This is a genomic window from Streptomyces olivochromogenes (genome assembly GCF_021538895.1).
Classification (GTDB): Bacteria; Actinomycetota; Actinomycetes; order Streptomycetales; family Streptomycetaceae; genus Streptomyces; species Streptomyces olivochromogenes_A.
Window position 1 is genome coordinate 56,919 of the sequence record NZ_JADDRL010000016.1, and the last position, 56,118, is coordinate 113,036.

The 56,118-nt window shown below is 69.0% G+C and carries 51 protein-coding genes, 2 tRNA genes and 3 pseudogenes (2 of these 56 running past the window's edge); 22 read left to right on the forward strand and 34 right to left on the reverse strand.

The window, feature by feature from the left end:
* Positions 1-356, reverse strand: the start of a protein-coding gene (locus IPZ69_RS10575) for a sensor histidine kinase (RefSeq protein ID WP_235453785.1). 1,024 nt of this gene lie to the left of the window's left edge; only the first 356 of its 1,380 coding nucleotides appear in the window; it begins with the start codon at positions 354-356; the stop codon falls past the left edge of the window.
* Positions 353-1,024, reverse strand: a complete 672-nt coding sequence (locus IPZ69_RS10580; protein ID WP_235453786.1) for a response regulator transcription factor — start codon at positions 1,022-1,024, stop codon at positions 353-355. The genes IPZ69_RS10575 and IPZ69_RS10580 overlap by 4 nt, the downstream gene beginning before the upstream one ends.
* A 153-nt stretch (positions 1,025-1,177) precedes the next feature.
* Between IPZ69_RS10580 and IPZ69_RS10585 the strand changes: the two genes are divergently transcribed.
* From IPZ69_RS10585 to IPZ69_RS10595, 3 genes are read left to right on the forward strand one after another with little or no spacing between them, the layout of a single operon-like run.
* Entirely contained in the window at positions 1,178-1,840 is a 663-nt protein-coding gene (locus IPZ69_RS10585) for a DUF4956 domain-containing protein (RefSeq protein ID WP_235453787.1), read from the forward strand.
* Entirely contained in the window at positions 1,837-2,709 is an 873-nt protein-coding gene (locus IPZ69_RS10590) for a VTC domain-containing protein (RefSeq protein ID WP_235453788.1), read from the forward strand. Before IPZ69_RS10585 ends, IPZ69_RS10590 begins: the two co-directional genes overlap by 4 nt.
* Positions 2,706-3,560 carry a phosphatase PAP2 family protein gene (locus IPZ69_RS10595; protein ID WP_235453789.1) on the forward strand — a complete coding sequence of 285 codons (855 nt, stop codon included), beginning with the start codon at positions 2,706-2,708 and terminating at the stop codon, positions 3,558-3,560. The genes IPZ69_RS10590 and IPZ69_RS10595 overlap by 4 nt, the downstream gene beginning before the upstream one ends.
* Before the next feature lie 39 nt (positions 3,561-3,599).
* Here IPZ69_RS10595 and IPZ69_RS10600 read toward each other — a convergent pair whose 3' ends face one another.
* On the reverse strand, positions 3,600-4,229 hold the full coding sequence (locus IPZ69_RS10600) for an isochorismatase family cysteine hydrolase (protein WP_235453790.1): 630 nt from the start codon (positions 4,227-4,229) through the stop codon (positions 3,600-3,602).
* Between the two features lie 20 nt (positions 4,230-4,249).
* A complete protein-coding gene (locus tag IPZ69_RS10605) occupies positions 4,250-4,765 on the reverse strand; it encodes a putative quinol monooxygenase (protein WP_235453791.1) in 516 nt (171 codons plus the stop codon).
* 184 nt (positions 4,766-4,949) lie between these two features.
* Here IPZ69_RS10605 and IPZ69_RS10610 point away from each other — a divergent pair, with 184 nt between their 5' ends.
* Complete coding sequence (locus tag IPZ69_RS10610) at positions 4,950-6,083, forward strand: alpha/beta fold hydrolase (protein ID WP_235453792.1); 1,134 nt, start codon at positions 4,950-4,952, stop codon at positions 6,081-6,083.
* Between the two features lie 3 nt (positions 6,084-6,086).
* On the opposite strand, the gene IPZ69_RS10615 is transcribed toward IPZ69_RS10610, so the two are convergent.
* Both IPZ69_RS10615 and IPZ69_RS47720 read right to left on the reverse strand, forming a co-directional pair.
* Entirely contained in the window at positions 6,087-6,521 is a 435-nt protein-coding gene (locus IPZ69_RS10615) for a DUF7144 family membrane protein (RefSeq protein WP_235453793.1), read from the reverse strand.
* A gap of 26 nt (positions 6,522-6,547) precedes the next feature.
* On the reverse strand, positions 6,548-7,096 hold the full coding sequence (locus IPZ69_RS47720; RefSeq protein WP_374293155.1) for a hypothetical protein: 549 nt from the start codon (positions 7,094-7,096) through the stop codon (positions 6,548-6,550).
* Here IPZ69_RS47720 and IPZ69_RS10620 point away from each other — a divergent pair.
* Together IPZ69_RS10620 and IPZ69_RS10625 are read left to right on the forward strand one after the other, a co-directional pair.
* Positions 7,002-7,280 (forward strand): SHOCT domain-containing protein, encoded by a 279-nt coding sequence (locus IPZ69_RS10620; protein ID WP_235453794.1) that lies wholly within the window; start codon positions 7,002-7,004, stop codon positions 7,278-7,280. The genes IPZ69_RS47720 and IPZ69_RS10620 overlap by 95 nt on opposite strands.
* Positions 7,277-7,858 (forward strand): hypothetical protein, encoded by a 582-nt coding sequence (locus IPZ69_RS10625; RefSeq protein WP_235453795.1) that lies wholly within the window; start codon positions 7,277-7,279, stop codon positions 7,856-7,858. Before IPZ69_RS10620 ends, IPZ69_RS10625 begins: the two co-directional genes overlap by 4 nt.
* Before the next feature lie 16 nt (positions 7,859-7,874).
* Here the strand turns inward: IPZ69_RS10625 and IPZ69_RS10630 are convergent, their stop codons facing one another.
* Positions 7,875-8,222 carry a hypothetical protein gene (locus tag IPZ69_RS10630; RefSeq protein WP_235453796.1) on the reverse strand — a complete coding sequence of 116 codons (348 nt, stop codon included), beginning with the start codon at positions 8,220-8,222 and terminating at the stop codon, positions 7,875-7,877.
* Between the two features lie 50 nt (positions 8,223-8,272).
* Between IPZ69_RS10630 and IPZ69_RS10635 the strand changes: the two are divergent.
* Together IPZ69_RS10635 and IPZ69_RS10640 are read left to right on the forward strand one after the other, a co-directional pair.
* Positions 8,273-8,920: pseudogene (locus tag IPZ69_RS10635) on the forward strand (undecaprenyl-diphosphate phosphatase); the annotation flags it as partial.
* Positions 8,921-9,167: 247 nt separating this feature from the next.
* Positions 9,168-10,238, forward strand: coding sequence for a zinc-dependent alcohol dehydrogenase family protein (locus IPZ69_RS10640; RefSeq protein WP_235453797.1), 1,071 nt, complete (start codon positions 9,168-9,170; stop codon positions 10,236-10,238).
* A gap of 61 nt (positions 10,239-10,299) precedes the next feature.
* On the opposite strand, the gene IPZ69_RS10645 is transcribed toward IPZ69_RS10640, so the two are convergent.
* The gene (locus tag IPZ69_RS10645) at positions 10,300-10,803 is read right to left on the reverse strand and encodes a hypothetical protein (protein ID WP_235453798.1); all 504 of its coding nucleotides are present in this window, start codon (positions 10,801-10,803) and stop codon (positions 10,300-10,302) included.
* Positions 10,804-11,440: 637 nt separating this feature from the next.
* On the opposite strand from IPZ69_RS10645, the gene IPZ69_RS10650 reads away from it, so the two are divergent.
* Positions 11,441-11,929, forward strand: coding sequence for a hypothetical protein (locus IPZ69_RS10650; protein WP_235453799.1), 489 nt, complete (start codon positions 11,441-11,443; stop codon positions 11,927-11,929).
* 458 nt (positions 11,930-12,387) lie between these two features.
* Here the strand turns inward: IPZ69_RS10650 and IPZ69_RS10655 are convergent, their stop codons facing one another.
* Positions 12,388-13,188 carry an FkbM family methyltransferase gene (locus tag IPZ69_RS10655; protein ID WP_235453800.1) on the reverse strand — a complete coding sequence of 267 codons (801 nt, stop codon included), beginning with the start codon at positions 13,186-13,188 and terminating at the stop codon, positions 12,388-12,390.
* Positions 13,189-13,412: 224 nt separating this feature from the next.
* On the opposite strand from IPZ69_RS10655, the gene IPZ69_RS10660 reads away from it, so the two are divergent.
* Together IPZ69_RS10660 and IPZ69_RS10665 are read left to right on the forward strand one after the other, a co-directional pair.
* Positions 13,413-13,883: a VOC family protein gene (locus IPZ69_RS10660; protein ID WP_235453801.1), complete on the forward strand. Its 471-nt coding sequence runs from the start codon at positions 13,413-13,415 to the stop codon at positions 13,881-13,883.
* A gap of 329 nt (positions 13,884-14,212) precedes the next feature.
* Positions 14,213-15,361 carry a PP2C family protein-serine/threonine phosphatase gene (locus tag IPZ69_RS10665; protein ID WP_235453802.1) on the forward strand — a complete coding sequence of 383 codons (1,149 nt, stop codon included), beginning with the start codon at positions 14,213-14,215 and terminating at the stop codon, positions 15,359-15,361.
* 159 nt (positions 15,362-15,520) lie between these two features.
* Here the strand turns inward: IPZ69_RS10665 and IPZ69_RS10670 are convergent, their stop codons facing one another.
* Positions 15,521-16,111 (reverse strand): hypothetical protein, encoded by a 591-nt coding sequence (locus IPZ69_RS10670; RefSeq protein WP_235453803.1) that lies wholly within the window; start codon positions 16,109-16,111, stop codon positions 15,521-15,523.
* Positions 16,112-16,402: 291 nt separating this feature from the next.
* The gene (locus IPZ69_RS10675) at positions 16,403-16,600 is read right to left on the reverse strand and encodes a hypothetical protein (RefSeq protein WP_235453804.1); all 198 of its coding nucleotides are present in this window, start codon (positions 16,598-16,600) and stop codon (positions 16,403-16,405) included.
* 197 nt (positions 16,601-16,797) lie between these two features.
* Here IPZ69_RS10675 and IPZ69_RS10680 point away from each other — a divergent pair, with 197 nt between their 5' ends.
* The 7 genes and pseudogenes from IPZ69_RS10680 to IPZ69_RS10710 all read left to right on the forward strand — a co-directional run bounded on the left by IPZ69_RS10680 (position 16,798) and on the right by IPZ69_RS10710 (position 25,101).
* Positions 16,798-17,025, forward strand: coding sequence for a ferredoxin (locus IPZ69_RS10680; RefSeq protein ID WP_235453805.1), 228 nt, complete (start codon positions 16,798-16,800; stop codon positions 17,023-17,025).
* A pseudogene (locus tag IPZ69_RS10685) lies at positions 17,022-18,392 on the forward strand (NAD(P)/FAD-dependent oxidoreductase); the annotation flags it as partial. The gene IPZ69_RS10680 and the pseudogene IPZ69_RS10685, both read left to right, overlap by 4 nt.
* A 168-nt stretch (positions 18,393-18,560) precedes the next feature.
* Positions 18,561-19,643: pseudogene (locus tag IPZ69_RS10690) on the forward strand (cytochrome P450); the annotation flags it as partial.
* A gap of 782 nt (positions 19,644-20,425) precedes the next feature.
* A complete protein-coding gene (locus IPZ69_RS10695) occupies positions 20,426-21,184 on the forward strand; it encodes an RNA polymerase sigma factor (RefSeq protein WP_235453839.1) in 759 nt (252 codons plus the stop codon).
* Positions 21,181-22,128, forward strand: coding sequence for a CU044_5270 family protein (locus IPZ69_RS10700; protein ID WP_235453806.1), 948 nt, complete (start codon positions 21,181-21,183; stop codon positions 22,126-22,128). Before IPZ69_RS10695 ends, IPZ69_RS10700 begins: the two co-directional genes overlap by 4 nt.
* Positions 22,129-22,485: 357 nt before the next feature.
* Entirely contained in the window at positions 22,486-23,007 is a 522-nt protein-coding gene (locus tag IPZ69_RS10705) for a hypothetical protein (protein ID WP_235453807.1), read from the forward strand.
* Positions 23,008-23,877: 870 nt separating this feature from the next.
* Positions 23,878-25,101 carry a pentapeptide repeat-containing protein gene (locus IPZ69_RS10710; protein ID WP_235453808.1) on the forward strand — a complete coding sequence of 408 codons (1,224 nt, stop codon included), beginning with the start codon at positions 23,878-23,880 and terminating at the stop codon, positions 25,099-25,101.
* A gap of 645 nt (positions 25,102-25,746) precedes the next feature.
* Here IPZ69_RS10710 and IPZ69_RS10715 read toward each other — a convergent pair.
* The 12 genes from IPZ69_RS10715 to IPZ69_RS10770 form a co-directional block, all read right to left on the reverse strand.
* On the reverse strand, positions 25,747-27,735 hold the full coding sequence (locus tag IPZ69_RS10715) for a TIGR03960 family B12-binding radical SAM protein (protein ID WP_235453809.1): 1,989 nt from the start codon (positions 27,733-27,735) through the stop codon (positions 25,747-25,749).
* Between the two features lie 100 nt (positions 27,736-27,835).
* Positions 27,836-29,347 (reverse strand): CYTH and CHAD domain-containing protein, encoded by a 1,512-nt coding sequence (locus IPZ69_RS10720; RefSeq protein WP_235453810.1) that lies wholly within the window; start codon positions 29,345-29,347, stop codon positions 27,836-27,838.
* Positions 29,348-29,441: 94 nt separating this feature from the next.
* The gene (locus tag IPZ69_RS10725; protein WP_235453811.1) at positions 29,442-30,089 is read right to left on the reverse strand and encodes a hypothetical protein; all 648 of its coding nucleotides are present in this window, start codon (positions 30,087-30,089) and stop codon (positions 29,442-29,444) included.
* Positions 30,090-30,100: 11 nt separating this feature from the next.
* Positions 30,101-31,300, reverse strand: coding sequence for a rod shape-determining protein RodA (gene rodA / locus IPZ69_RS10730; RefSeq protein WP_235453812.1), 1,200 nt, complete (start codon positions 31,298-31,300; stop codon positions 30,101-30,103).
* Positions 31,297-33,546, reverse strand: coding sequence for a penicillin-binding protein 2 (gene mrdA, locus IPZ69_RS10735; protein WP_235453813.1), 2,250 nt, complete (start codon positions 33,544-33,546; stop codon positions 31,297-31,299). Before mrdA ends, rodA begins: the two co-directional genes overlap by 4 nt.
* A gap of 80 nt (positions 33,547-33,626) precedes the next feature.
* A complete protein-coding gene (gene mreD / locus IPZ69_RS10740; RefSeq protein WP_235453814.1) occupies positions 33,627-34,304 on the reverse strand; it encodes a rod shape-determining protein MreD in 678 nt (225 codons plus the stop codon).
* Positions 34,305-34,317: 13 nt separating this feature from the next.
* A complete protein-coding gene (gene mreC, locus IPZ69_RS10745) occupies positions 34,318-35,259 on the reverse strand; it encodes a rod shape-determining protein MreC (RefSeq protein ID WP_235453815.1) in 942 nt (313 codons plus the stop codon).
* Between the two features lie 162 nt (positions 35,260-35,421).
* The gene (locus IPZ69_RS10750; protein WP_004931372.1) at positions 35,422-36,441 is read right to left on the reverse strand and encodes a rod shape-determining protein; all 1,020 of its coding nucleotides are present in this window, start codon (positions 36,439-36,441) and stop codon (positions 35,422-35,424) included.
* Between the two features lie 322 nt (positions 36,442-36,763).
* A complete protein-coding gene (gene ndk / locus IPZ69_RS10755; RefSeq protein ID WP_235453816.1) occupies positions 36,764-37,177 on the reverse strand; it encodes a nucleoside-diphosphate kinase in 414 nt (137 codons plus the stop codon).
* A gap of 63 nt (positions 37,178-37,240) precedes the next feature.
* Positions 37,241-37,609, reverse strand: coding sequence for a DUF4233 domain-containing protein (locus tag IPZ69_RS10760; RefSeq protein WP_235453817.1), 369 nt, complete (start codon positions 37,607-37,609; stop codon positions 37,241-37,243).
* 7 nt (positions 37,610-37,616) lie between these two features.
* Entirely contained in the window at positions 37,617-39,131 is a 1,515-nt protein-coding gene (gene folC / locus IPZ69_RS10765; RefSeq protein ID WP_235453818.1) for a bifunctional tetrahydrofolate synthase/dihydrofolate synthase, read from the reverse strand.
* Between the two features lie 172 nt (positions 39,132-39,303).
* On the reverse strand, positions 39,304-41,928 hold the full coding sequence (locus tag IPZ69_RS10770; RefSeq protein WP_235453819.1) for a valine--tRNA ligase: 2,625 nt from the start codon (positions 41,926-41,928) through the stop codon (positions 39,304-39,306).
* A 137-nt stretch (positions 41,929-42,065) separates the two neighbouring features.
* Here IPZ69_RS10770 and IPZ69_RS10775 point away from each other — a divergent pair, with 137 nt between their 5' ends.
* Positions 42,066-42,986: a hypothetical protein gene (locus IPZ69_RS10775; protein WP_235453820.1), complete on the forward strand. Its 921-nt coding sequence runs from the start codon at positions 42,066-42,068 to the stop codon at positions 42,984-42,986.
* Positions 42,987-43,325: 339 nt separating this feature from the next.
* On the opposite strand, the gene clpX is transcribed toward IPZ69_RS10775, so the two are convergent.
* The 5 genes from clpX to IPZ69_RS10800 all read right to left on the reverse strand — a co-directional run bounded on the left by clpX (position 43,326) and on the right by IPZ69_RS10800 (position 48,055).
* Complete coding sequence (clpX, locus tag IPZ69_RS10780; RefSeq protein ID WP_235453821.1) at positions 43,326-44,612, reverse strand: ATP-dependent Clp protease ATP-binding subunit ClpX; 1,287 nt, start codon at positions 44,610-44,612, stop codon at positions 43,326-43,328.
* A gap of 169 nt (positions 44,613-44,781) precedes the next feature.
* A complete protein-coding gene (locus IPZ69_RS10785) occupies positions 44,782-45,447 on the reverse strand; it encodes an ATP-dependent Clp protease proteolytic subunit (RefSeq protein WP_235453822.1) in 666 nt (221 codons plus the stop codon).
* Between the two features lie 70 nt (positions 45,448-45,517).
* A complete protein-coding gene (locus IPZ69_RS10790; protein WP_235453840.1) occupies positions 45,518-46,123 on the reverse strand; it encodes an ATP-dependent Clp protease proteolytic subunit in 606 nt (201 codons plus the stop codon).
* 278 nt (positions 46,124-46,401) lie between these two features.
* Positions 46,402-47,799, reverse strand: coding sequence for a trigger factor (gene tig, locus IPZ69_RS10795; RefSeq protein WP_235453823.1), 1,398 nt, complete (start codon positions 47,797-47,799; stop codon positions 46,402-46,404).
* A 179-nt stretch (positions 47,800-47,978) separates the two neighbouring features.
* Positions 47,979-48,055: transfer RNA gene (locus IPZ69_RS10800), tRNA-Pro, on the reverse strand.
* 166 nt (positions 48,056-48,221) lie between these two features.
* Between IPZ69_RS10800 and IPZ69_RS10805 the strand changes: the two genes are divergently transcribed.
* A tRNA-Gly gene (locus IPZ69_RS10805) sits at positions 48,222-48,295 on the forward strand.
* A gap of 72 nt (positions 48,296-48,367) precedes the next feature.
* Here IPZ69_RS10805 and IPZ69_RS10810 read toward each other — a convergent pair.
* The 3 genes from IPZ69_RS10810 to IPZ69_RS10820 are packed head-to-tail and all read right to left on the reverse strand — an operon-like array spanning position 48,368 to position 51,186.
* Positions 48,368-48,733 carry a hypothetical protein gene (locus IPZ69_RS10810; RefSeq protein ID WP_235453841.1) on the reverse strand — a complete coding sequence of 122 codons (366 nt, stop codon included), beginning with the start codon at positions 48,731-48,733 and terminating at the stop codon, positions 48,368-48,370.
* A 59-nt stretch (positions 48,734-48,792) separates the two neighbouring features.
* Positions 48,793-50,946 (reverse strand): protein kinase domain-containing protein, encoded by a 2,154-nt coding sequence (locus IPZ69_RS10815; protein ID WP_235453824.1) that lies wholly within the window; start codon positions 50,944-50,946, stop codon positions 48,793-48,795.
* Positions 50,947-50,991: 45 nt separating this feature from the next.
* On the reverse strand, positions 50,992-51,186 hold the full coding sequence (locus IPZ69_RS10820) for a hypothetical protein (RefSeq protein ID WP_235453825.1): 195 nt from the start codon (positions 51,184-51,186) through the stop codon (positions 50,992-50,994).
* A gap of 532 nt (positions 51,187-51,718) precedes the next feature.
* Here IPZ69_RS10820 and IPZ69_RS10825 point away from each other — a divergent pair.
* The gene (locus IPZ69_RS10825) at positions 51,719-52,810 is read left to right on the forward strand and encodes an acyltransferase family protein (RefSeq protein ID WP_235453826.1); all 1,092 of its coding nucleotides are present in this window, start codon (positions 51,719-51,721) and stop codon (positions 52,808-52,810) included.
* Positions 52,811-52,830: 20 nt separating this feature from the next.
* Here the strand turns inward: IPZ69_RS10825 and IPZ69_RS10830 are convergent, their stop codons facing one another.
* Positions 52,831-53,289: an HD domain-containing protein gene (locus IPZ69_RS10830; RefSeq protein ID WP_235453827.1), complete on the reverse strand. Its 459-nt coding sequence runs from the start codon at positions 53,287-53,289 to the stop codon at positions 52,831-52,833.
* A 35-nt stretch (positions 53,290-53,324) separates the two neighbouring features.
* Positions 53,325-54,497 (reverse strand): PP2C family protein-serine/threonine phosphatase, encoded by a 1,173-nt coding sequence (locus IPZ69_RS10835; RefSeq protein WP_235453828.1) that lies wholly within the window; start codon positions 54,495-54,497, stop codon positions 53,325-53,327.
* A 161-nt stretch (positions 54,498-54,658) separates the two neighbouring features.
* Between IPZ69_RS10835 and IPZ69_RS10840 the strand changes: the two genes are divergently transcribed.
* Positions 54,659-55,912 (forward strand): GNAT family N-acetyltransferase, encoded by a 1,254-nt coding sequence (locus IPZ69_RS10840; RefSeq protein ID WP_235453829.1) that lies wholly within the window; start codon positions 54,659-54,661, stop codon positions 55,910-55,912.
* Positions 55,913-55,955: 43 nt separating this feature from the next.
* On the opposite strand, the gene IPZ69_RS10845 is transcribed toward IPZ69_RS10840, so the two are convergent.
* Positions 55,956-56,118, reverse strand: the end of a protein-coding gene (locus tag IPZ69_RS10845; protein WP_235453830.1) for an Fpg/Nei family DNA glycosylase. Its footprint extends 647 nt past the window's final position; 163 of the gene's 810 nt are visible here — the last part of the coding sequence; its start codon lies off the right edge, out of view; the stop codon is at positions 55,956-55,958.

Genomic DNA, 56,118 nt, shown 5'->3' on the forward strand with positions numbered 1-56,118 from the left:
ACCGCGTGTCCCCGGGCGGCCGCGTCGAGTTCGGCGTCAGTGAGCAGTGCCCGGCGGCCCACGGCGTCGCCGGCGCCGAGGACGCGGCCGTGCACGTCGAGGACCTGGTAGAGGCTGCCGCTGGGGCCCGGGGGCAGCGCGGTACGGGCGCGCAGAGCCCGGTCGAGGCTCTGCTGGTAGGCGGCCAGATCGTCGTGCAGCTGCCGGTCGAGCGCGGTCTGGACCCGCCAGTAGACCAGCCCGGCGGTCCCGGTCAGGACGAGGGACATGGTGACGGCGACGGCCAGGACGAGGCGGGTGACGACGGGCAGCCGCCGGAACCAGGCCCGCGGCCCGCCCGCGCCCGCCAGGGTCACGGGGCGGTCTCCAGGCGGTAGCCGCGTCCGCGCAGGGTCGTGATCGTCGTACGGTCGAAGGCGCGGTCGACCTTGGCCCGCACCTTGGAGACGTGGACGTCGATAGCGTTGCTGCGCAGGTCGGTCTCGCCGTCCCACACCTCGTCGAGCAGCTGCAGCCGGGTCACGACCCGGCCCGCGTTCTCCATCAGCACCCGCAGCACGTCGAACTCGCGCCGGGACAGGTCGAGCTCCGTGTCCGCCCGCCAGGCCCGCTGCCGCCCGGGGTCGAGGACGAGGTCGCCGACCTCCAGACGGCCGGAGCTGTCGGGGCGGCGCCGGGATATCGCCCGCAGCCGGGCCTGCAGCTCCTCCATGGCGAACGGCTTGACCACGTAGTCGTCGGCGCCGGCGTCCAGCCCGGCCACCCGCTCGCTGATCGCTCCGCGCGCGGTGAGCAGGATCACCGGGACGTCGACGCCCTCGCCGCGCAGCGTGCGGCACACCTCGACCCCGTCCATGCCCGGCAGCATCACGTCCAGGAGGACCCCGTCCAGGCGGGGATCACGGGCGGCGGCCAGGCCGGAGGGGCCGTCGTAGCGGCCTTCGGCGGTGTGTCCGGACTCGGTGAGGTAGCGGACGACGAGGTCCGTGAGGCGAGTCTCGTCATCGACGACCAGGTAGTGCATGGCGGCCAGGCTAACCGCCCACGGGCCCGGATCCGGGGGCCCGGAAGGCTTCATGGTCTGTTCATGTGAAATCCCTACCGTCCTTCACGTCGCGGCGCACCGCGGGCCGCGACCGGTCCGCCGTCCGATGCGCCGGGACGGAAAGGGACAGTCATGGACGCACGGGTGCTCGCCGCCAAGGGCATCACCGACCACATCGCACCCCTGGATCTGATCACGCGCGGTGGCCTCGACATCGTGGCCCTGCTGATCCTGGTCGGGCTGCTCTACCGGCGCCGTCCCAGCGCACCGGCGATGCCGCTGGTCCTGGCCTCGCTGAACGTCGGCCTGTTCGCGGCGATGAGCACGATCAGCGCCGGCAAGTTCCCGACCGGGGTCGGCTTCGGCCTGTTCGGCATTCTCTCCCTCGTCCGGCTGCGCAGCGCGGCGTTCACCCTGCGCGACGTCGCGTACACGTTCGTGACCCTGGTCATAGCCCTGTGCACCGGCCTGCCGCGGCGCGAGAACTGGCTCGTCATCGCGTTGGTCGCGGTCGTGCTGGTGGCCGTCCTGCTGGTGGACGACTCCCGCGCCCACCAGCCGCCGACCCGCACGGTGAAACTGACCCTGGACCGCGTCTACGACGACCCCTCGCTGATCGCCCAGGACGTCGCGTTCCGCTTCGGCCGGACCCCGTTGTCGGTGGTGATCGACGAGGTCGACTACGTCCGTGAGACCACCCGGGTCTCCGCCCGCTACCCCGCCGTACCCGGCGAGGGGGGCGAGGCAGCCCCCGCCCAGGACGCCGAGCCGCGTGAGCAGGTGACCGTCTCATGACCGCCGCCTCCGTCCTCGCGGCCGACCTCGGCCTGTCCGCGCTGCGCGGTGCCACGCTCGCCGAGGTCGACGCGGCCGCGGCACTCCAGCACCGTACCGACCGCAAGTACCTGCTCCCCCTCGACCGCGCGCGCCTCCTCGTGGACCGGCTCGCCGGCAGCCACCACGTCCTCGACCTGGCCGGCCGCCGTACGACGAGCTACCTCAGCACCTACTTCGACACCGAGCGGCTCGGCGCCTGGCACGCCCACGTCCAGGGCCGCCGTCGGCGCTGGAAGGTCCGTACGCGCCTGTACGCGGAGGACGGTCTGTGCCGCGTCGAGGTGAAGACGAAGGACGGCCGCGGCGCCACCGTCAAACACGCCCTCCGGGCCCCCGCCCAGGCCTACGGCCAATTGGACGTCCTCGCGGCCGAGTTCGTCGACGACGTACTGCGGCGGGCGGACATCCCCGTCCTCGCCGCCGCACTGACCCCCGCGGCCGAGGTCCGCTACGTCCGCGCGGCCCTCGCCGACCTGGACCACGGCAGCCGCGTCACGCTCGACGGCCTCCTCACCTGCCACCGGGGCGAGCGCACCGCCGCCCTCGATCCCAGACACGTCCTCGTCGAGACGAAGGGCACCGCCCGGCCGGCACCGGCCGACCGGCTGCTGCTGCGCCTCGGTGCCCGGCCCGTGTCGCTCAGCAAGTACATCGTCGGCCGGGCCCTGCTCACCCCGGGACTGCCGGACAACGACGTGCGCCGCCTCGCCCGCACCCACTTCACCACCGAGGCCCCGCCGGCTCCGCTCACCGAAGCCGCTCCCGCACCCGCTCCCGTTCCCGTTCCCGTTCCCGCTCCGCTCATCGAGAGGATCCCCGTCGCATGACTCCCCTGCGCGGCATCAAATGGCCGTACGCCGTGATCGCGCTGCTCGCCGTGGCGGCCGCCGCCTTCGGCCTGCTGCGACCGCACCTGGTTCCGGCGGCCTCCTCGGGCAAGGCGAAGCTCTCGGCTACCGACCGCATCAAGCGGAACCCGCCCCCGCGCCTCTTCCCGGACGCCGACCTCGCGCCGATCGGCAAGCAGGCCGCCGCCCAGCGCCAGAAGGCCGATGCCCTCTTCGCCCAGTGGAAGAAGGCGCACGGCACCGCCCGTGACGACAAGGCCTTCGCCGCCTGGGCCGCGCGGCGGGTCCCCGCACCGCTCACCGCCGCCGAGCGCACCACCGAACTCCACCAGGTCCAGCAACTCGCCAAGTCCCGTACGGCCGCCGGGAAGAGGGCCGCCACCTGGCTGGAGCTCAACGGCAAGAAGGACATCTGGAAGCTGTACCTCCACGACCAGCGCGAACTTGTCCCCGTCCAGCGGGGCACGGCGGAGAAGGCGGAGCTCAAGGCGGCCCTGAAGCTGGCCAAGACCATCAGCGACCAGGTCGCCGCCCGCGACAAGCAGCCGGCCCCGTTCGTCCTGGACCCGAGCCTGCGCCCGGAGAAGCACATCAAGCCCGGCGCCAAGGGCCCGTACTCCTACCCCTCCCGCCACGCCACCCGGGCCGCCGCCGCGGTCACCTTCCTCAGCGCCCTCTCTCCGCACCGGGCCGAGGACTACCGGTGGATGCAGGACGAAGTCCTCTACTCCCGCCTCTACATGGCGGGCCACGTCCCCAGTGACCTCACCGCGGGAACCCTCCTGGGCGACCTCGTCGGCGACTACGAACTCGCCGTCGGCGGCCACTGATTCCGCGCTCGTCGGCCTTCCTTTCGGGTGAGCCGCCGTTCACGGCCGGGACGCGTCGAACGCGGCGACGAGTCGGTCCGTGGTGACGATGGCCTGGGCGAAGGTGGGGCCGTTGAGTTCGTGGGCGGCGTGCATCATCTCGGGACCGAGCGCCGCGGTGGCGTCGCGGACCAGCGTCACGTGGTAGCCGAGCTCCATGGCGAACCGGGCGGTGGCCTCGACGCAGGTGTTGGCCAGCACGCCGACGAGAACCACGTGGGTGATGCCGTGCTGCTTGAGCCACATGTCCAGGTCCGTGTTGGCGAACCCGCTCGACCCCCAGTGCTCCAGGGCGACGAACTCGCCCTGCCGCGGCTGGAAGTCGGGGTGGAACTCCCCGCCCCAGGAGCCCCTGGCGAAGTGGTGCAGCTGCTGGATCTTCCGCTGCGAGGGGGTCGGGTGGTCCCACGTGTCGTAGTCACCCGGCTCCCAGCGGCGGTGCGGCACGAACACCACGCGCACACCGGTCGCACGGGCCGAGGCGATCACGGAGCGCAGATGGTCCAGCAGACCGACCTCGCGGGCCACGGGCTCCAGCCGCGGCCAGACCTTGCCGCCCTCCGAGATGAAGTCGTTGTAGGGGTCGATCAGCAGAACGGCCGTACGGCGGGGATCGTAGGTCTCGGCCATGGTTCCTCCCTGGTCCGGCCCTACTCGGGCGGTGCGGCGCCGGTCTGCTCGTCGACCATGAACCGGGCGTACCAGTCGGGCCAGTTGGGATCCTCCTGGCCGATGCGCTTCTCGTGTTCACCGTGGGCGGCGGCCGCGCGCCGCAGCGCGCTCGCGAGTTCGGTCACGGAGCCGTAGGACGTCGGCCCGGGATCGACGCGCCCGGGGAGCCGGGCCTTCACCGGGATCCCGGAGGGGTACTTGCCGGAATACGGCCGAAGCCGGTCGATCTCCGTTCTCTCCGCGTACTTCTCGCACTCGCTCAGGAAATGACGGACGTGCGGCTGGCTTCCGTGCTCGTCAAAGGCGGCGCGGTCGGCGTACAGCTCGAAGAAGAGGCGCTGGTTCGACGCTCCCTCGACCTCGCAGCAGGCGTACACCAGGGTGCCCGGCTCCTGCGTACGGACCGCCGCGCCGGCCTCCCGGACCAGCTCGTCGAACGCTTCACCGGCACCCTCGCGCAGCGTGAAGCGGACACAAAGCGCCATCTGGCTCATTCCTGCCTCCTTCTTGCCCTTCCCAGTCTCACCACGCATCGCTCGGCCCGCGCGCGCGGACGGCGACCGTGCCACCCCGCGTACCGGGCCGCCGGAGACCGCGGGCTCCGATTGCGGGAGCAAGGGGTGCGACCCAGCATGGGCTGGGCGGACGTACGCCCGTCGGACGCGGAAAGGGAGCCTCATGTCTCAGGCATCCGGGAACGGCGACTCCGAGGACGAAGCCACCACCCGATTGCCCCGGCGCCACGTGCTGCGCACGGCCGGTGCGGGTGCGCTGGGGCTCGGCCTGGGAAGCGCCGCACTGGCCGCCACCCTGCCGGACGGCGGGGCCTCGCACCCCGAGGCCACGCCCATACCCACGCCGCGGGACCTCGGCTCCGTCGGGCAGGCGCCGCATCTGCCGGCCGGCTTCACCAAGACGTTCACCAGCCGTTTCGTCCAAGCCGACGGACTGCGCCAGCACGCGGTCGTCGGAGGCGAGGGGCCGCCGCTGCTCCTGATCCACGGCTGGCCCGAGACCTGGTACGCCTGGCGCCTGGTGATGCCGGCGCTGGCCAAGCACTTCACGGTCATCGCGGTCGACCAGCGCGGCATCGGGCTGACCGACAAGCCCAAGTCCGGGTACGACACCGGGACCCTGGCGCGCGACATGGTCGCTCTGATGGACGCGCTCGGCCACCAGCGGTTCGCCGTGGTCGGCCACGACACCGGAATGCCCATCGCCTACGCACTGGCCGCGGATCACCCGGACCGCGTCGACCGCCTGGCCGTCGCCGAGGCGATCCTCCCGGGCGTGACCCCGTCGCCGCCCATGATCGGCTCCGCGCAGGTCAACAACCGGCTGTGGCACATCCCCTTCAACCGGCTCGCCGACGTGAACGAAGAGCTCGTCCGGGGACGCGAAGGCATCTACTTCGGCTGGCAGTTCGCCACCAAGGCCGTACGCAAACTCCCCCTCTACGCCGTCGACCACTACGTCCGGGTCCTCGCCTCCGGGCACGACGCCCTGCGCGGCAGCTTCGGGTGGTACCGGGCGCTCGACACCACCAGCGCGCAGGACCTGCGACGCAGGAAACACCCGCTGACCCTGCCCGTCCTCGCGATCGGCGGCGCGGGGAGCCTCGGTGGCAATGTCGCCGGCACGATGAAACTCGTCGCCCACGACGTGCGCAGTGCCGTCCTTCCCGGCTCCGGCCACTGGGTGGCCGAGGAGGCTCCCCAGGAGCTGCTCGCGGCGCTGACCACGTTCCTGGCCCCGTACCGCGACCAGGGCCGGGGCACACGGCCTCCGGCCGCCGCGACGCTCGGCAAATGACGTTCACCGGCCGCCGCTGGTCTCGATGTGGTACCTCGTCAGCGCGAACAGGATCAGCAGGTCGAGGGTCATCACCGAGATGGCCCACACCGGGTAGTACGGAACGAACATGAACTGGGTGATCAGGCTGATCCCCGCCACCGCCGCGCCGGCTCCGCGGCCCCAGCTCTTGTTCATCAGCACGCCCAGACCGGCGATGACGAGCGCCAGTCCGACGACGAGGTGGATCACGCCCCAGGCGGTCAGGCCGAACCGGTAGGCGTACTGGGACGAGGAGGCGAACAGGCTGTCCTGCGCGATGCCTGATACGCCCATGAGAATGCTGAGCGGTCCGCTGAGCATCATCATGGCCCCGGCGGCCAAGGACGGAGTGTCGATCACCTTGGCGCCGCCGGGCGCCCCGTGCCCCTGCTGTGCCTTGTCGGGCATCGCTGTCATGGTCGTCGCCTTCCTGTACAGCGCGGTCAGCGACGCACAGTGGCCGTGCGAAGCCAGCCGCGTCTCCCTGACAGGATCACCGCAATCCCGCGGCACCGCGACCGCAGCCGACCGAGCGGGACGACGTACGTACACCCCGTTGGGCGCAGGGCGGTCAGACGCTCACCGGAGTCGCGACCCGGCCGGCTGACGCGGTCGTTTCCGGCCAACGCGACGATCACGTCATTGCCCGAGGTGCCCACGATGTCGTCGTCGCCGTTCGTACCGACGATCGTCGCGGGCACACCCTCGCAGGTCGGAACGGGCGCGAGTGCGGCAGGCAGCACGGCGAGTGGGCGATCGGCGCTGGTGACGTTCCTCGGGTGGGTGCGGTCGTTGGGCCGTCCGGCCCCCTCGCGGGGAACGATGGCCCTACTCCGCCGCTGCCCCTGCCGACCATCCTGGAATTCACCGAGCCATCGGCCGAGGGAAGTGATCGGCATGATGTGGTACGACGGCGGATGGGGCTGGGGCGGCTGGTTCGCCATGGCCGTGTTCATGGTGCTGTTCTGGGCTCTGATCATCGCTGGAGTCATCGCGCTCGTGCGCTACCTCGCCGGTCCCCGTCACCACCAGGACTCCGGCCCGCACCCGTTGAACGGCGAACCCCGATGGGGAAGCCGGCGGGCCGAGGACGTGCTCGCCGAGCGGTTCGCGCGCGGGGAGATCGACGACGACGAGTACGTACGACGTCTCGCGCTGCTTCGGGAGCACCGGTGAGCGCGGCCCGCCGAGTGATGTGGCCGGCGGTCTTCGCGGCAGCCGCGGCGTTGGTGCTGGGCATCGCCACGACGGCCTTCTTCGCCGCCACGGGGACCTTCCGCGCCACGGCTCCCGCGTCCTGGACGGTGCAGGGCACGCGATGCGGTGCGCCCACGCCGACCGGCAGCGTGGTCCATGTGACCGTCGAGGACATGGGACGCATGATGGGCGGCCGCCCGGGCCTGCACGGCATGGGCATGATGCGCCTCGTCGCCACCCCGGCGACGGCTCCGGCCGGGAAGGTGACACTGCGGGTGGTCAACGCGGGAACACTCCCGCACGAAGTCGTCGTGCTGCCACTGTCGGCGGGTCGGATCGCAGGAGAACGGGCCGTGGGCGCCAGCGGGCGGACTTCCGAGACGGGCAGCCTCGGAGAGGCCTCGCGTACCTGCGGCGCGGGCAAGGGGGACGGAATCCTCCCCCGTACGACAGGCTGGACCACGGTGACGCTGCGGCCAGGCCGCTACGAGCTGCTGTGCAACTTCCCCGGCCACTACGCCTCCGGCATGTACGCCGAGCTCGACGTGGTCCGGTAGCTACGGCCGGGCCCCACTACCGCTGGGCGAAGCAGGTCACCGGCCGGCCCGCCGTTCCCTCCCGTTGGTCCAGAACGCGGCCGTCGCCTTCCATCAGGAGGCAGTGCGCCACGCCCGTACCGGTAGGCACGACCTTGAGGCGTGGAGTGTGCCCACCGTCCTCCCGTGTGTTCCAGTCGGCTCCGCGCACCGCGGCCGGTACGCTCACCGCGCCGTTGAGGCCGTCGACGTAGTCGTGCCTGACGGATTTCAGGTCGCCGCCCTCGGTCCAGGCTTTGTACGTCACGTCGGTGCTCTCGGCACCGCAGGCCGACAGAAGTCCACCTGCGATGACCAGTCCCGCCGCCATGGCGGTGAGCTTCATGGCCGCGAATATGGGGAATGAAGGCATGACTTGGCCTCTCACTCGGTCAGTTCACTTGGGAGGACATCGTGCGGATCGTCTCCGCCTGGGGCCGCGGCCTGCGCCACCGCGAGGAGCGCTATCACCACGACTACAAATTCGCCTGGTGGGTCATCTACGCCACCATCCCGATCGTCGTGGTGGGCCTCGCCGCCAAGAAGCTCGTCGAGGGGCCGCTGGGGTCACTGTGGGTGGTGGCGGGCTCGCTGATCGTCGGATCCGGCGTGATGTGGGCGGCCGACCAGATGGGCCGGCACAAGCGCGGCGAGGACGACACCTCGCTGAAGGACGCGATGCTGGTGGGCAGCTCACAGATCCTCGCCCTGCCCTTCCCGGGCTTCTCCCGCTCCGGCGCCACCATGTCCACCGCGCTCATCCTCGACCTGGACCGGGTGGCGGCCACCCGCCTCTCCTTCTTCCTCGGCATCCCCGCCCTGACCGGCGCCGGCCTGTACGAGCTGAAGGACGCGGTGGGTGCCGGAGTCGGCGCCGCACCGCTCGCCGTGGGCACCGCCGTCTCCTTCGTCGTCGCCTACGCCTCCATCGCCTGGCTGCTGAAGTTCGTCGCCAAGCACAGCTTCAACGCGTTCGTGGTCTACCGGATCGTCATCGGGGCGGCGCTGCTGGGACTGCTGGCCACCGGGGTGCTCAGCGCATGACAGGTGGTCGGACCCTGCCATGTGTTCCCACGGGCAAGGGCACGAGACTCCGGACATGACAGCGCTCGCGAAGGAGCGCAAGCTGGGATGAGTGCAGGGGGGACACCTGGCGTTCGACGAATCTGTCGATCGGGCGATCGGGCGAGGCGAGCTGCACATAGGGCGTCGAGGCCCACCGAAGGTGGCGTCGTTCCTGCCCAGAAGGTCCGCCGAGTTCGTGGGGGTGGCGGGAGACGAAAGGTCACTCATGCCGCAAACCATGCGCGCGCTCGTAGCCGGAGAGGTCGGCGAGCCGAACGATGTCCTGCGGCTGGAATCCCGGCCCGTTCCCACGGCGGAAGCCGGCCAGGCGTTGATCCGTGTGAAGGCGACTCCGATTCACGCCAGCGATCTGCACGTGTTGCGCGGTCGCTACGGTTTCTCCCCCGAATTCCCCACCGTCGGGGGGCACATGGAATGCGTGGGCCGTATCGAGGCCCTGGGTCCGGACACCGAGGGATTGAAGATCGGCGAGCGTGTGGTGGCCGTCGCCGTCCCGGCCGTACCCGGGCCGCGTGTGGCCGGCACCTGGCAGGAATACCTTGTCGCCGATACGCACAGGCTTCTGCCGGTCCCCGACCGGCTGAGCGACTCCAGCGCCTGTCAACTCGCCGTCAACCCGTTGACCGCGCTGCTCCTGGTGACACGCGAACTCGATGTACAGCCGGGAGAATGGCTGTTGCAGACGGCGGCGGGCTCCACCGTCGGCCGCCTCATCATTCAGCTGGCCAGGCACTTGGGCATTCGCACGATCAATGTGGTGCGGCGGCGCGATGCCGTTGAGGAGATCAAGGCGCTTGGTGGCGACGAGGTCATTTGCACGGAGGACGAGGACCTGTTGCGGCGTGTGACCGAGATTGCGGGACCGGTCGGCGTACGCAAGGCCGTCGACTGTGTCGCGGGCCAGGTAGGCGCCCAGGTGTCCCAGGCATTGGCTCCGGGAGGAGAGGTCGTGGTCTACGGCGCGCTCTCCACCCACCGGCAGACCGACCCGGCGGCACTGACGATTCCAGTGGCGGCACGCTCGCTCATCTACGAGACCAAAGTGGTCCGTGGCTTCTGGCTGAACCGCTGGTTCGGCACTGCCTCACCTACGGATGCGCTGCGCGCGCTGTCCGAGGTTCGCAGCCTCGTCGCCGACGAAGTACTGAGCATCCCCCAAGGCCGGCCGTTCCCGCTCGAACGCTTCACGGAAGCCATCGCGTTCGCCGAAACACCCGCTCACGGCGCCAAACCCCTCTTCGTCTTCGAAGACGGCCGGGGCGGAGACGACGAGTAGGACACCCGTCGGGCCGATTTGAATGTGGGTGTCCATCTGGGCAGGCAGTTGCATGCAAGACCTAAGGAACCGTCACACTGCGAACGACGGCGCTCGCCAACTCACGTGCAGATGACGGAAGTCGAAGACTCGGATAACGGCCGGTCCGCCGCCCTCGCTGAAACCATTCTTCGAACTCTTCGCTCACCTGCCTGGACGTCAGCAACAGAACCACGGCCATCGAACGCGGCCTGCCACCCTCCAAGGTGGTCACCTTGAACCACCCGGTCAGGTCCAGGGCCAGCTTCTCCTTCGGCCATATCTCACTGCTGTTGGGAACGCGGTGAACGACCCACACGTCATGATCTTCAGGCTGGTCAAGGACCCTGCCTTCGACCTTGATCTCAGCGTCGAAGGCGTCACCTTCGATCGGATTGGTGAGCCAGGCTCGACTCTCTTGCCCAGGTTCGGCAGCCTGAGCTCTTTTTCTGGCTCGCCGCCGTTGCGGAGAGGACAGCAACCGGACCAGTGCGCGTTGTCCGTGACGGGTGCACGCGACGAAAAAGGACACAAGGACGGTGCTCAACGCACCACATAGTGCACCTATCAACCCGTTGATCATCTCGACAGGGCGCGCACCGGTGGGTTTGTCACTGCGCGCCTCCCCCTCATCGAGGAGGGTAGGCCCTGGGCGGCTTCGCTTGTAGCCGCCTTGCGTAATCGCGACCTTTGCGTAGCTCGGCGTTCGAAACGGCGGCCTCCCCCGAACGGTGATCGCCCCCGGTGCTGTTGATGTCAGCTGTGGCTGTCGGAGACATTCTGGACCGGTCGCCTCCGAGCCCAAGGAAGGCGGCGGGGGGTGGGGACCCCGCATCCGTACATGAGGGCGAGCATGACGCATCTGGCGTCCCGACGGTCGTAGCCCGTCGCTTCCCTGATCTCGGTGATCGCTTCCTCCCACTTCCTTTGCTGGATCAGCTGTCGTGCCCGTTCCTGCGCGAACCTTGGGACGGGGATCGCCAGGGCGCGGATGATGTCTGCGTCCAAGCGTTGTCGGCGCGCACGTCGGATTCGTATCCAAGTCCCCAAAGACGACTTCATCACTTCTCCCAGTAGCGCGCGGTGGCCGCAAAGACTGACTGAGCGCTGCCTCAACCGCCGCATTTCCTACGGCGTTTACTCGCCCCTCGAAAGGACAGGCAGAGGGATCGCATACTGACGTCATGTCCTCGCCACAGCGGTTCCGAGACACCAGGCATACGAAGTACCACTTCATTGATCATGTGCTCGTGCGCTGTCCGAAGTGCACGGGCATCGCACACGTTGCCCCGGCGGCATCGGCTGGCGGCGACGAGGCTGCTTCGATGTTCACCCGGCGCCGTCTCGTCTGTCGGGCGTGCGGTCTGTCACGAGATGCCGCTGGAGGCCTTCGCCTCTTCCGGGGCTCAGGGGAAGCCACGGATCCATACTTCGGCCTCCCGCTGTGGCTGCAAGCGGAGACTCGACACGGCCGGCTGTGGGCCTACAACCCGGAACACCTCAAGCTGATCGGGCAGTTCGTACAGGCACCGTTGCGCGAACGAGCCCCTTGGAACGCGCAGGTGCGAAAGATGACGCTCATTGCCCGGCTTCCGGCCTGGATCAAGAGCGCGAAGAACCGCGATGAGGTCCTGCGCGCCATCGAGCGCATTCGGTCCTCCCTGGTTACCTGACGAGCTCAACCCACCACTCTCCCGAGTTCTGGCTGGTCTGCCCAGGGCCACCAGAAAGTCAGGCCTACCGAAGAGGAAGAAGCCGCCCTTGCCGATCAGGAGGGTGCCCAGCCTGACGACGCCGACGCTCTTGCCCTCTTTCACCATCAGTGAGCCCGAGATCTTTTGCCCGAGATCGAGGTAGGCAGGGAGCCGTCCGTTCCGCCGGAGCATCAGTCCGACGCTGATGAGCGCTGCGCCAAAGACCAGGGTGAGTACGCTCGTCCGAAGCTGGTGGCTCGGTGCGCTCGCCGTCCGGGGCCGGCTGTGGTCAGCAGCAGTCGCGGGGGTTGCTGTACTGCGCCGCTGTACAGCAGAGGTCGAGGTCGTCCGCTCTGGGAGCGGGGTGGTGGTCATCGGGTTGGTTTGGGGGTGTGCGCCGTGGGCGGACCTCCCGCCGCTACTCCCCCCGAGCGTGATCAGGGCCTGACCGCGAACACCATGCCGATGTCGCCGGCCTGCTGCACCGGATCCTGCTCGGTGCTGACCGTGAAGCCGTGCGCGAGGAGGACCTCGCAGACCGTGTCGCGGTTCTGTTGCCAGCGCTCCACCTCGACGACGGCTTGGCGGACCAGGGGCCAATGCCGTTCCTCGATACCGCTGAGCACATCGAGTTCGGCGCCTTCCACGTCGACCTTGAGCAGGTCGATGTGGTCGATGCCCTGCTCGTCGAGCACCGATGACAGCGGCCTGACCTTCACCCGGTGCGTCTCGAGCCGCCGCATCACCCGGAGCTTGCGGCCGACGAGAAGAGTGAGGACGGGCGCGGGTACGCGGCGCAGGACCGGCCCCAGGCCGCCCTGGCGGATCATTTCGACAACGCTGGCGGTGACCCGCCGCCGCTCGGCCTCGATGTTCCCCTGATCCCGCGAGGAGGACGAGAAGATCGTGGCGGCCGGGACGTAGCTGAAATCGAGCTCGTCTTCCCGGGACGCCAGGCCGTAAGGGAGCGCGGTCAGACGTCCGTTGAAGAACTCGCGAGCATTGCGTTCGAGTGTCGCGTGGAGTGGCGGCACCGGCTCGAAGGCGTAGATCCGCACGTCCCCGTCCAGCCGCTCATAGACGGCCGCCGAGAACACGCCGATGTTGGCGCCCACGTCGAGTACCGTCGCGCCCGGCGTGCACTCGACACCGTGGGTGAAGTAGCCGTCCACCTCCTCGCGCAGGAAGGACGCCTCCCAACGATTGATACTGTGCAGTTCAATCGTGTCCATGGTCATGACAAGGTGATGTATCAGGGTTGGAGTCAACAATCCAGCCCGCACGCTTCACTTCGGCCGCGTCTCTGATGCGCAGGGGTGTGACATCGGCCAGGTCGCTGAGCTGCGGCCGTGGACCTGATCAACACTGCGACTGCGACTCAGGCGAAAACCACCGATGAGTTCCGCCGACTGGGCCGGTCTACCAGGACGTACGCCATCGAGCCACCGACTGGAGACCCGCCATGACCAATCCCGCACACCCCGGCCGCATGCTGTTCGTGAACATCCCCGTGGCGGACCTGGAGCTCAGCAAGGCGTTCTTCGCCAAGCTCGGGTTCGGCTTCAACCCGATGTTCACCGACGAGACCGCCGCCTGCATGCTCGTCGGCGAGCACGCCTTCGTCATGCTGCTCACCCGCGAGAAGTTCGCGGAGTTCTCGAAGCTGCCGATGGCCGATCCCACCACGCACACGCTGGCGCTGTACTCCTTCAGCGTGTCGTCCCGCGACGAGGTCGATACGGTCAGCGCCGCCGCGCTCGCGGCGGGCGGCTCCAAGGCGGATGACGCCGAGGACTACGGCTTCATGTACTCACGCAGCTTCTTCGACCTCGACGGCCACGGCTGGCAGGTCATGTGGATGGACCCGGCGGCGGTGGAGCAGGGCCCCGAGGCGTTCGCGGCCTCCACGCAGGACGCCGACACCCCGGCCTGACCCACCGCGTTCCGCACGTGCGCCGTCGTCGTACGGCCGACCGCCCAGCCAAGACGGTTCTGACCTCATGCACTGCGTGCCTGCCTCTCGGAGAAGGTGAGGTTCGGGTCCGTCGAGGACCTCACAGCGCCGGATTCACGGGCTCGAACGCCACCACGCCGAGAGCCCCTCCCGGACGGGCAGGGGCTCAAATCGGCCCGACGGGCAAGAAGTTGCTGCCACTGAGGGCTGAAGCACAACGAAAGAATCGGGCCGGGCGGACCTTCAGGTCACCCAGGGTAGTCGGCAGCAGAGTGGAGCCATGGGCTTCAGCGAGGCAGGCTTGGTGCATGCAGTGGTTCTTGCGCTCACCCCCTCGGCCAGGAGCGGGCAGTCGTGGCCGGGCCCTCTTCACGCTGATGCAGTGCGTCCCCTTCTTGATCGCCTTGGCCGTGCTGGTCATCGAGCTCACGCCCGCGCACTTCATCTATACCGGCCCTCTCCTCACCGCCGTCCCGGCGCTGGCGGCGGTGACCATGGGGCCCAAGGGAACTACCGCGGCGGCGGCTTTCACACTGGTGATCAGCGTGACCACCGCGACCTATAACAATGCCTGGGGCACCCAGCAGGTCTACACCAATTTCCTGGCTCTGGGCCTCGTCTCCGTGGCCAGTTTCATCACCAGCAGCGCCGTGCAGGCCCGCAGACAGAGGGAACTCGACCAGGTCCGCCGCATCGCCGTGGCGGCCCAGGAGGTCGTGCTGCGGCCCGTGCCCTCCCGACTGGGGCCCCTGTCGGTGGGCAGCCTGTGCCTGGCGGCAGGTACCGGGGCACGGGTGGGCGGCGATCTGTACGAGGCCGTGCAGACTCCGTACGGCGTCCGGATGATCGTGGGGGACGTGCGGGGCAAGGGGCTCTCCGCGGTGCGAGCCGTGGGAGTGGTGCTGGGCGCCTTCCGGGAAGCCGTGCACTACGAGGACGAGCTCGTGGAGGTCATGAACCACTGCACGGCCGCGCTACGACGGGAAGCCGCCGTACCGGGCGCGTACACGGAGGAAGCTCTGCTGGAAGGGTTCATCACGGCGCTCATCGCGCAGGTGCCGAACGAGCCCGTGGTGCAGCTGATCAACCGTGGGCACCCGCCTCCGCTACTGCTGCACCACGGCAGGACAACACCTCTGATGCCGCCCTCCCCCTTGCCACCGCTCGGCCTCGAAGACCTCGCCAGTGACCTCCCCGACAAGCCCGACAGCTACCCGTTCACCCCGGGTGACCGTCTGTTGCTCTACACCGACGGCGTCATCGAGGCCCGCGACAGCGACGGCGCGTTCTTCGCCCTGCCGGAGACCATGGAAGGGATACGCGCCGACACCTCCCCACCGGACTTCCTGGAGCAACTGCACCAGGCGTTGATCCGCCACACCTGGGGCGATCTGGCGGACGATGTGGCGATGATCCTCGCCGACCGGCACAGCATCGAACAGAAGCCGATTCACTGACTCCAGGTAATGGGCCCCTGACCAGCCAAGTTGGTCAGGGGCCGCGGTCCGGCCGGACGCTCACTCGCGACCGTGGCCACTTCGGTTCCCAGCACCTCACACCTGGTGTGATGGTCTCCCTCCTGGGGCCCGCGGTCGTCGGCGGCGGGTAGGCGTCGGTCAGGGCTGAGGCGCCACCGCTACCCACTGGGATGCGGGTTGCTGCCCTTGCGCCGGGGCGGGGCACACGAGGGCGTTGGTGGCCGCGCAGTGCAGGGTGTAGACCGTGCCGCCCTGGGTGATGATCTTGTAGAACGCGTCGCTGCCCTGGGCGTCGACCGAGACGCCGCAGACCGAGGAGTTCGTGGGGAAGCCGGCGATCGTGCTGAGGTCGGTCCAGCCGGGATCGTTGGCCGGGCCCGAGACGATGTTCGGGTTGTCCGGGTCGGTGTTGGTGATGCGCCTACCGGCGAACGGCACCCCGTTTCTGAGTGCGGCAAGGAATTGCTCGTTGCCGTTCGGCTTCGACGAGTCCACGCCGGTGCCGCACGCCGTCGCGGTCGCCGTCACGGTCGCGGTGGCGGGCACGGTCGCGGTCACGGACGGGGTTGCGGTCACGGTCTTTGTCACCGTGACGGTAGGTTTGACGGTCTTGGTCGGGCAATCGCCGCCGTAGTCTTCCGAACGGTGGCTCGGTTTGGTCTCGTCGCAGTGCGGGTCGGTGGCGTGCACCGCGCCCTTCTGAGAGGTCATGCCGGCGGCGACCGCCACTGCGGGGGTCCCTACCGCGACCGTCACCGCCGCTGCAATCGCGGCAAGCTTGCGAAGGTTCCTGCGCCCGCCTTGAGGCACTGGCTCAAGTTACGAGGCCGTCCTGTGCTCAGGACTCATATGGGTGCTCCTTGCTTCAAGAGTTTCGGGTGGTTTCCCGAGCCCGAATGCGAGCCTGCCGGGCGCGCTCTGAAGCAAAGGCGCAGTCATGCGCAAACACACAGATAGATCAACACAACGGGCTAGCTGGTAGCCCTGGAGCGACTTGGCCGGGAACGGCGTCAATCGCTGCTATGCCGCCCCATCGGACCAGAGGAGGCCACGGCCTGCCGTGCCATTCACCAGGGATCTGTCCAGGGTGACGAACCCGCCCTCATCGTCGAAGCCGCCGGGCGCGTTCGTAGCGCGGTTGTTGTTGACGGTGCTGCCGGTCAGCGTCTCCGCGCCGGAGCCGATGCCGATGCCGATGTCGGCGTATCCGCCCCCCACGCCGCTTGGCCCCACCGCAGCGGTGGCGTTGATGACGCCGCCGAGAATTCTCTGACGGCATTCCGGCGCACCGTGTCACACGGTTTCCTCGAAATGGCAATCCAAAAGTGCGCCGCTTACGTATCCAAAATGCAGCCACAACGCCGGAGTGGCGCCGGCTTGAGGGTCTGCAGCTCCCACTCCCTGCGGAGGTCGGGGTGAAAGTTGTCGTTGATCTTTCCCGATGTGAGGGGTACGCGCAGTGCGCGTTCCTGGCTCCGGAGGCGTTCCGGATGCGCGGCGAGGAAGCGCTCATGTACGACCCGAACCCCGACGACGCCCGGCGCGACCAGGTGCTGCGGGCCGCGGCGGCCTGCCCGGTCCAGGCGATCCTGGTGGACCAGCCGGAGGGACGGAACGTACCGGCTGAGGCGTCGACGTCATGACCAGCGCCGACAACCTGCGAGCGTTCAAGCGCGACGGCCGCATCGTGATCGTAGGGGCGTCACTGGCGGGACTGCGGGCCGCGGAGGCCCTGCGCGACGAGGGTTTCACCGGATCGCTGACCATGATCGGCGACGAGCTCGGCGAACCCTACGACCGGCCTCCCCTGTCCAAACAAGTACTGACCGGATGGGTGTCGGCCGAGGAAACCGCTTTGCCCCGCCGTCGTGACATCAATGCGCGGTGGCTGCTGGGCGTGCCCGCCGGCGGACTGAACCTCGCGACGCACCACGTGCGTCTCGCCGACGGACGCGAGGTTCCCTTCGACCGGGTGCTGATCTCCACCGGGGTGCGCGCCCGGCCGTGGTTCGTCGAGAGCGAGGCGGCCCTGGACGGAGTGTTCGTGGTACGGACCCGCGAGCACGCCGAGGGCCTGCAGCGCGCCCTCGCCGCCGGACCCTCCCGCGTTCTCGTCATCGGTGCGGGATTCACCGGCTCCGAGATCGCCTCCGTCTGCCGCGAGCGGGACATCCCGGTGACCGTCGCCGAACTCGGGGCGGCCCCGCTGGCCGGGGCACTGGGTGCCGTGATCGGCGAGGTCGCGGCGGACATGCAGCGCGATCACGGCGTGGACCTGCGCTGCGGTGTCAGGGTCACCCGGCTGGAGGGCGACGCGCAGGGACGGTTCCGCCGTGCTCACTTCGACGACGGCAGCACGATCGACGCCGACGTGGCGGTGGTGGCCCTCGGGAGCATCCGCAACACCGAGTGGCTGCGGAAGTCGGGACTCGCGGCGGGCGTGTGGGGGATCACCTGCGACACCGGCTGCCGCGCTCTCGACATCGATGGCCGCGTCACCGACGACGTCTTCGCCGCGGGAGACGTGGCACGTTGCCCGAACCCCGTCTACGAAAACCGGCTGATCTCGCTGGAGCACTGGGCGAATGCTGTGGAGCAGGCCGAGGTCGCGGCGCACAACATGGTCAACGGCCATGCGGACCGCCGGCCCTACCTGTCCATCCCGGTGTTCTGGTCGATCCAGTTCGGCGTCAACATCAAGTCCGTCGGCGTACCGACCTTCGCCGACGAGGTGGTCGTCACCCATGGATCGCTGGACGACCACCGTTTCGTCACCGCGTACGGCTATCGGGGCCGCGTCACGGCTGCCGTGAGCTTCAACAACGCCAGGTGGCTGGACCACTACCGACGATTGATCGAGACCGCCGCACCTTTCCCGCCCCCCTGCCCCACGCCGGACCGGCCGACCGACATGAAACCGGTGCCCGTCGACTTCCCCGGCCCCGCCCTGCTCGCGCAGGGCGCCACGATGGTCGTCACCGGACAGGACCCGGCTGGGCGCCACGTCACGGCCGTGCGGCGGCATCGGCAGGAGGACGGCCGGCTGACCACGACCGATACGTCCGGCACGCTGCAACGGATCTTCGACTACTCGTCCCGGGCCGACCCGTACCCGCTGTATGCCGAGCTGCGTAAGACGCCGGTGGCCCGGCAGGAGGACGGCAGCTACGTCATCAGCACCTATCGCGAGATCACGCACGTACTGAATGACCCGCACCTGAGCTCCGACGTACGCAATCTGTCGCGTCCGCCCTCAGCCGAGGGAGGGGCCGCGTCGTCGTTCATCCACATGGACCCGCCCGAGCACGATCGCCTGCGGCGTACGGCGATGCGTCACTTCGGCCCCCCGCACACCCCTGGGCTGGTGACCGGGTTCGAAGGCTTCCTGACCGCCACCGTCGGCAGCCTGATCGACGATGTGGCGGGCAAGGAGCGGATCGACGTCGTCGACGACTTCGCCTTCCCGCTCCCCGTGACCGTGATCTGTCACTTGCTCGGCGTGCCACGCGAGGACGAGCCGAGGTTCCACCTCTGGGTGAACGACATCATGAACTCGGTCGACTACGAGCCCAAGACCGACCCGAAGGAGAAACTGGACAAGGGCGTACAGGCCCGCGAGAAGCTGCGCCAGTGCCTCGGCGAGCTGGTGGAACAGCGCCACGGCCGGCCGGGCGACGGTCTGTTGGGGCGGCTGGCCAACGACGACGGGCCCGACGGTCGGATGGCCGACACCGAAATCGTCGCCACCGCCAAACTGCTGCTCATCGCCGGTCATGAGACCGCCGTCAACCTCATCACCAACGGCATGCTGACGCTGCTGCGCCACCCGCAGGTGCTGCGGCGACTGCGCGACGAACCGGACCTCGTCGTGCCGCTGGTCGAGGAACTGCTGCGCTACGAGCCGCCGGTGCAGATCATTCCCTGGCGGGCTGCGTACAGCGACATCACCGTCGGCGACACCGTCATTCCCAAGGGCTCGCAGATCATGCTCATGCTGGCCTCGGGCAGCCGCGATCCGAACCGCTTCCACGACCCCGACCGCTTCGACCCCGACCGACGTGACAACCAGCACCTCGGCTTCGGCAGCGGCGCCCACCTGTGCTTCGGCGGCCCACTGGCCCGCCTGGAAACCCAGATCGCCCTGACCCAGCTGGTACGCCGCCTCGACCACCCCAGCCTGGTCACCGACCCCCCGCCGTACCGGCCCAGCCCCGTTCTTCGGGGTCCGATCCATCTGGACATCGAGCAGGGTGCCGGTTGACGCGACAGCCGGGGGCAGTCAGAAGGGAGCGCCGCGAACGGCGCCCCCTTCGGTGCGCGTGACCACTCGCAGCGGGTGTCGGGCCAGCGTTCTTCACCGTTCTGAGGACAGAGGACCACCCACACTCGCGCCACGCCCCCGGAAGACAGGCTGATGCACGAGGTTCCAGCCGACCACCGCTTTAGGAGAGAGGCGGGGAGATCGTCCCGCTGACCTGGGGCGTCGATACCGGGTCAGGCTGCCGGGAACTCGACCGCGAGGCGATCCCGTTGACCGTGGCTAACCCCTGCATCTGGCACGGCAGTGGCACGAACCTCAGTCGACGACAGCCAGCTACGACGGCGGGTGCGCCGAGTGATCACGCACGCGTGTGCCTCGCTCTACCCCCACCGGCCTTAGCCACGCTTTCGGGCTGCCGACCAGAGCAACCCGCGACGGCTGGCCGGTGACGACGGTGTCCGAGCTCTCAGCTTGGGAAGCGACGGCGCTTCCGCGGTGAGATGGCCTCTGATCTGGTCGTATGTGCTCTGGCGTAGCGGTCGGGAGTGCGGGATCGCACCGCTGTTGACCGTGGTTGACCGCTCTTATGGGCACGCTATGGGCACGCGGCCGGTCCAGGGGTCTGGCGGATGTTCGTGGGGTCCGGGGCGGCGCAAGTCCGGAGGGATAGCCGTCGGCCGGGCCGGCTGTCCTTGCGTTCGCACACCAGGCGAGTTGGAGGATCCGCTCGTGGTGTGATCGTCGCCACAGAGACGACGAGTGTCGAGCGGACAGGGCTGGTTGTGGAACTTTCCCTGCGTGACCGGATACGCGCCGGTGATCCGGAAGCCTTCGCCGAACTGTTCGGCGCGCATGCCAGGGCCGTCTACGGCCATGCCGCCCGCCTGTCGGCGGACCGGGGCACTGCGGAGGACGTGGTGTCCCTGACCTTCCTGGAAGCCTGGCGGCTCAGGGAGAAGCTGAGACCCGAAGCCGCGGTCCTGGACGAAGACGCCGACGTGCCCGACGGCGACGGACTGCGCCCCTGGCTGTACGGCATCGCCACCAACGTTCTGCGCAACATACGCCGCGCCGCCCGTCGGCACAGCGCCACGCTCGCCCGGCTCCCCGACCGCCCGGCGGACCGTGACACCCTGCCCGACTTCGCCGACGACGTCGTCGGGCGCATGGAGAAAGCCGAGCGGCTCGCTGCCGCGCATACCGCGCTCGGCCGGCTGCGCAGAGCCGAGCGTGAAGTGTTCGCACTGTGCGTCTGGTCGGGACTGAGCTACGCGGCCGCAGGCGAGGCCCTCGGTGTGCCGGCCAGCACCGTACGGTCGCGGCTCGCCCGGGCAAGGCAGCGTCTACGGTCGTTGTCGGAGGCGGAGTTGGCCCGGCGCAGGTCCGCCGGGCAGCCGGCCACGTACCCGGGGGAGCCAAGTGCCGCCGCGATACGCGATGTTCCACCTCAGCAGGAAAAGCCGGGACTCGGCCCGCGCACCGGACAGGTACCGGGTGGCCGTCCCGAAACGGCCCGGTCGACTCAGGAGAAGCACCGATGAACCCCGAAGAGCGCGAGGAACTGGCCAGGCTGCTGCCGAGCCCGGGCGAGCCGGTCCTGACGAGCGACCGCCACGACCTGCTGAAGGACCTTCTGATGAGAGAGCTCACCGAGCAAGCCCCAAAACTCCCGGACATCGCGACGGCACCCGGCCGGCGAGCGCGTGCCCCCCGCCGGCGGTTCGCTGTCATCGTCGTACCCCTCGCCACGGCGGCAGCGATCGTCGCCGCGGTCCTTGTCGGGTCCGTCGGATCCAAGACCGCCACGACCGATGCGGACGCGGTCGACCTCCTCAATCGCATCGCCGAGGTCGCCGCCGCGAAGAAGTCCGTGCCCGTCAGGGACGACCAGTACATCTATGTCCGCACTCAGGGCGCCATGAAGTTCTCGGAAAAGGACATCCGGATCCTGCGCGAAGCGAGCTGGACTGCCGTCGACGGCAAGCGCGCGGGACTGCGCCGGGTCACCGTGCTGGTGGGTCCGCCGTTTCGGCCCCGGGACCCGTTCTCCTCGTACTCCAAGGGCACTCACGACATGAGGCTGAGCCCCGACCCGAACGTCACCACGTTCCGTGAGCTTCAGGCGCTGCCCACCGACCCCGATTCGCTGCTGGAGAAGATCTACGCCGGCACGAAGGGGGAGGGGCAGACCAGCAGGGAGAGTGCGGCGCTGGAGAAGATCGGCGACATGCTGCCCGACGCCACGCTCCTGCCCGAACTGGACGCCGCGCTCTACCGCGCGGCCGCGAAGATCCCGGGCGTCTCGGTCGTCACCGACGCCAAGGACTACAAGGGCCGCTCCGGCATCGGCCTGAGTTTCAAGGAGCGCGACGGCCGCACGGTCTGGGTCTTCGACAAGAAGTCCCTCGACTTCCTGGGCTCGGCGGACGAGGCGCTGCTGGCTGTCGGGGTCGCGGACAAGGCAGGCGAGACGCCGGCCACATGATTGCTCGTTCCTGGAGAGCAGTCCTGTCTCGCAATTGAATCAGGCTGGACAACAAACAAACCCCAGGTCGCTGACCTGGGGTTTCAACATGGAGCGGGTGACGAGAATCGAACTCGCACTCTCAGCTTGGGAAGCTGCGATCACACGGGTCTAGTTAGGGCGTTGACCTGGACGAACGGTCGGATTGTGGCTCCGTCGGGCTGGGCTGCTTTCACCGTGGCTCCCCGCTGTTCCCGGCTCGATCTGGTGCGCTTGTGGTGCGGTCTCATCGGCATGTGGTGGCGACGAGGCGTTGTGAGTGATCAGGCGGATCCGGGTTCTTGCCCACTGTTATCCAATAAAGCGATGCTCGGAACCATGACCACGATGCGCGGGCCCTTCGACAGGGTGCCGCTGGATGAACTCTTCCCGCACGTCGACGATCTCGGTAGGCAGCGCATGCGCCGAGCGGTGGCGATGGTGGATGCCGTGCGCCCCGCAGACCAAACGCCCGACTGGGAATGGTGGCCGCACCACATCAACTTCCCTGGTGCAGCCGTTGGTGTCCCCGAGATACTCCTGACGGAGTTCTCGCTGTATGACGATCGCGTCGACTGGTTGGCGATGGCGATCGACGTGGAGTGGACGGCGGCCGGCCGTCTGAGAGTCTGTGCCGCGGTAGAGGTGGCGTGCTGGTGCACGGAGAACCACAACGCTCACTACGCGCCGAGTCTTGAGATTCCTGTCCGTGACGATGCTTCGCTGGAGGCGGCTTTCGAGGCCGCAGCGCGACAGCTGACGAAGTGGCTTGAAGAGCCCTGGGACCCTGAGCATTGGAGGGCTCGGGCCAACCTGCCGCAGCGATTTGGGACCAGCTGCGGAGGTGCTCTTGAGCCCTGAGCTTGGGAAGCTCGGGTTGCCTGAGTGCGACTCCGGTCTCCGAGCTGGTGCAACGGGTGCAGATCGGAGACAGGTTGCCTCGTCGCCACACCCGTCGTTCACCGTGATTCCCCGCAGCGTACCCCCACCGGCCTCAGCCACGCTGCCGATGCCGTCGACCAGAGCAGGCCACGGCGGCCAGCACGTGACGACGGCACGACGGCGCCCCCTCCATCCCGGTGCCGGCCGATCCCCCGCCGGAGGCATTGCCTTGACCGTGGGCTGCTCTATGCAGTGATCGCCTCATGGCCACCGGCTCTATCCACCTGTGGGCGCGCGTCGACAGCCGGGGCTTGAACCGTTGGAAAAAGTTGCAACTCAGCCGGTGTCCCGCGGGCTCCGCGGCCCAAGGATCCCGACCCGCCAGAAACCACCGAGCCCCCTTCCTGGCGGGAAGGGGGCTCAACCGGCCACAGAGTCACGTGCGAGCCTGGATCGGCCTTAGACCCACTCCACCTCGGAGACCACTTCCGAGGCCTCCCTGGAGCCCGGCAGTGGCGTCCGAGAAGACGCCACCGGCGCCATCGGGCGAGGACGCGAAACACCGAGCGCAGCCAACGCAGCGCCTACCTCGCCCTCGCTCGCCCCCGCCAGCGCCTCAATCACCCGATCGAGTGCCTCGCTCACATCAGTGGGTGTGACCACTCGAAGCGGGCGTCGGACCTGCGTTCTTGACCGTCAGAGGCAGCAACTTCTTGCCCGTCGGGCCGATTTGAATGTGGGTGTCCATCTGCGGGCACGGAGACACCCACACTCGCGCTAAAGCACCGCCGTTGCTTGAGAACGGCTATTCATCGCATACACCCCACCTCTGGCGGACATCATGTCGTCATGAGCGATGAGCATCCCACCAACAAGCCGCGGCCTTGGTGGCGCTGGGCCCTAATCACAATCGGCATCGGCGCCTTCATCTGGTTCCTCATCTGGGGTCCCTGGTGGATTGAAGGTGACCACCTGAAAGATGGCCAAGGCGAACTCGTGTCCTCCGCTGGCGTCATCGTCACCGGCTTCCGCACCATGCTCGTCGCCATCGCGGCAGGCTTCACCGCTGGCGTCACGTTGTACTACACCAGCAAGAAGCATCAGCTCGAGCAGCAGCAATTCCTGCACACCCAAGAACAGTTCTCCGAGAACCAGAAGCAGTTCGAGATAACTCTGAGGGAAGCGCAGCAACGCGATGAACGCCAGGCCGAACTGACCAGAGAAGGTCAAGTAACCGGCCGCTATGTCGAAGCGATCAAACTACTGGCATCCGACAAGACTCACGAGCGACTCGGCGGAATCTTCGCCCTCGAACGAATCATGATCGACAGCGAACGAGATGAGCTCACGATCATCGCGGTACTCGCTGCGTTCCTCCGGGACGCACGCCGAGGAAGCGACAGCATTTTGCCCCAGGACGTGCAAGCAGCAGTTGGTGTCCTGGGAAGGCGCCCCACCAGCAGCCATGTGGTGGACCTAAGAGGAGCCGACCTTCGTGCAGCCAACCTAGGTGACCTCAACTTCGCACGCGCGATGTTCAGTGATGCGAACCTCGACGGTGCGAACCTCGCCCACAGTGACCTCTCTGGCGCCCTGTTCGTGAGGGCATCACTCCGACAAACCAACATGACTGGAGCGTCCCTAGAGTCAGCCTCCTTCGTCGAAGCGACCATGTGCGGAGCGTTGTTGGCTGCGGCTGACCTAACGGGAGCCACACTCACTGCCGATCTCACCGGCGCCAATCTGCGTTACGCCATCCTCGACGACGTCTACCTCTCACGAGGCGAAGGCAACGCTTTCAAAGCCGGAGGGCTAAAGATTCACCGCGCAACGCTCGTCGGCGCAGACTTGATCGGAGCAGATCTCCGTAATGTAAAGGGGCTGCCAGACGCAGAGGAACTAGCCTTGGCCCAACTCAACGCAAACACTCAACTGCCCGAGCCTCTGAGTCAACACCCCGCAATCCAGGAAGCCGTAGCGAGCGCACCAGTTGATGCCGACCTCTTTCCTCAAGTCGCTCAAAAGATCGCGAACGACATGCGCGAAGGACGCACACAAAGGCGACAGCCATAGAAGACGACGTCGGCGGGCCCACTGGGACTTGGGCGCAATAATAAACGCTGCGGCTGGAGACCAAGCCGCAGCGCAATTGGCCGTTTGCGGCTAAACGCCGGGCCCAGTGGCGCGATCCGGGCAGACTAACGAGGGTGTGACGCGCAGGCAGCCCTGGCGCTTCCCCGTGGAATATCGTCCAAAGTTGTGGAGACGTCCGCCCCATCCCCGACGGGTGCCTTGTCTGACCTCAGGTGGCTGATCGTCAAAGACGCGGGTCCGGGCTGCAGCGGGGCGGAGCAGGAGCTCGCGTCCAACCAAGGCCGGGACACGCGCTGGAGCGGAGCGAGCCGCCTTGATGGGGTAGGCAACTCGTAAGTCAGCCACCTGAGATCACGATCGCTGGACGCACAAGCCCCTCTTCCCGGTCAGGAAAGGGGGCTCGCGGTCCTATAGCCAGCCATGCGCCTACGCAGGTCTCAGACCCACTCCACCTCGGAAACGATGTGCAGCGAAGCCTCGGGGCCCGGCAGCGGCGTCCGAAGGGGCGCTGCCGGCGGCGACGGGCGAGGGGCCGAGACGCCAGCCACGGAGAACGCAGCCGTCACCTCGTCCTCGCTCACCCCCGCCAGCGCCTCAATCACCCGATCGAGTGCCTCGCCCACCTCAGTGCGCGTGCCCACTCGAAGCCGGCGTCGGACCAGCGTTCTTGACCGTCAGAGGCAGCAACTTCTTCCCGGTCGGGCCGATTTGTATGGCCGTATCCATCTGCGGACACACCCCACAGTCAAAGCACGGCGTCCACCGGCAGTCCTCCACCTCGGTCTCGTCGAGGGCGTCCTGCCAGTCCTCCCAGAGCCAGTCCTTGTCGAGGCCGGAGTCGAGGTGGTCCCAGGGGAGGACCTCCTCGTAGGTGCGCTCGCGGGTGGTGTACCAGTCGACGTCGACGCCGAAGGGGGCGAGGGCCTTGACGGCGCAGGCCATCCAGCGGTCGTACGAGAAGTGCTCGCGCCAGCCGTCGAAGCGGCCGCCGTCGTCGTAGACGGCGCGGATGACGGCGCCGATGCGGCGGTCGCCGCGGGAGAGGAGGCCCTCGACGATGCCGGGCTTGCCGTCGTGGTAGCGGAAGCCGATCGAGCGGCCGTACTTCTTGTCGCCGCGGATCTTGTCCCGGAGTTTTTCGAGGCGCGCGTCCGTCTCCTCGGCGGAGAGTTGCGGGGCCCACTGGAAGGGGGTGTGGGGCTTGGGAACGAAGCCGCCGATCGACACCGTGCAGCGGATGTCGTTGGAGCGGGAGACCTCGCGGCCCTTGGCGATGACCTTCGTCGCCATGTCGGCGATCTGGAGGACGTCGTCGTCGGTCTCCGTCGGCAGGCCGCACATGAAGTACAGCTTCACCTGGCGCCAGCCGTTGCCGTAGGCCGTGGAGACCGTACGGATGAGGTCATCTTCCGAGACCATCTTGTTGATGACCTTGCGGATGCGCTCCGAGCCGCCCTCCGGGGCGAAGGTGAGGCCCGAGCGGCGGCCGTTGCGCGTCAGCTCGTTCGCCAGGTCGATGTTGAAGGCGTCGACGCGGGTGGAGGGGAGGGACAGGCCGATCTTGTCCTCGGTGTAGCGGTCGGCCAGACCCTTGGCGATGTCGCCGATCTCGGAGTGGTCCGCGGAGGACAGGGACAGGAGGCCGACCTCCTCGAAGCCCGTCGCCTTCAGGCCCTTGTCGACCATGTCGCCGATGCCGGTGATCGAGCGCTCGCGCACCGGGCGGGTGATCATGCCCGCCTGGCAGAAGCGGCAGCCGCGCGTGCAGCCGCGGAAGATCTCGACCGACATGCGCTCGTGGACCGTCTCGGCCAGCGGGACGAGGGGCTGCTTGGGGTAGGGCCACTCGTCCAGGTCCATGACGGTGTGCTTGGACACGCGCCACGGGACGCCGGACTTGTTGGGGACCACGCGGCCGATACGGCCGTCGGGGAGGTACTCGACGTCGTAGAACGCCGGGATGTAGACGCCACCCGTCTTCGCCAGGCGGAAGAGGACCTCCTCGCGGCCGCCGGGGCGGCCCTCCGCCTTCCACTCGCGGATGATCTTCGTCATGTCCAGCACGGCCTGCTCGCCGTCGCCGATGATCGCCGCGTCGATGAAGTCCGCGATCGGCTCGGGGTTGAAGGCCGCGTGGCCGCCGGCGAGGACGATCGGGTCGTCGACCGTGCGGTCCTTGGACTCCAGGGGGATGTCCGCCAGGTCCAGCGCCGTGAGCATGTTCGTGTAGCCGAGCTCCGTGGAGAAGGACAGGCCGAACACGTCGAAGGCCTTCACCGGGCGGTGGCTGTCCACCGTGAACTGCGGGACGCGGTGCTCACGCATCAGCGCCTCGAGGTCCGGCCACACGCTGTAGGTGCGCTCGGCGAGGACGCCCTCCTGCTCGTTCAGTACCTCGTAGAGGATCATGACGCCCTGGTTGGGCAGACCGACCTCGTACGCGTCCGGGTACATCAGCGCCCAGCGGACGTCGCAGGACTCCCACGGCTTGACCGTGGAGTTGAGCTCGCCGCCGACGTACTGGATCGGCTTCTGCACATGTGGGAGCAGGGCTTCGAGCTGCGGAAACACAGACTCAGCAGACTCCGCGGCCTCGGCGGTTTCGGCAGGCATCTCAACGAACCTTCGTGAGCTGACAGGGGTGACCATCAAGCGTAACCCGCTCGGCGGCCTCCCCCGTACGCCCGACCTTGTCAGACGGGGCCAGACGGGGTCAGACGGGCGCCCCGCCCTTGATCTCCCGCCACACGCCCGGCAGCTCCTCCTCCACCGCCGCCGCCCGCCGCTCCTCGCGGCCGTACAGCAGGCCGTACGTGAACGCGCTCTCCCCTGCCGCGTGCGCGACGGCGGACAGCTCGCGCAGCGTCTGGCGGGCCATGACGCTGTCCTGGTGGTCGCCGAGCAGGCTCTGCAGGGACTTCATGGACCTGGTCAGTGCGGCGGCCGGGTCGCCGAGGGCGGGGGTGGCGGTCTCGGCGGCGTAGCGGGTCCGCTTGGCCTTCTTGCGGGCGTCGTGCAGGGCCAGGTCGCGGTCGTGGCCGGGCGGCACTTCCATGCCCTGCTCGACCAGGTCGGAGACCTTCGCGAAGTCGTTGCGTACGGCCTTGGCGATCACCTTCTCCGGTTTGCCGGCGGCCGCCTCCAGCAGGGGCGGGGTGGCGACCACGGCGTCCAGGTCGTCGAGGAGGGTCAGGTACCGCCGGGAGTCCAGGACGCCGATGAGACGGCTGCGCGCTCCCCCGTGGCTGGCGCTCGCCCAGAGCTGGAGCCGCTCGTGGACGGGGCCGGAGACGAGTTCGGCGGGCACCTCGTCGAGGGCGGCCGTCAGGTGCTCGGTGAGCACCTCGCGGTCGCGGTCCAGGCCGAGCTCGGCCGCCAGCCACTTCAGCTCGACGCCGAGCCTGTCGGTGACGGTGCGGTCGAGGACCTTGCGGAAGGAGCGGAAGGTGCTGCGCATCCGGCGGGTGGCGACCCGCATCCTGTGCACGGAGTCCTCCACGTCCTGGCGTACGGCCGGGTCGAGCTCGACGATCGCGTCGCGCTGGGCTCGCACGTAGGCGAGGACGTGGTCACCGGCGGTGACCGGGGCTTTCGGCTTCTTCGGCCCGCGGCGGGCCTTCTTTTTGGCGGGGGCGGTCTCGGCCAGTGCCCTGGCCAGCTTGGACGGCGAGTCGGACGGTCGTACGCCCGCCTTGCGCAGCCGCTTCTCGATCTTGTCGAGCAGGGTCGTCTCGACGCCGTCGGCGAGCTCGACCTCGATCTCGGTCCACTGGGCGGTGCCGCCGCCCTCCGTGAGCCGCTCGGCCCGTACGGCGTCCACGCTGACCTCGGCGAGCAGCGTGCCGTCGGCGTCGACGAGGTGGCGCAGGTCGCGGGCGGAGCGCAGCCGGACCACGGGGATCAGCTCGGCGTCGCGGACGCGGGAGCGCACCAGCGCGGCGAGCTCCTCGGGGAGGGTGTCGGAGAGCGGGGCCTGGATCTCGTCGCGGACGCCGGTGGAGACCGGGAACTTCAGGTGCCAGCCGGCGTCGGAGCCTCCGGTGCGGCGGCGCAGGGTGATCGAGGACCGGGCGAGGCGTTCGTCGGCGGTGTCGTGGTAGGTGGCGTCCAGTTCCACGACGCCCTTGTCGAGGACGTTCGCCACCCCGCCGACGCGGGTGAGGTCGGGCAGGCCACTGTCGTCGGATTCGTACTTGCGCTCGATCTCGCGCTTCGTCTCCGCCATGAACCGAATCTAGTGGTATGCGGGCCCGGATGGCAGTGCACCATCGAAGTGAATGGCGAGAAAACTCCAGTGAACGGAAAAGTGAAGGTGGCGGTCAGGTGGTGACGAGTTCCCGGAGGGCGGGGCCGCCGGGAAAATGGCCGCCTTCGACCGTACGAGGGCAGACGACGATCTCGGCGTGCTCGAACTGGTGGTACGAGATCGGCTCCGGCCGCTGGGTGATCACCAGCACGTTCGGCCCCACGGCCCAGGTGACGTACCGGGCGGCGTACTTCGGCCGGCGGATGTCGTAGTGCGCGGGGCCCAGCCGGTCGGTCATGAGCCGGACCACCGACTCCGCGTGCGCGTCGAACTCCGCGCGCCAGGCCCCCGGCTCACTGCGCCAGCCGGGCAGGGCGCCCCAGTAGTCGTCGGGGAGCAGCTCGCCACCGATCGTGTAGAGGTACGAGAACGGCATCGCGACATAGCCGTCGAGGTACGTGAAGTGTCCGAGCGGCGATATGAGGTCGCACTCCGGGATGTCCGGCGCGGTCTCGTACGCCGGGTCCTCCAGGGCGTCGTCGAGGGTCCGCCAGCCCAGCTCGCCGAGCGCCTGCTCGGCGGTCCCGGGACCGGTCAGGTCCAGCTCGGCGATGCCGACGAGCCCGTGGGCCGGCTCCGGGGTGACGGGGCACAGGGCCACCCTCGCGTGGTCCTCCTCCTCGGCGGACCCCGTCCCCGTGTGGGACTCCCCCTCGGACAACGCGGCCTCCCCTACGCCGACATCGGTCGCTGCACACGAATGGACTGCAACAGCCCCACCGCCACCCACACCGCGAACATCGACGAGCCGCCGTACGAGACGAAGGGCAGCGGCAGACCGGTGACCGGCATGATGCCGAGGGTCATGCCGATGTTCTCGAAGGCCTGGAAGGCGAACCAGGCGACGATGCCGGCGGCCACGATCGTGCCGTACAGCTCGGTGGTCTCGCGGGCGATGCGGCAGGCGCGCCACAGGACGACGCCGAGGAGCAGGATGATCAGGCCGGCGCCCGCGAAGCCGAGTTCCTCGCCCGCGACCGTGAAGACGAAGTCCGTCTGCTGCTCGGGGACGAACTGGCCGGTGGTCTGGGAGCCGTGGAACAGGCCCGCGCCCATGAGTCCACCGGAGCCGATCGCGATGCGGGCCTGGTTGGTGTTGTAGCCGACGCCGGCCGGGTCCAGGTCCGGGTTGGCGAACGCCGCGAACCGGTTGATCTGGTAATCGTCCAGGATGTGCAGCTGCCAGACGGCGATGGCGCCGAGCGCGCCCGCGCCGAGCAGGCCGAAGACCCACCGGTTGGAGGCGCCGGAGGCGAGCAGCACGCCCAGCACGATGATCACCATGACCATGACCGAGCCGAGGTCGGGCATGAGCAGCACGACCATGATCGGTACGGCGGCCAGGCCCAGGGCCTGAAGGACCGTGCGCTGGTCCGGGTACTTCTTGTCGCCCGCGTCGACCCGGGCCGCGAGCAGCATCGCCATGCCCAGGATGATCGTGATCTTCACGAACTCCGAGGGCTGGAGCGAGAAGCCGCCGCCGAGCACGATCCAGGAGTGGGCGCCGTTGACGGTGGAGCCGAGCGGCGTCAGCACCAGCAGGATGCCGAAGACCGACAGGCCGTAGAGGATCGGCACGGCGTTGCGCAGGGCGCGGTGGCCGAGCCAGACCGTGCCGATCATCAGGGCGAGCCCGATGCCGGTGTTCATGACGTGCCGGATCAGGAAGTAGTACGGGTCGCCCTGGTTGATCTCGGTGCGGTTGCGGGTCGCGGAGAACACCAGCAGGGCGCCGATCATGGACAGCGTGAGGGCGGCCAGCAGTATCGGCCAGTCCAGGCGCCGGGCCAGCGAGTCACGGGCGAACAGGCGCGTCCAGGCTGCGCGCTGGGGGCCGTACCCGCGGACGGAGAAGCTGTTCGCGCCGGTCATGGGAGCATCCTCCGGCTACCCCTCCGGCGGGCCCGCCTGCGGGTGGTGCGGTTGTTCGTCTCGGGCGAGGCGGTGGTCGCCGCGGGCTGCGAGGCGTCCGGGGAGGGCGAGCCGGACGGGCTGGCCTGCACGTCCTTGGCCGGGTCGCCCTTGACCTTCGGGGCGGCGATCGTGCCGTCCGTGCGGACCTTCGGCAGCTTCTTCTCCGGCGAGGGCAGCAGCGCCTTCTTCTGGTTGACGGAGCCGTCCGGCTGGACGCCGTACATCGCGCTGTAGATGTTGCGCACGGCCTCACCGGAGGCGCCGGAACCCGTACCGGCCTGGGCGATGGTCATGATGACCGTGTAGTCCTTGGTGTAGGTGGCCAGCCAGGACGTGGTCTGCTTGCCGTAGACCTCGGCGGTACCGGTCTTGGCGTGCAGCTCGATCTTGTCCTGGGGCCAGCCGCCGAACTTCCAGGCGGCGGTACCGCGGGTGATGACGCCCGCGAAGGCCTCGTTCATGCCCTTGAGGGTGGCCTGGCTGGCCGGCAGCCTGCCGTTCTTCCTGGGCTTGATCTCCCGCACGGACTTGCCGTCGGGGCTGATGACCGCCTTGCCGATGGTCGGGTGGTACATGGTGCCGCCGTTGGCGACGGCGCCGTAGATCGCGGCCTCCTGGATCGGCGTGACGAGGGTGTCGCCCTGGCCGATGGAGTAGTTGATCTCGTCACCCTCGCGCATCTTGTTGCCTTCGAGGCAGTTCTCGTACGCGATCTTCTCGACGTACGAGCCGTCCTTCTTGCCGCTCTTGCACCAGGCGACCTTGTTGGCCTTCCAGTAGTTGAGCTTCCACTGGCGGTCGGGGATACGGCCGGTGACCTCGTTGGGCAGGTCGACGCCGGTCTCCTTGCCGAGGCCGAACTGGTGGGCGGTCTTGAAGAACCAGTCCTTGGGCTCGCCCTTCTTCGGGTTGATGCCGCCGTCCTTCTTCCACTCCCGGTCGGCGAGTCCGTAGAAGACGGTGTCGCAGGAGACCTCCAGGGCCTTGCCCAGCGAGATCGGGCCGAAGCTCTCGCCCTCGAAGTTCTTGAAGACCTGGCCGCCCACCGAGTACGAGCTGGTGCACGGATAGCCGCCGTCCCACCCGTAGCCGGCCTGGACCGCGGCGGCCGTGGAGACCACCTTGAACGTCGAACCGGGCGCCGCCTGACCCTGTATGGCCCTGTTGAGCAGCGGGTAGTCGGAGTTCTTGCCGGTGAGCGCCTTGTAGTCCTTGGCCGAGATGCCGCCGACCCAGACGTTCGGGTCATACGTCGGCGCGGACGCCATCGCGACGATCCGGCCGGTCTTGGCCTCCATCACGACGACGGCGCCGGAGTCGGCCTTGTAGTTCTCGCCGGTGATCTTGTCGAACTGCTGGCGGGCCTTCTTCATCGCCACGTTCAGCTCGTACTCGGCGACCCGCTGGACGCGGGAGTCGATGCTGGTGACCAGGTTGGAACCCGGCTCCGCGGCATCCGACTTGGCCTTGCCGATGACGCGGCCGAGGTTGTCGACCTCGTAGCGGGTGACGCCCGCCTTGCCGCGCAGCTCCTTGTCGTACTGCCGCTCCAGGCCGCTGCGGCCGACCATGTCGGAGCGCAGGTAGGGCGAGTCGGTGTCCTTGGCCTGCTGGATCTCGTTGTCGGTGACCGGCGAGAGATAGCCGAGGACCTGGGCGGTGTTGGACTTGCCGGGGCCCGCGTAGCGGCGCACGGCCTCCGGCTCGGCGGTGATGCCGGGGAAGTCCTCGGAACGCTCGCGGATCTGCAGGGCCTGCTTGGCGGTGGCCTCGTCGGTGATCGGGATCGGCTGGTACGGCGAGCCGTTCCAGCAGGGCTGCGGGGTCTTGGCGTCGCACAGCCGGACCTTCTGGCGGACCTCCCGGGCGTCCATGCCGAGGACCCCGGCGAGCTTGGTGAGGACCGCCTTGCCGTCGTCCTTCTGCTTCAGCAGGTCGGTGCGGGAGGCGGAGACCACCAGACGGGTCTCGTTGTCGGCGATGGCCACGCCGCGCGCGTCCAGGATCGAGCCCCGTACGGCCGGGTCGACGACCTGCTGGACGTGGTTGCCGGAGGCCTCCTTCTGGTACTCGGCGCCCTCACGGATCTGCAGGTACCACAGGCGGCCGCCGAGGGTGCCGAGCAGGGAGAGGACGAGGATCTGGATGACGACGAGTCTGATCTGGACCCGTGGGGTCCGTCCGGTCTCGGGAATGTTGGTCACTGCTGCTGCCTCCCCCTCTCAGTGTGTGTCTGTGTCATGTCCGACGAAGCTGTGCGCGCCGCTCACGAACTCCCCTGTCGTCACAGCCGCTTGACCCCCTTGATACGCCCGACGCGCGTGGTGCGCGTACGGGCCTTGGTCTTCAGGCCGCCCAGGCCCCCGCGCTGCCCGCCGATCCTGAGGCCGGTGCCGGAGGAGAGCCAGCCGGAGGAGATGTCGGTGGCCTTGGTGGCGGAACCGGCCTCGGCGAGCGGGTCGTTCTCCGCGCGGCGGGCCAGCGCCATGATGCCGGGGACGACGAACGGGGCGAGCAGCAGGTCGTACAGGGCGGCCGAGATCAGCAGGCCGCCGAGGCCGACGTGCCGGGCGGCGGTGTCGCCGACGAGGGCGCCGACGCCGGCGTAGAGCAGGGTCGAGCCGATGGCGGCGGCGACCACGACGAGCATCGGGCCGGTGGCCGACTTGATGCGGCCGCTCTCCGGCTTGATGAGGCCGGCCAGATAGCCGATGACGCACAGCACCAGGGCGTAGCGGCCGGCCGCGTGGTCGGCGGGCGGGGCGAGGTCGGCGAGCAGGCCCGCGCCGAAACCGACGAGGGCGCCGCCGACATGGCCGTAGACCATGGCCAGGCCGAGGACGGTGAGCAGCATCAGGTCGGGGACGGCGCCCGGCAGATGCAGGCGGGCGAGGACGCTCACCTGGATCACCAGGGCGACGACCACCAGCGCGGAGGAGAGCAGGATCCGGTTGACACGCATGGGGATTCAGCTCCTACTGCTGCGGCTCGTCGGTGGCGGTCGCGTCGGCGGACGGGGTGACCGTGACGGTCACGGTCGGGGTGGGGGTCGGCTTGGGCTTGGCCGGCAGGACCTCGTCGCGGGGGTCCTTCTTCGGGGCCTGGACGACCACGCCGACGATGTCGAGCTTGGTGAAGCCGACGAACGGCGTGACGTAGAGGGTGCGGGTCAGGCCGCCGCCGGAGGGGTCGATACGGGAGACCACACCGACCGGCACGCCGGGCACGAACGGCCTGTCGGCCTGCGAGCCGAAGGTGACGAGCCGGTCGCCCTTCTTCACCTCCGCCTTGCCGTTGAGGAGTTCGACGCGCAGCGGGCGGTCGCCCTGCCCGGAGGCGAAGCCGAGTTCGTCGCTGCCCTCCATGCGGGTGCCGACGGTGAAGTCGGGGTCGTTGGCGAGCAGCACGGTGGAGGCGTCGGGTCCGACGGTGGTGACGCGGCCGACCAGGCCGTCGCCGTTGAGGACGGTCATGTCGCGCCGGATGCCGTCGTTGGCGCCGACGTCGATGGTGATGGTCCAGGAGAAGCCCTGCGCCGACCCTATGGCGATGACCTCGGCACCCTTGATGCCGTACTGCCCCTCGCCCGCCACCTTCAGCATCTTGTCGAGTTGCTTGAGGCGGCTGCGGTTGCGGTCGTTGCTGCCGAGCTTCGCCTTGAGGGCCGCGTTCTCCTTCTCCAGCCGGGCGAGCCGGTCGTGCCGCTCGCCCGAATTACGGACGGCCGACACGGCGTTGCCGACGGGATCGACCGCCGACGACACCCCGTTCTCGATCGGGCCGAAGACCGCGGCGGCGGCCTGTCGGGCACCGTCGACCGGGGAGTTCTGGCCGCCTCGGATGTCCACCGTGATCAGCGCGAACGCGATGGCGATCAGCAGCACCAGGAGCAGCCGGCTCTCTTTCGTGTCCCTCACGTGCGGCGGCCGTGCCCTTCCTCATTGGAATTCGGGTGGCCCCCGAGAGCGCCAACCCGAAGCGCAAACCCTGGGGGCCCGTTTGTGGGAGCTAATGCCTCTATATCAACGATCCGCCGTACGAGAGGAGATCATCTCGTACGGCGGAATCGAAGAGTTACTTCATCTGCGCGGCTGGGCGTCCAGAACCTGCTGGAGCGCCTCGAACTCCTCGACACACTTGCCGGAACCCAACGCCACGCTGTCCAGCGGGTCCTCGGCGATGTGGATCGGCATGCCGGTCTCGCGGCGCAACCTTTCGTCGAGTCCGCGCAGCAGCGCGCCGCCACCGGTGAGCACGATCCCTCGGTCCATGATGTCGCCGGACAGCTCCGGCGGACACTTGTCGAGCGTGGTCTTCACGGCGTCGACGATGGCGTTGACGGGCTCCTCGATCGCCTTGCGCACCTCGGCGGCGGAGATGACGACGGTCTTGGGCAGCCCGGAGACGAGGTCCCGGCCGCGGATCTCGGTGTGCTCGTCGGCGTCGAGGTCGTACGCCGAGCCGATGGTGATCTTGATCTGTTCGGCGGTCCGCTCACCGAGAAGGAGGCTGTACTCCTTCTTGATGTGCTGGATGATCGCGTTGTCCAGCTCGTCGCCCGCGACGCGGATGGACTGGGCGGTGACGATGCCGCCGAGCGAGATGACCGCGACCTCCGTGGTGCCGCCGCCGATGTCCACCACCATGTTGCCCGTGGCCTCGTGGACCGGCAGGCCGGAGCCGATGGCGGCGGCCATGGGCTCCTCGATGATGTGCACCTGGCGGGCGCCGGCCTGCGAGGAGGCCTCGATGACGGCGCGGCGCTCGACGCCGGTGATGCCGGACGGCACGCAGACGACGACGCGCGGCCGGGCGAGGTAACGCCGCTTGTGGATCTTCAGGATGAAGTAGCGGAGCATGCGCTCGGTGATCTCGAAGTCGGCGATGACGCCGTCCTTCAGCGGGCGCACGGCAACGATGTTGCCGGGGGTCCGCCCGATCATCTTCTTGGCTTCGGCGCCGACCGCCAGGATGCCACCGGTGTTCGTGTTGATCGCGACGACGGACGGTTCGTTGAGTACGATCCCGCGACCCCTGACGTACACCAGCGTGTTGGCGGTCCCGAGGTCGACAGCCATGTCACGGCCGATGAACGACATTGAGTTCCCCATCAGGATTCGTCTGGCCTTCCCGGGAGCTTTTGAGGGCAATTCAGGTCGGCGAAGTGGGTGCTGTGACGTGAAGGCTTCCATCGTAGACGCGCCTTCACGAACACTGCGCGAGGGTCTTCGCCATTGTCAGCAGATGGCGTAGCGCCTCGCTTGTGGAGACGGGCCATCGGGGGCACTCGTTCCCCCGATCGCCACGCATATGCCGAGCGGTGGCCGAAAACGCACCTCCGCCGCAGGTCACAGAATTGCTACGACTGACGTACCCTCAGAAAATTTGACGAAAAGTTCGCGACCGCCAACCCCCGGAGGGTCAGGCGCGACCCGGGAAGAAGATCTTGACCTCGCGCTCGGCGGACTCCTCGGAGTCGGAGGCGTGGATCAGGTTCTCGCGGACGATGACGCCGTAGTCGCCGCGGATGGAGCCGGGGGCGGCGGCGATCGGGTCGGTCGGGCCGGCCAGGGCACGCAGACCCTCGATGACCCGCTCGCCCTCGACGATCAGGGCGACGACCGGGCCGGAGGCCATGAACTCCACCAGCGGCTCGTAGAAGGGCTTGCCCTTGTGCTCGCCGTAGTGCTGCTCCAGGGTGTCCTGGTCCAGCGTGCGCAGCTCCAGCGCGGTGATCTGCCAGCCGGCCTTGCGCTCGATGCGGCTGATGATCTCGCCGGTCAGGCCACGACGGACGGCGTCGGGCTTGAGGAGGACGAGGGTGCGCTGAGTCACGGAGGGCTCCTTCTTGCAGATGTGTGCGGTGGGACGAGGCTACAGGGCGTGTCCCAGTGGCTGTTACGCAGCGTCAGGTGTAGAGGAGTCGGCCTGCGCGGCCGCCTGAGCCGCGAAACGCGCCTTCGCCTCGTCGACCTTTCGTCCGAAATGCACCGACGCCCACCACAGCGCCGCGAACACCAGGCCCATGAAGTACATCGTCGGGACGAAGACGCCGGAGGCGATCAGCGCGATCTGCAGGGCCCAGCCGAGGGCGATCCCGCCCGGCCGCGTGATCACGCCGCACAGCGCCACGCACAGGAACATCGCGATCCCGCTGACCAGCCACACCGTGGAGGTCGACAGGTCCGGGTCCTTCATCGCCACCAGAGCGGCGAAGCCGATGACGAAGAACTCGCCGATCAGGGTCGAGGAACAGAGCGTACGCACGGGAGGATCAGCCCTTCCCCAGGAGCAGGCGGGCCTCGCCCACCGTGATGACGGATCCGGTGACCAGGACGCCCGCGCCGGCGAACTCGCCCTCCTCCTCGGCCAGCGTGATCGCGGCCTCCAGGGCGTCGGGCAGTCTCGGCTCGACCTGCACGCGCTCGTCGCCGAACACCTCGACGGCGATCGCGGCCAGCTCGTCGGCGTCCATGGCGCGGTGGCTGGAGTTCTGCGTGACCACGATCTCCGCGAAGACCGGTTCGAAGGCCTCCAGCAGGCCGCGGACGTTCTTGTCGCCGCTCGCGCCGACCACGCCGATCAGCCGGCTGAAGTCGAAGACCTCGCCGATCGCCTCGGCCGTGACCCGCGCGCCCGCCGGGTTGTGCGCGGCGTCCAGGACGATCGTGGGCGAGCGGCGCACGACCTCCAGGCGGCCCGGCGAGGTGACGGCGGCGAAGCCCTTGCGGACCGTGTCGATGTCCAGCGGCTCGGCACGCAGCGCGCCCACGCCGAAGAACGCCTCCACCGCGGCGAGCGCCACGGCCGCGTTGTGCGCCTGGTGGGCGCCGTGCAGCGGGAGGTAGACCTCGGGGTACTCGCCGCCGAGACCGCGCAGGGTCAGCAGCTGCCCGCCGACCGCGACCTGCCGCGCGACCACGCCGAACTCCAGGCCCTCGCGGGCCACCGTCGCATCGACCTCGACGGCCTTCTTCAGCAGCACCTGCGCCGCGTCCACCGGCTGCTGGGCCAGGATGACCGTCGCGTCCTGCTTGACGATGCCGGCCTTCTCCCCGGCGATCTCGGCGTGCGTCTCGCCGAGCCGGTCCGTGTGGTCCAGGTCGATGGGGGTGACGACGGCGACGTCCCCGTCGATCACGTTCGTCGCGTCCCAGCTGCCGCCCATGCCGACCTCGACGACGGCCACGTCGACGGGCGCGTCCGCGAACGCGGCGTACGCCATGCCGGTGAGCACCTCGAAGAAGGAGAGCCGGAACTCCTGCTGGGCGTCGACCATCTCGATGTACGGCTTGATGTCCTCGTACGTCTCGATGAAGCGCTCGGCGGAGATCGGGGCGCCGTCCAGGCTGATCCGCTCGGTGATCGACTGGACGTGCGGGGAGGTGTAGCGGCCGGTGCGCAGCTCGAAGGCTCCGAGGAGGGCCTCGATCATGCGGGCCGTGGACGTCTTGCCGTTCGTCCCGGTGATGTGGATCGAGGGGTACGAGCGCTGCGGCTCCCCCAGCACGTCCATCAGGGCGGCGATACGGCTGACCGACGGCTCCAACTTGGTCTCGCCCCAGCGGGTGGCCAGCTCTGCCTCGACCTCACGCAGGGCCTTGTCGACCTCGGGGTCCTCGGGCCGTGCGGGTACGTCCGCCTGCGACGATCCGCCCTGCGTGCGCAGGGTGCGGCTGCCGGCCTCGATGACCGCGAGGTCGGGGTCGCGGTCGGTCTCTTCGGCGATGATCTCTTCGAAGGCGTCGAGGGGGTCGGGCGTGTCACTGGTGCCGGGCGCTTCGCTCACATGGCCAGTCTACGGAGCGGGCGGGGGCTTCGCGGCGCCGGTATGGGGTAGCTGGTGTCGTCGGTCTGGTGCGGGTACGTCGTGGCTTGTCGCGCAGTTCCCCGCGCCCCTTGGGTGGGGAAAGGCCCCCGGTGCTGTTCAGCGCCGGGGGCCTTTCATTGCTTACTCAGGGTTAGGCCTGGGGCAGCCTGTCGAGCTGGGCCTGGATTCGCGTGATGTCCTCGTCGGCCTTGGTCAGGCGGGTGCGGATCTTGTCGACGACCTGGTCCGGGGCCTTCGCGAGGAACGCCTCGTTGCCGAGCTTGGCCGTGGCCTGGGCCTTCTCCTTCTCGGCGGCGGCCAGGTCCTTGGCCAGGCGCTTGCGCTCCGCGGCCACGTCGATCGTGCCGGAGAGGTCGAGGGCGACCTCGGCACCGGCGACCGGCAGGGTGGCCGTGGCCGTGAAGGCCTCGCCCTCCGGCTGCAGGCGCAGCAGCTGGCGGATGGCCGCCTCGTGCGGAGCCAGGGCCGTGCCGTCGAGGATCAGGCGGGCCGGGACGCGCTGGCCGGGCTGCAGGCCCTGGTCGGCGCGGAAGCGGCGGACCTCGGTGATCACGGACTGGAGCGTCTCGATCTCCCGCTCGGCGCCCGCGTCACGGAAGCCGCTGTCGGCCGGCCACTCGGCGATGACGACCGACTCGCCACCGGTGAGGGTGGTCCAGAGGGTCTCCGTGACGAACGGGACGACCGGGTGCAGCAGGCGGAGGGTGACGTCGAGGACCTCGCCCAGGACGCGCTTGGAGACCTCGGCCGGCTCGCCGCCCGCCTGGAACGTCGTCTTGGACAGCTCGACGTACCAGTCGAAGACCTCGTCCCACGCGAAGTGGAAGAGGGCGTCGGACAGCTTGGCGAACTGGAAGTCGTCGTAGAACGCGTCGACTTCGGCGATGACGGAGTTGAGGCGGGACAGGATCCAGCGGTCGGTCGCCGACATCTTCGCCGGCTCCGGCAGCGGGCCCTCCACCGTCGCGCCGTTCATCAGCGCGAAGCGGGTGGCGTTCCAGATCTTGTTGGCGAAGTTGCGCGAACCCTGGACCCAGTCCTCGCCGATCGGGACGTCGACGCCCGGGTTGGCGCCGCGCGCCAGGGTGAACCGGAGCGCGTCGGAACCGTACTTGTCCATCCAGTCCAGCGGGTTGACCGCGTTGCCGAAGGACTTCGACATCTTCTTGCCGAACTGGTCGCGGACCATGCCGTGCAGGGCGATGGTGTGGAACGGCGGGGTGCCGTCCATCGCGTACAGGCCGAACATCATCATCCGGGCGACCCAGAAGAAGAGGATGTCGTAGCCGGTGACCAGGACGGAGTTCGGGTAGAACTTCGCGAGCGACTCGGTCTGTTCGGGCCAGCCCAGCGTGGAGAAGGGCCACAGGCCGGAGGAGAACCAAGTGTCGAGGACGTCCGTGTCCTGACGCCAGCCCTCACCGCTCGGGGGCTCCTCGTCCGGGCCGACACAGACGACTTCGCCGTCCGGGCCGTACCAGACCGGAATCCGGTGGCCCCACCACAACTGCCGCGAGATGCACCAGTCGTGGAGGTTGTCGACCCAGTCGAAGTACCGCTTCTCCATCTCCTGCGGATGGATCTTGACCTTGCCCTCGCGGACCGCGTCACCGGCGGCCTTGGCGAGCGGGCCGACCTTGACCCACCACTGCATGGACAGGCGCGGCTCGATGGTGGTCTTGCAGCGCGAGCAGTGGCCGACGCTGTGGACGTACGGCCGCTTCTCGGCGACGATCCGGCCCTCGGCGCGCAGCGCGGCGACGATCGCCGAGCGGGCCTCCAGGCGGTCGAGGCCCTGGAAGGGGCCGGGGGTGGTGATGACGGCGTGCTCGTCCATGACGGTGATGGACGGCAGGTCGTGCCGCTGGCCGATCTCGAAGTCGTTCGGGTCGTGGGCCGGGGTGACCTTGACGGCGCCGGTACCGAACTCGGGGTCGACGTGCTCGTCGGCGACGACCGGGATGGAACGCTCGGTGAGCGGCAGCCTGATGTGCTTGCCGATCAGGTGCTTGTAGCGCTCGTCCTCGGGGTGAACGGCGACGGCCGTGTCACCGAGCATGGTCTCGGCACGGGTGGTGGCGACGACGATCGTCTCGTCGCCCTCGCCGTACTTCATGGAGACGAGCTCGCCGTCGTCGTCCTGGTACTCGACCTCGATGTCCGAGATCGCCGTCAGACAGCGCGGGCACCAGTTGATGATGCGCTCGGCGCGGTAGATCAGCTCGTCGTCGTACAGGCGCTTGAAGATGGTCTGGACGGCCTGGGAGAGACCCTCGTCCATGGTGAAGCGCTCGCGCGACCAGGCGACGCCGTCGCCGAGGCGGCGCATCTGGCCGCTGATCTGGCCGCCGGACTCGGCCTTCCACTGCCAGACGCGCTCGACGAAGGCCTCGCGGCCGAGGTCGTGGCGGGACTTGCCCTCCTTGCCGAGCTCGCGCTCGACGACGTTCTGGGTGGCGATGCCGGCGTGGTCCATGCCCGGCTGCCACAGCGTCTCGAAGCCCTGCATGCGCTTGCGGCGCGTGAGGGCGTCGATGAGGGTGTGCTCGAAGGCGTGCCCGAGGTGCAGGCTGCCCGTGACGTTCGGCGGCGGGATGACGATGGTGTACGCGGGCTTGTCGCTCTTCGCGTCCGCCTCGAAGTAACCCCGCTCCACCCAGCGCTCGTACAGCGGCCGCTCTACATCGGCCGGCGCGTACTGGGTCGGCAGTTCGGTGTCGGGCGCGGGTGGCTGCTGATGAGCGTTCTCGGTCACGGGGGTCAGTTTAGAGGTGTCACGACCCAGTCCCGAAACGCGTTTGTTGTGTAACGGTGCGGCCCCCGGTGCGGTGTGCTTCCAGCGGCTGGGCCAGGATGTCAGGAACACATAAGCTCCGGAGGGGAACCCACGTAATGAGTCACAACCAGCCGGGCCCGTACGGCGGGCAGCCCCAGCAGCCCGGACCGTACGGCCAGCCGGGCCCCTACGGCCAGCAGCCGCAGGCTCCCCAGCCCGGCTACGGCTACCCCCAGCAGGCTCCTCCGGCGCAGCCCGGTTACGGCTACCCCCAGCAGGCTCCGCCCGCCCAGCCCGGGTACGGCTACCCGCAGCAGGGCGGCGCCCCGCAGCAGCCGCCGTACGGCACCGTCCCGCAGCCGCCGGCTCCGGGCGGGGGCAAGAAGAAGACGGGCCTGATCATCGGCGGGGTGGCGGTCGTGGCCGCGATCGCGGTGGTCGCGGCGGTCGCCCTCGGCGGCAACGCCAGCGGCAGCGGCGCGGACATCAAGGACGACGGCGCCCACAAGCTGACGACGCCGGATTCGGTGATCGACGAGACGTACAAGAAGTCGAAGGAGAACTCGACCGACGGTATGACCGACGACGAGCTCAAGGACACCCAGTCGTGGGGCGTCAAGAACCCCAAGGACGTGAGTGCGGGGTACGGCGCGGGCTCGGGCCTGACCATGAAGAGCCTCGGCTTCGCCGGTGTGTACGGCACCATCGACGACCCCGAGAAGGTCCTCGACGCGATGTTCGCCCAGATGAAGAAGGACTCCGAGAAGGACTCGTCCTCGGACGGCAAGCTCGTCGGCAGCCCGGAGAAGGTCACGCCCGCCGGCTTCTCGAACGGCGTCATGAAGTGCCAGAACGTGCAGAGCAACCAGTCGGGCAAGACCACCACCATGCCGATCTGCGCATGGAGTGACCACAGCACGCTGGCCTACGTGATCTCGTTCGACATGGCCGGCCTCGCCGCGGGCAAGAGCACCTCGATCGACGAGGCGGCCGAACTGGCCGCGAAGCTCCGCAACGACGTGCGCGTCAAGGCCTGATCGGCACCGGATCCACCGACGGGGCGCCTCATCGACTCGATGAGGCGCCCCGTCAGTCATTCAGCGCCCGTGACCTCACGCGCGACGGCAGGCGGCCCGTGCGGTTGCTGCACATCTCCCGCACCTTCGGGCCCACCCGATACCCATGGCTTCCCACGTAGTTCATGCAGTCGACCTGGTCGGCGCTCGCCGGCGTTGCCGTCACCAGTGGCACGACTGCCGCCGCGGCGGCCACACTTGCCGCGACCAGGAGCCTCTTCGACTGCCGTGTGGCGGGAACACGAGCAATGCCCGGCACTTGTGCAAGTGCCGGGCATTTTCTGGGACTTGGGGTCGGCGTCAGGCCGTCTTCTGCTCGCCGGAGCCGCGGCCACGGGCGTCGCGGGGGATCAGCGTCGGATTCACGTTCGAGTGGACGACGTCCGCCGTGATGACGACGCGGGCCACGTCCTTGCGGGACGGCACCTCGTACATCACCGACATGAGGACCTCCTCCATGATGGCGCGCAGACCACGCGCGCCGGTCTGGCGGAGGATGGCCTGGTCGGCGATGGCCTCCAGGGCCTCACGCTCGAAGTCCAGCTCCACACCGTCGAGTTCGAAGAGACGCTGGTACTGCTTGACCAGCGCGTTGCGGGGCTCGACGAGGATCTGGAGCAGGGCCTCACGGTCGAGGTTGTGGACCGAGGTGATCACCGGGAGACGGCCGATGAACTCGGGGATCATGCCGAACTTGACCAGGTCCTCCGGCATGACGTCCTCGAAGACGTCCTTGGACTCGAGCTCGCGCTTGGAGCGGATCGTCGCGCCGAAGCCGATGCCCTTCGCGCCGGCCCGCGCCTCGATGATCTTCTCCAGGCCCGCGAAGGCACCGCCCACGATGAACAGGACGTTCGTCGTGTCGATCTGGATGAACTCCTGGTGGGGGTGCTTGCGGCCACCCTGCGGAGGCACCGAGGCCGTCGTGCCCTCAAGGATCTTCAGCAGGGCCTGCTGGACACCCTCGCCCGACACGTCGCGGGTGATGGAAGGGTTTTCACTCTTCCTCGCGACCTTGTCGATCTCGTCGATGTAGATGATCCCGGTCTCGGCCTTCTTGACGTCGTAGTCGGCCGCCTGGATCAGCTTCAGCAGGATGTTCTCGACGTCCTCGCCGACATAGCCCGCCTCCGTCAGCGCCGTCGCGTCCGCGATCGCGAACGGGACGTTCAGCATGCGGGCCAGGGTCTGCGCGAGGAGCGTCTTGCCCGAGCCCGTCGGCCCGAGCAGCAGGATGTTCGACTTCGCCAACTCGATGGCGTCGTCACGTCCTTGGGCGCCGCCGTTCTCGCCCGCCTGGACCCGCTTGTAGTGGTTGTACACCGCGACGGAGAGGGCCTTCTTCGCGGCCTCCTGGCCGACGACGTAGCCCTCCAGGAACTCGTAGATCTCGCGGGGCTTCGGGAGTTCCTCCCAGCGCACCTCGCTCGTCTCGGCGAGCTCCTCCTCGATGATCTCGTTGCAGAGATCGATGCACTCGTCGCAGATGTACACACCGGGCCCTGCGATGAGCTTCTTGACCTGCTTCTGGCTCTTGCCGCAGAACGAGCACTTGAGCAGATCGCCGCCGTCACCGATGCGTGCCACGGTGTGCTTCCCCTTCGCCTGGGAGACGCCTGGACGCTTTCGAATCCAGCGGCTCCTGGTGCTGCCTTATGTCCGACGGTACCTTGCCGGGCCCCCCGTACGGGCCCCCCTTGGCACGGTTCACTTTGACGTGCACCACGCCAAGGGCGGCGAGAACGCTCGCTCCGCGTCAGCGGACGTCGGCGTTGTTCATCTTCCGCGTCGAGATGATCTGGTCGACGATGCCGTACTCCAGCGCTTCCTCGGCCGTGAGGATCTTGTCGCGCTCGATGTCCTCGCGGACCTTCTCGATCGGCCGGCTGGTGTGCTTCGCCAGCATCTCTTCCAGCTGCGTACGCATCCGGGTGAACTCGTTGGCGATGATCTCCAGGTCGGAGAGCTGGCCGCGGCCGGTGGAACCGGCCGGCTGGTGGATCAGCACGCGGGAGTTCGGCAGCGCCATGCGCTTGCCCGGCGTACCGGCGGCGAGCAGGATGGCCGCGGCGGAGGCCGCCTGGCCCATGCACACCGTCTGGATGTCCGGCTTCACGAACTGCATGGTGTCGTAGATCGCCGTGAGGGCGGTCATGTCGCCACCGGGGCTGTTGATGTAGATCGAGATGTCCCGGTCGGGGTCCATCGACTCCAGGCACAGCAGCTGCGCCATGACGTCGTTGGCGGAGGCGTCGTCGATCTGGACGCCGAGGAAGATCACGCGCTCCTCGAAGAGCTTCGCGTACGGGTCGTACTCGCGGATGCCCTGGGAGGTGCGCTCGACGAAGCGCGGGATGACATAACGGCTGTCGGGCCGCGGCCCCTCGTAGAGGCCGCTGGCGGCGCCGGGGAAGTTGCTCATGTGCTTGTTCACCGTCCTGGTGGCGTTCTGGGGTCTGGAGACTCGGCGGTGCGTGGCGTGGCCGGGCCGGTCAGGCACCGGTGCCGCCGCCTCCCGGAACACCGGAGGCATGCGTGATGATCTCGTCGATGAGGCCGTACTCCTTGGCCTCTTCCGGGGTGAACCAGCGGTCGCGGTCGCCGTCGCGGATGATCGTCTCGACGGTCTGCCCGGAGTGCTGCGCGGTCAGCTCGGACATGCGCTTCTTGGTGCGCATCAGGTACTCGGCCTGGATCTTGATGTCCGAGACCGTGCCGCCGAGGCCCGCGGAGCCCTGGTGCATCATGATGTCCGCGTGCGGCAGCGCGAAGCGCTTGCCGGCGGCACCGCCGGTGAGCAGGAACTGGCCCATCGAGGCCGCCATGCCCATGGCGATCGTGACCACGTCGTTCGGGATGTACTGCATGGTGTCGTAGATCGCCATGCCGGCCGTCACCGAGCCACCGGGGCTGTTGATGTAGAGGTAGACGTCCTTGGTCGGATCTGCGGCGAGGAGCAGCAGCTGTGCGGTGATCTTGTTGGCGATGTCGTCGTCAACCTGCTGGCCGAGGAAGATGATCCGCTCGCCGAGCAGCCGGTTGTAGACCTGGTCGCCGAGGCCACCACCGATGGAAGGCTCGCCGGCGGCGGAGGGCATCAGATTCGTCACGTATCCACCTGCTCGTCTTACGACGGCGCCGGGCCGTCTCACGTCGTCCTGCCGGGGGCTTTCAGGGGACTCCCCTGCCCTCGTATTCATGGACCCTAACGCGCGGGTCCTCTCCGGGAATCCCGGAGAAGGGGGTGTTCGCCGGGGGCGTAGCGCCGTGCGGACGTCCGGACGGGCCCGTGCGGACGTCCGGGTAGGCAAACGGGCCCCGGGTCACCAACGTACCCAGGGCCCGTCCTACGAGCGCGTCAGAGCTGCCGTGGGAGTCAGCCCTCGGCCTTCTCCTCGTCGGCGGCCTCGGCGGCCTCGGCCGTCTCCGTGGCGGCCTCCACCGTCTCGGCCTCGTCCTCGTCCTCGTCGTCCAGGTCGACGATCTCGCCGTTGGTGTCCTTCACCGTGGCGGCCTCGACCACGACGGCCAGGGCCTTGCCGCGGGCGACCTCGCCGACCAGGAGCGGAACCTGGCCGCCCTCGACGACGGCCTGGGCGAACTGGTCGGGGGACATGCCGGAGGAGGCGGCACGCCGCATGAGGTGCTCGGTGAGCTCCTCCTGGTTGACGTTGAGCTTCTCCAGCTTGACCAGCTCGTCGAGGACGAACTGGGTCTTGATGCCCTTGACCGCGGCCTCACGGGTCTCGGTGTCGAACTCCTCGGCGGTCTTGCCCTGGATCTCCAGGTACTTGTCGAGGGTCAGACCCATCTGGCCGAGCTGGTGGTGCTCCAGGTTGTGCTTGCGAGTGTTGATCTCGTCCTCGAGGAGCTTCTCGGGGACGGGCACCTCGACGAGCTCCAGCAGCTTGTCCAGGACACGCTCCTGGGCCTGCGTGGCCTGGTCGTACTGCTTCATGTTCGCGAGGCGCTTGCGGCTGTCGGCCTTGAGCTCGTCGAGGGTGTCGAACTCGGAGGCGAGCTGCGCGAACTCGTCGTCCAGTTCCGGCAGTTCGCGGGCGGCGACCTGGGTGACCTTGACGGTGACCTCGGCCTCCTTGCCGGCCGCCGAGCCGCCCTTGAGCTCGGAGGTGAAGGTGGCCTCGCCACCGGCCTCCAGGCCCTTCACGGCGTCGTCGATGCCGTCCAGCAGCTCACCGGAGCCGATGGTGTACGAGACACCCTCGGCCACGCCGTCCTCGAGGACCTCGCCCTCGACCTTGGCCTGCAGGTCGATGGTGATGACGTCGCCGTCCTCGGCGGCCCGCTCGACCGGGGCGGTGGAGGCGAAGCGCTCGCGGAGCTGCTCGACCGACTTCTCGATGTCCTCGTCGGTGACCTCGACGGCGTCGACCTCGACCTCGATGCCGGAGTAGTCCGGGATCTCCAGGGCCGGGCGGATGTCGACCTCGGCGGTGAAGTTCAGCGTCTCGCCGTCCTTCAGCTCGGTGATGTCGACCTCGGGCTGGCCCAGCGGGCTGAGCTCGGCCTCGTTGACCGCCTCGGTGTAGAACTTCGGCAGCGCGTCGTTGACGGCCTCCTCCAGCACGGCGCCACGGCCGAACCGCTGGTCGATGACGCGGGCGGGGATCTTGCCCTTGCGGAAGCCCTTCACCGTGACCTGCTGGTTGATCTTCTTGTACGCCGCGTCGAGGCTGTCCTTGAGCTCCTCGAAGGGCACCTCGACAGTGAGCCGAACCCGGGTCGGGTTCAGGGTCTCCACGGCGCTCTTCACGGTTCGGTCTCCTTGTGGCTGACTTCTTGGATACTGCCGAGCCAGACAGGTCCGGCGGATTTCGCCGCCCGGAGGAGTTCGTAGGCCGAGTGGGCCGGGACACACGGGCGCGCAGCTTGCATAGTAACCGCAGCGGCCGAACGCCCCAAAAGGCGATCACGCCGAGTCACGCATGTCGGTGGTCGGGGTGGCGGGATTTGAACCCACGGCCTTCCGCTCCCAAAGCGGACGCGCTACCAAGCTGCGCCACACCCCGTCTGGTGCGACACGTAGGGTACATGCCCGCAGGCAGTGCGGCCGCCGCATTTCCCGAGCGTCCGGGTGCGCGGTGGCGCGGCGGGCAATAGAGGTGTGCGGCGACGGCGTACGACCCGCTACGATGCCTTCTGTGCCGCGGTCGCCGAACCTGCGGCGCGCGCTGTGCGGGCGTAGCTCAATGGTAGAGCCCTAGTCTTCCAAACTAGCTACGCGGGTTCGATTCCCGTCGCCCGCTCCATACGGCTCAGGGCCAGGTCGGAGGATGATTCCTCCGCCTGGCCCTGATCGTTTCCCGGAGCTGTGATCCGCTCTAGTGGGTCTTCAGTTCCCCGATCCGCGCCACCGGCGTTCCCGTCTTCGGGCATACCCACACCGCCGCGTCCGTGCGGAGCGTCGCCGTCAGTGGATGCGTGTCCGGGTGCGTCGGGCACTGCGGCCAGACCGCCGAGGCGCCTTCGGACCACAGTGCCTCCACCGCCCAGTCCTGGACCTGCTCCGCCAGGTGCACGAGCAACTCCGCGGCGGTGCCGTCCGGATGTGGTGTCAGGCCCTGGCCTGAACCGTCCGGGGCCCAGAGCGTGATCTCGGTCGCGTCGTCCCAACGTATGTCCGGCTGCACCGCGCACTGTGCCCGGAGGTCTCGCAGGACTGTCTCCACGCCTTCGGAGAATTCCATGTCGTTCACTGGGGCTCCTGATCACCTCGGTGGGGGGGAAGTTCCTCCCAGTCACCCGATCACAGGTGCCGTATGTTCACGGTGAACACGGAGCGTATGCCGTACGGCACGTAGAGCGCGTCGCCGACCAGGACCAGGGGGGTGCTGGCCGGGCCGGTGGAGTCGGAGGTGCCGCCGTCGTCGCGGCCGGGGCGGGTGGCCCTGACCCGGCCGGTGCGCAGGTCGAGGGCGGCCAGCCGGCCCGTCGGGGAGGCCAGGTAGAGGCGGGTGGACGTGGCGGTCGGCGGGCCGGGCTGCTCGACCGTGGAGTTGCTCCGCCACAGCAGGCGGCCGGTGCGCGGCGAGAAGGCGTGGACGCTGCCGCTGGTGAAGGTGCAGTACAGGATGCCGCGCTCCAGGTAGGCGCCGCTGACGGCGGCCTCGGGCCGGGACAGCCGCACGGTGGTCACCACGTGCGAGGGGACGTGGACCAGGGTCAGCGTGCGCAGCGTGCCCATGCCGTCGGCCAGGACGAGGTGCTCCCCGGCCTGGCCGAGGACGCTCAGCGCGCCCTTGGCCGTCACCGACCACCGGGACCGGCCGGTGGCCGGGTCGAGCTCGGTGACGGTCGTGGCGGAGAGGCTGTAGTCCTTGCCGAAGGCCCCGCAGAGCATGTACACGCGTCCCGCGGCCCCGCCGAGCTGGCAGGCGCCCTTGTCGTTCGCCGCCGAGTACCGCATGGGCCGCTTCCAGCGGATCTTGCCGTCGGAGGCGCCCAGCAAGGCGTACGACTGCCCCTTGTCGCCGTATACGGCGATGACGCCCCGGGGCGTGGGCACGGCGTAGCCCTCCTCGCCGCCGGTGAGGACCTCGCCCTCGCCGGTGACCGTCTTCCACAGCGCCTTGCCGGTGCGGGCGCTCAGGGCCTGGACCGAGTAGCGGGTCCGGGTGGCGTCACGGTCGGTCGCGGCCGTGCGGTCGTCGACGCCCCAGACGTACACGGTGTCGCCGCGGGTGCCGATGATCGTGCCGCCGCTGCCCGCGCTGCTGCCGCCGGGCGTCGAGTCGACGGGGAGGGCCCAGGTGTTGCGGCCGCGGGCCAGGTCGAAGCGGGTCGCCATGATGCTGTCGCCCGCGCACACCAGGGACGGGCCGGCGGCCACGCAGCGGCTGAAGGAGCCGCTGGGAAGCGCGTCCGGGTCGTGCGGGGACGGAACCCTCGACTGCTGGTGCCAGGGCCGCCAGCCAGCCGGAAGGGCGTCCGGGGTGCCGTGGCCCTGGCGGCTGACGGCGAAGGTCGTACCGGCAACGGCCAGCACGGCGGCGACGGCACCGGAGACCAGCCACCAGCGGTGGCGCCGCCCGCGCGGCCGTTTCGGGCCCGCGGCGTCCCCGGACGCGGACCGCGGACCCGGCGCGGGCAGGCGGCCGTCGCGCAGCAGGGTCAGCAGTTCGTCGGGGGTGGGGCGGGACTTGGGGTGCTTTTCCAGACAGAACCGGACGAATGGGAGCAACTCCTGGGGTACGCCGTCGAGATCGGGGGTGCCCTCGACGACCCGGGTCGCCGTCTCCCAGGGGTTGGAGCTGTCGAACGGGCCGCGCCGGGTGGCGGCGTACACCAGGACCGCGCCGAGGGAGAAGATGTCGGCGGCCGGGCCGACGTCGTGCGGGGAGGAGAACTGCTCCGGGGACATGAAGGGCGGGGTGCCCATCACGCGGCCGGTCTGCGTCAGGACGTCGGAGGGGCCGAACTCGGCGGCGCGCGAGATGCCGAAGTCGATGACGCGCGGGCCGTCCTCGGCCAGCATCACGTTGGCCGGTTTCAGGTCCCGGTGGACGACGCCGGCGCGGTGGATGTCGCGCAGCGCCTCGGCGAGTCCGGCGGCGAGTTCGCGCAGCCGGTCCACGGACAGCGGGCCGTGGCGGCGGACATGGGTGCCGAGGTCCTCGCCCGGTATGTAGAGCGTGGCCATCCAGGGGCGCGACCCGTCGGCGTCCGCGTCCACGACGGGGGCGGTGAAGGCGCCGCTGACCTGACGGGCGGCGGCGACCTCGCGGCTGAAGCGGATACGGAACTCGTCGTCGTCGGCGTACTGGGCGTGGACGACCTTGACGGCGAGCCGGCGGCCGGAGGCGGAGCGCGCCAGGTAGACCACGCCCATGCCACCGCTGCCCAGACGGTCCTCGATCCGGTAGCCGCCCACCTCGGCCGGATCGGACTCCCGCAGCGCCATCCCCGTACATCCCCCCGCTGTTCGATTGTCCCGCCGTGCCGCCGGTCAGAAGCTGATCGAGTTGATCGTTTCCGCTATCGAGTTGAGGAACCGGTTGATGGACGGAGCCATGCCGGTCGAGGCGAGGAAGAAGCCGAACAGCACCGCGACGATGGCGGGGCCGGCCTTGATGCTCCCTCCTCGGATCATGACCACCAGGATGATCGCCAACAGCAGCACCACGGACAGTGAAATGGCCACACTGATCACACCCTAGGTCGGTCCGCTCTCCCGGCCCGGGGGTACATCCCCGCACCCCCGCCAGAACCATCGTGCCACCAACCCGGCCCCCGTATGCGACGCGTGACGCATCGTCGGGAACGGGCCCGCCTCCGGCGATCTTCCGCACAGCAATTCGAGGGCGCTCGCGCGTGCGGCTGGCAAGGAATATGAACAACATCATTTCCGTGTCCACATACCTTGTTCGCAGGTAATTCGAATTGTTGACGCAGAGACGACCCTATGCACCAATTAGTTGGGATGAATCAGGACATCATGGGTGAACGTTGGGCTGCGCTGTGCTGACCGTCACGTAGACAGGGACGTCAACTTCTGTAAATCAATGGGTACCCGAAGCCCTTAACCAGGAAAGACACCGGGGGTTTTACGAAATCCCACAGACAACGCTAGGGTGCCTCAGATGTTTGACGCCGCCTCGTCCCCCGGCCAGAACCGCAGGCCGCTCCCTCCGGCACAGTCGCCGGTGAACGGAGTGCCGAGTCCGCGTGCCCCGATGAGTACGCAGAACAGATCAAGACCGGGCAAACAGCGCGACGCGTTCTTCGACAACGCCAAGTACCTGGCGATCGTGCTGGTCGCGATGGGTCACGTGTGGGAGCCGCTGAAGGGCGACAGCCGCATCCTGGAGGGCGTGTACACCGTCGTGTACACCTTCCACATGCCGGCGTTCATCATCATCTCCGGCTTCTTCTCGCGCAGTTTCGACATGCGCCCGGACCGGGTGAAGCGGCTGATCACCGGCGTCGCCGTGCCGTACGTCCTGTTCGAGACCGCCTACCCGCTCTTCAAGCGGTTCGTCGACCACTCCCCCGACCAGGACATCAGCCTCCTCGATCCCTGGTATCTGACCTGGTTCCTGTGCGCGCTGTTCATCTGGCGGCTGACCACGCCCATCTGGAAGCTGGTGCGCTGGCCGCTGCCGCTCGCGCTCGGCATCGCCATGCTGGCGTCCGTCGCCCCGAACATCGGTGACGACCTGGACCTCCAGCGCGTGCTGCAGTTCCTGCCGTACTTCGTGCTCGGCCTGTGCATGAAGCAGGAGCACTTCCAGCTGGTGCGCCGGCGCTGGGTGCGGATCGCGGCGGTGCCGGTCTTCGCGACCGCGCTGGCCGTCGGCTGGTGGGCGGTGCCCCGGATGAACACCGCGTGGTTCTACCACCGCGACGCCGCGCAGGAGCTGGCCGCGCCCTGGTGGTCGGGACCGGTCATGGTGCTCGCCATGTTCGGCTGCTCGCTGCTGCTGACGGCCTGCTTCTTCGCCTGGGTGCCGGGCCGCAGGATGTGGTTCACCGCGCTGGGCGCGGGCACGCTGTACGGCTACCTGCTGCACGGCTTCCTCATCAAGTACGGCGAGTACCGCGGCTGGTTCGACCATGCCGTCCTGCACCACCCGCTCGGCGAGATCGCGGTCACCCTGCTCGCCGCCGCGGCCGTCACGCTGCTGTGCACGCGGCCCGTGCGGCGGATGTTCCGCTTCGCGATGGAGCCGAAGATGGAGTGGGCGTTCAAGCAGGACGCCGCCGAACTGGCCCGCGAGCGCCAGCGGAAGGAACGCGAGCGCGAGAAGGTCGGCGCCGGCGCCTAGATCAGCCGTCGAGGCCCGGTTCAGCCGTCGAGACCGAGAAGTGCGCGCATCCGTGCGTACTTCTCGGTCAGTCGTCGTCGAAGGGGTTCGTCGAGTACGGCGAGACGCTCCGGGTCCGCGTTGTGCGCCAGGTCGGCCTCCTTCACCAGCAGCGCGCCCGGAGTGTCCAGAATGCGCCGCGCGTACGCCTCCGGCTCCTCCCCCGCCCGCTTGGTGACGGCGAGCACGATGTCCTTCGTACGCCGGCTCAGCGCGGCCCGCTCCAGCCAGTCCTCGCTCAACGCGTCGTCCTCGACGGAGTCGTGCAGCCAGGCCGCCGCGATCTGCTCCTCGTCGCCGCCCCGGGCGCGCACGCCCTCGGCGACGGCCCGCAGATGCTCGGCGTACGGCCGTCCCGCCTTGTCCGTCTGCCCGGTGTGGGCGGCGCACGCGAGGGCCTCGATCTCGGTCAGGGTCAGCTGGGGTTGCGTCTCGGTCACCTCCCCAGTGTCCCCCGGCGCCCGGGGGAGGTCGCTCAGCGCACCGCGGGGGCGGCCTCGCGGCAGATCAGCAGCAGCGCCCGGTCGTCGTTGACGTCCTTGGCGACCGCCTCGATGAGGTGCCAGGCGGCGCCGTGGAAGCCGCCGGCGACATAGCGGTCCGCCTCGCCCGTCAGCCGGTCCATGCCCTCGACGATGTCCCGGTCGGAGGTCTCCACCAGACCGTCCGTGAACACCATCAACACGTCTCCGGGCCGCAGCGATCCCTTCACGGAGTCGAACTGGGCGCCGTCGTACACACCGAGCAGCGGGCCCTCGGCCGCCTTCTCCTCCCAGCGGCCGCTGCCGGCGCTCAGCTGCAGCCCCGGCGGATGGCCCGCCGAGTACAGCTCGTAGTCCCCGGAGTCGAGGTCCAGCACCAGGTGGATGGAGGTCGCGAAGCCCTCGTCCCAGTCCTGGCGCAGGAGGTAGCCGTTCGCCGCCGGCAGGAAGGCGTGCGGCGGCAGCGAGCCCAGCAGCCCGCCGAACGCCCCGGACAGCAGCAGCGCACGCGAGGCCGCGTCCATGCCCTTGCCGGACACGTCCGTGAGGACGACCTCCAGCGTGCGGCCCCCGTTCGTCCGGGCCGCGACCACGAAGTCGCCCGAGAAGGACTGCCCGCCCGCGGGCCGCAGCGCCATCTCCCGGTGCCAGCCCTGCGGCAGCTTCGGCAGCTTGCTCTGCACCCGGATCCGCTCGCGCAGGTCGAACAGCATGGTCCCGCCACGCCGCCACGGCACACCGACCCGGCTGCGGAACTGCGCGGTGAGCAGCCCGAAGAAGCCGCAGGCGGCGACCACGAGGACGATACCCGGAGTGACCCGGGAGGGTCCCTCGGTGTACGGCCCCAGCTTGACCGACTCCACGATGAGCGCCGTGGCCGCGGCCGCGTACAGGCCGAGCAGGCTCGCCGGGCGCAGCAGCAGGCCGCCCGCGACGATCGGCAGCACCAGCGCGGCCGGGGAGAACCACACCGAGTTGGCCAGGGTGATGGAGGCCAGCACGGGGATCGTGAGCAGCAGTCCGGCCAGCGCGATCCAGTCGGAGCCGTCGCCGCGGAAGTAGTCCACGGCGCTTCTGCGCAGGCCGACACGGGCCCGGTGCCATTGCATCTTGCACCGGGCCGTGAACGTCTCGGCCTTCGCGCGCCGCTCTCGTCCTGCTGCCATTAGTTCGGGACCCTATCCATCGGACCAGCCGCTTGGCACGGGAGGTCCCACTTGTCCCCCGTCCGAGGCCGAACTCACAGTGAACGTCATGGCGGCCCGCCCCGCGGCCACCAGGGAGAAATTCGTTCGCTCGCCCCGCGACGCCCTGGTACGCATGATTCATGGGTACTGACCTTGCGAGGGACCGTGCGGTCGAGCTGCGCGCGCTGCGGCGGGACGAGCTGGATGTCTGGTACGACAATCTGCTCCGCGCGTTCGGCGGGGTGCCGGAATCCCCGGACGAGCGGGAGTTGTGGTTCTCGCTCATCGAGATCGACCGTTCGATCGGCGTCTGGGACGGGGACGCGTGCGTCGGCACGGCCGGGGCCTTCAGCTTCCGGCTGACCGTGCCGGGCGGCGCCTCGGTGCCCGCCGCGGGGGTCACGATGGTCGGGGTGGCCGCGACGCACCGGCGGCGCGGGCTGCTGACGTCGATGATGCGGCGGCAGCTGGACGACGTACGGGCGTGGGGGTGGCCGCTCGCGGTGCTGACGGCCTCCGAGCCCGCCATCTACGGGCGGTTCGGGTACGGCGCCGCGACGTTCCACACCAACGCCGAGATCGACACCACCCGGGTACGGCTGTCGGTGCCGCCGGGCACCGATGACGTACGGCTGCGGTACGCCGCTCCGGCCGACGTGCTCGCCGAGACCGAGGCGCTGTACGCCCGGCACGTGCCGCTGCGGCCCGGGATGCTGGCGCGGCAGCCCGGCTGGGAGCGGCTCGGGCTGCTCGACCCGGAGAGCGGGCGGAGCGGGGCGTCGCCCCTGCAGTGCGTGCTGGCCGAGCGGGACGGACAGCGCGTGGGATTCGTCCGTTTCCGGGTCAAACCGGACTGGGAGCCGGCCGGACCCAAGGGCGTGGTGGTACTGGAGCACTTGGAGGCGCTCGACGCCGCCGTGCACGCCTCCCTGTGGCGGTTCCTGTTCGACATCGACCTGACGTCGACGATCGACGCGCGGCGGCGGCCGGTGGACGAGGGCTGGCAGCACCTGGTGTCGGACCTGCGCCGGTGCCGGCTGGTGGTGCGGGACTCGCTGCACGTCCGGCTGGTGGAGCTGGGGGCGGCGCTGGAGGCGCGGACCTACCAGGCGCCGGTGGACGTGGTGTTCGAGGTGGAGGACGACTTCTGCCCCTGGAACGCCGGGCGTTGGCGGCTGACCGGCGACGCGAAGGGGGCGTCCTGCGTGCGCACCCAGGACGCGGCCGATCTGGCCCTGTCGGTACGGGAGTTGGGCTCGGCCTACCTGGGCGGTGTGTCGCTCGTGTCGCTGGCGGCGGCCGGCCGGGTACGGGAGCTGCGGCAGGGAGCGCTGACGGAGGCGTCGGTGGCGTTCGGCTCACCGGTGGCGCCCTGGCTGCCGCACGGCTTCTAGCGCCCGGTCCGCCGGGGCCGCCGGGCCCGTTCCCGGGCCGGGGTCAGCGAGTTTGGCAGGTGGGGCACCAGAAGAGGTTGCGGGCGGCGAGGTCGGCGGTGCGGATGCCGTCGCCGCAGATGTGGCAGGGCAGGGCGGCCCGGCGGTAGACGTACACCTCGCCGCCGTGGTCGTCGACGCGCGGCGGGCGGCCCATCGCCTCCGGG

Bases quoted from the DNA above. Each gene is read 5' to 3' on its own strand.
- IPZ69_RS10815 (WP_235453824.1), bottom strand. From the start codon at position 50,946: ATGGCGCTGCGGGAGTCCGATCCGGCCGAGGTGGGCGGCTACCGGATC.
- IPZ69_RS10710 (WP_235453808.1), top strand. From the start codon at position 23,878: ATGAGCGATGAGCATCCCACCAACAAGCCGCGGCCTTGGTGGCGCTGG.
- IPZ69_RS10585 (WP_235453787.1), top strand. From the start codon at position 1,178: ATGGACGCACGGGTGCTCGCCGCCAAGGGCATCACCGACCACATCGCA.
- IPZ69_RS10660 (WP_235453801.1), top strand. From the start codon at position 13,413: ATGACCAATCCCGCACACCCCGGCCGCATGCTGTTCGTGAACATCCCC.
- IPZ69_RS10630 (WP_235453796.1), bottom strand. From the start codon at position 8,222: ATGAAGCTCACCGCCATGGCGGCGGGACTGGTCATCGCAGGTGGACTT.
- IPZ69_RS10750 (WP_004931372.1), bottom strand. From the start codon at position 36,441: ATGTCGTTCATCGGCCGTGACATGGCTGTCGACCTCGGGACCGCCAAC.
- IPZ69_RS10620 (WP_235453794.1), top strand. From the start codon at position 7,002: ATGATGTGGTACGACGGCGGATGGGGCTGGGGCGGCTGGTTCGCCATG.
- mreD (WP_235453814.1), bottom strand. From the start codon at position 34,304: ATGCGTGTCAACCGGATCCTGCTCTCCTCCGCGCTGGTGGTCGTCGCC.
- IPZ69_RS10790 (WP_235453840.1), bottom strand. From the start codon at position 46,123: ATGCCCTCCGCCGCCGGCGAGCCTTCCATCGGTGGTGGCCTCGGCGAC.
- IPZ69_RS47720 (WP_374293155.1), bottom strand. From the start codon at position 7,096: ATGACTCCAGCGATGATCAGAGCCCAGAACAGCACCATGAACACGGCC.
- IPZ69_RS10825 (WP_235453826.1), top strand. From the start codon at position 51,719: ATGAGTACGCAGAACAGATCAAGACCGGGCAAACAGCGCGACGCGTTC.
- IPZ69_RS10650 (WP_235453799.1), top strand. From the start codon at position 11,441: ATGTCCTCGCCACAGCGGTTCCGAGACACCAGGCATACGAAGTACCAC.
- IPZ69_RS10720 (WP_235453810.1), bottom strand. From the start codon at position 29,347: ATGGCGGAGACGAAGCGCGAGATCGAGCGCAAGTACGAATCCGACGAC.
- IPZ69_RS10600 (WP_235453790.1), bottom strand. From the start codon at position 4,229: ATGGCCGAGACCTACGATCCCCGCCGTACGGCCGTTCTGCTGATCGAC.
- IPZ69_RS10775 (WP_235453820.1), top strand. From the start codon at position 42,066: ATGAGTCACAACCAGCCGGGCCCGTACGGCGGGCAGCCCCAGCAGCCC.
- IPZ69_RS10700 (WP_235453806.1), top strand. From the start codon at position 21,181: ATGAACCCCGAAGAGCGCGAGGAACTGGCCAGGCTGCTGCCGAGCCCG.
- IPZ69_RS10705 (WP_235453807.1), top strand. From the start codon at position 22,486: ATGACCACGATGCGCGGGCCCTTCGACAGGGTGCCGCTGGATGAACTC.
- IPZ69_RS10615 (WP_235453793.1), bottom strand. From the start codon at position 6,521: ATGACAGCGATGCCCGACAAGGCACAGCAGGGGCACGGGGCGCCCGGC.
- IPZ69_RS10640 (WP_235453797.1), top strand. From the start codon at position 9,168: ATGCCGCAAACCATGCGCGCGCTCGTAGCCGGAGAGGTCGGCGAGCCG.
- rodA (WP_235453812.1), bottom strand. From the start codon at position 31,300: ATGACCGGCGCGAACAGCTTCTCCGTCCGCGGGTACGGCCCCCAGCGC.
- IPZ69_RS10580 (WP_235453786.1), bottom strand. From the start codon at position 1,024: ATGCACTACCTGGTCGTCGATGACGAGACTCGCCTCACGGACCTCGTC.
- IPZ69_RS10655 (WP_235453800.1), bottom strand. From the start codon at position 13,188: ATGACCATGGACACGATTGAACTGCACAGTATCAATCGTTGGGAGGCG.
- IPZ69_RS10840 (WP_235453829.1), top strand. From the start codon at position 54,659: ATGGGTACTGACCTTGCGAGGGACCGTGCGGTCGAGCTGCGCGCGCTG.
- IPZ69_RS10590 (WP_235453788.1), top strand. From the start codon at position 1,837: ATGACCGCCGCCTCCGTCCTCGCGGCCGACCTCGGCCTGTCCGCGCTG.
- IPZ69_RS10785 (WP_235453822.1), bottom strand. From the start codon at position 45,447: ATGAGCAACTTCCCCGGCGCCGCCAGCGGCCTCTACGAGGGGCCGCGG.
- IPZ69_RS10835 (WP_235453828.1), bottom strand. From the start codon at position 54,497: ATGGCAGCAGGACGAGAGCGGCGCGCGAAGGCCGAGACGTTCACGGCC.
- IPZ69_RS10610 (WP_235453792.1), top strand. From the start codon at position 4,950: ATGTCTCAGGCATCCGGGAACGGCGACTCCGAGGACGAAGCCACCACC.
- IPZ69_RS10715 (WP_235453809.1), bottom strand. From the start codon at position 27,735: ATGCCTGCCGAAACCGCCGAGGCCGCGGAGTCTGCTGAGTCTGTGTTT.
- IPZ69_RS10810 (WP_235453841.1), bottom strand. From the start codon at position 48,733: ATGGAATTCTCCGAAGGCGTGGAGACAGTCCTGCGAGACCTCCGGGCA.
- IPZ69_RS10605 (WP_235453791.1), bottom strand. From the start codon at position 4,765: ATGAGCCAGATGGCGCTTTGTGTCCGCTTCACGCTGCGCGAGGGTGCC.
- IPZ69_RS10665 (WP_235453802.1), top strand. From the start codon at position 14,213: ATGCAGTGGTTCTTGCGCTCACCCCCTCGGCCAGGAGCGGGCAGTCGT.
- IPZ69_RS10595 (WP_235453789.1), top strand. From the start codon at position 2,706: ATGACTCCCCTGCGCGGCATCAAATGGCCGTACGCCGTGATCGCGCTG.